Raw genomic sequence first — 56,804 nt, forward strand, 5'->3', positions numbered from 1 at the left:
GGCCTCGCTTTCCGAGCCTGATACAAACCGGATGTACCACAGCCCCAGCAACAAACCGATTCAGTGTTTGCCCGGATCTGAGCGTTTGAGAAGGACTCAATCCCGGACTTGAAAGCACTGAATGGTGCTGGATTTCAATGGAAACCGCAGAAACGCAAAAAGGACCCGAAGGTCCTTTTTGCGATCGCTTTAGAATTCGATTGAACCCTAAAGCGCTATGTTTGGAGCGGGAAACGAGACTCGAACTCGCGACCCCGACCTTGGCAAGGTCGTGCTCTACCAACTGAGCTATTCCCGCATCGTCTTGGTGTTGCGCATTCTATAGAAATCAGAATGCGCGTCAAGCCTTTGATTCAAAAAAACTTATTTATTTTCACCGTCGATTTTCAGGTGTGGCCAGGCGGCTCGCAGGTACTGCAGCATCGACCACAGGGTCAGGCCGGCTGCCACCAGCAGCAAGGCGTAGCCCAGCAGCACCCAGAAGCTGAAATTCGACGGGTTGGCCAGCAGGATCACCAGCGCCAGCATCTGCGCCGCGGTTTTCCATTTGCCCAGGTTGGACACCGCCACCTGGGCCCGGGCGCCCAGTTCGGCCATCCACTCACGCAGCGCCGAAACCACGATCTCGCGGCCAATGATCACCGCCGCGGGCAACGTCAGCCACAGGTTGTGGTGTTCCTGCACCAGCAGCACCAGGGCCACCGCCACCATCAGCTTGTCGGCCACAGGGTCGAGGAAGGCACCAAACGGCGTGCTCTGCTCCAGGCGTCGCGCCAGGTAGCCATCCAGCCAGTCCGTGGCCGCCGCAAAGGCGAAGACCGAACTGGCCGCCATATAGCTCCAGCTGTAGGGCAAGTAGAACAGCACTATGAAGATAGGGATAAGCAGGACGCGTAGAACGGTAATCAGATTAGGGATATTCATCGGCACAACTGGCTACGAGGTGATTGGGCATTCTACTCGCTGTGCAGGTTGGCATAAATCAACTCTGCGAGCTTTTTACTGATTCCCGGCGCTTTGGCAATCTCGTCGATGCTGGCACGGGACAGCTCCTGCAATCCACCAAAATGTTTAAGCAGATCACGCCGGCGCTTGGGCCCCACGCCCGCCACCCCTTCCAGGGTCGAGGTACGCCGGGTCTTGCCGCGCCGGGCACGGTGACCGGTGATCGCGAAGCGGTGAGCCTCATCGCGAATTTGCTGGATCAAGTGCAGCGCCGGTGAGTCGCCCTTGAGGGTGAACTCGTGGGCGGCATCGTTGAGGTACAGGGTTTCGAAACCGGCCTTGCGGGTCGCCCCTTTGGCCACGCCGAGCAGGATCAGGTCCGGCACCGCCAGTTCGTCGAGCACGTCCCGGGCCATGTTCAACTGGCCCTTGCCACCGTCCACCAGGAGGATGTCCGGCAACTTGCCCTCGCCGTCCTTGAGCTTGCTGAAACGTCGGGTCAGGGCCTGGTGCATGGCGGCATAGTCGTCGCCGGCGGTCACGCCCTCGATGTTGTAACGGCGGTAATCGGACTTCAGCGGCCCTTCCGGACCGAACACCACGCAGGACGCCACGGTGGCCTCGCCGCTGGAATGGCTGATGTCGTAGCACTCCAGGCGCTGCGGTGGTTCGTCCAGGCCCAGCACTTCGGCCAGGGCCTCGAAGCGTGCGGCCACATGCTGACGGTTAGCCAGGCGTGCGCTCAGGGCTTGCTCGGCATTGGTCACCGCCAGTTGCTGCCAACGCGCCCGGGTGCCGCGCACGCGGTGGCTGATGGTCAGCTCGCGACCGCGCAGTTCATCAATTGCCGCGATCAGGGTCGGAAAGTCTTCATGCACCACGTTGACGATCAGCTCGGCCGGCAGGTCGCGCTCGGGGCTGCTGATGAAGTACTGACCGAGGAAGGCCGACATGACTTGCGCCACATCTTCCTCGATACCCACTTGGGGGAAGAAATTCTTGCTGCCCAGCACCCGCCCGCCACGCACGCTGATCAGGTGCACGCAGGCGCCGCCGGGGTTGACGAAGGCCGCCAGCACATCCACATCGCCGGTGCCGCCCTCCATGCTCTGCTGGTCCTGGACCCGGCGCAGCAGGGAGATCTGGTCCCGCAGTTCGGCAGCCTTTTCGAAATCCAGGGTACTGGCGGCAGCTTCCATGGCACTCGACAGCTCATCGGTCAGGGCATTGCTGCGACCTTCGAGGAACATCACCGAGTGACGCACGTCCTCGGCATAGTCCGCCGGCTCTACCAGCCCGACACAGGGCGCCTTGCAGCGCTTGATCTGGTACTGCAGGCAGGGCCGTGTGCGGTTTTTGTAATAGCTGTCCTCGCACTGGCGGACCAGAAAGGTCTTCTGCAACAGGCTGAGGCTTTCGCGGATGGCGCCGGCGCTGGGATAAGGCCCGAAATACTTGCCCTTCTGCTTCTTCGCCCCACGGTGGATGCTGAACCGGGGAAAGTCGCCGTCCGAAAGGAACACATAGGGATAGGACTTATCATCACGCAGCAGGATGTTGTAGGGCGGCCGCCACTCCTTGATCAGCGTCTGCTCCAGCAACAGCGCCTCGGTTTCATTGGCAGTGATGGTGGTTTCGATCTGCGCGATGCGCGCCACCAGGGCGGCGGTCTTCGGTGCCTGGCCGGTCTTGCGGAAGTAGCTGGAGAGACGGTTCTTCAGGTTCTTGGCTTTACCCACGTACAGCAGGCGTGCATCGCTGTCGAACATGCGATACACACCAGGGCGGCCACTGCAGGTAGAAAGGAAGGCGCTGGGATCAAACAGGTCGGTCATTTCAGAGGCTGGCATCCACCATGCCGTGTCGAACCGCCAGCAGCGTCAACTCGACATCACTGCTGATCGAGAGTTTCTCGAAGATTCGATAGCGGTAGGTATTCACGGTTTTCGGCGACAGGCACAGCTTGTCGGAGATGATCTGCACCTTCTGGCAGCCGACAATCATCAGCGCAATCTGGATCTCGCGCTCCGACAAGGCATCGAACGGCGATTCGCTGGAGGGCTGGAACGACTTGAACACCAACTGCTGGGCGATCTGCGGGCTGATATAACGCTGGCCGGCAAACACCAGGCGAATCGCCTGGACCATTTCATTGAGCCCCGCGCCCTTGGTCAGGTAGCCCGCCGCACCGGCTTGCAGCAGCCGAGTGGGAAACGGATCTTCCTCGCACACGGTCACGGCAACCACCTTGATGTCCGGATGGCTGCGTAGCAGTTTGCGCGTGGCTTCAAGGCCACCGATGCCGGGCATCTTGACGTCCATGAGGACCACGTCGGGTTTCAATTCCCGAGCCTTGAGCAGGGACTCCTCCCCTGACTCCGCCTGCCCGACTACTTGCAGGCCATCGATGTCAGCCAACATTCGTGTAATGCCCGTACGAACGAGATCATGGTCATCGACTACTAGCACCCTAATCAAGCAGACACCTCGCGATATGGTCTTTACAGGTTGCCGGACACCTTAGCAAAAAAGCGCCGCACAATCCTAATCACAAGCGCTATATAAAAAACTTCGTCAGGTGCCGAATGCCCTAGCAGAACCCTGCCGCAAAACGCTCTGGCCCCACTGCTCCCGGCCTACGGGGGATTTCCGGCTGCCAGGCGCTGCGACAACTGCGCCAGGGGCGAGGCCGGGCGGCAAGGGCTTTGCACCCTGCCCGCTATCCGCACCGCAGCAGCAACCTGCGCTCAAGACAGCCGGCAAGCCTCTCCCGGCCCCACAAACGACGAGCGCTCCATGCGCCAGAAACACTCATCCTCGCCCACCACCCGCAACCCCTGCCGCTCATACAGACGCTGCGCCGGATTGCCCTTGAATACCGTCAGGCGCAACAGCCCCAGGTGTTCCCGAGCCGCCATCAGCAATACCTGGGCCAGGGTCCAGGCACCGGCCCCCTGCCCACGCCATGCCTCCAGCATATGCAGCTCGCGGATATACAGGGCACGCAGGTCGCGGCTCAGGCTGACGAACCCCAGCACCTGGTGGTCCTGGCAGATCAGCAGGTTCTCGCGACCGGCCCAGGCCACATCGAAAGCCTCATCGAGCCACAGTAAATCGTTGCAAATGTAGTAGCGCAGCATGCTCGAACGAGTCAGGTCGCGAGCGAACGGCAGGTCGGCGGCCGTCGCCGGGCACAAGGCGAAACGACTGCTCATGGCGTGGGCACCTGCACCTGCACCGACCATTGCCCGGCGCTGCAACGCGCGATCAGCAGCGCCTCGCCCACCCCGTCCACCGCCCCCAGCAGTTGCCCCCGAGGCCCCCAGGCCGCACTGCGCCCGGCACAGGCCCAGCCACCGCTGGGCCCTCCATGATTGGCCATCATCAGCAGCACGCCGTGCTCTCGGGCATAGCCCTGCAACAGCGCACTGTCGGCGGCATAACCGCCTTCACTGATCAACACCCCCGCAGCGTAGGCCCCGGCGCCGGCAGCCACCGCAGCCTGCACATGGCTGGCATGAGCGAAGTCGGCGCATACCGCCAGGGCCACGCTCAGCTCTCCCAACGACAGCGGCGCACCGCCCACGCCCGGGGCGAAAAAGCGCTCCTCACCGGGGTGCAGGTGCTGCTTGCTGTAGAGCGCGAGGGAACCATCGCCTCCCAGCACCAGGGCCCCAATCAACGGCAACTGGCCCGGTTCCTGGCGGATCGGCAGGCCCACCACGCAGCTCATGCCCAGTTCCCGAGCCAGCTCGCGCAATGGCTGCAAGGCTGGCGAATCCACGGCCAGCGCCAAGTCTTGCGCCAACTGGGGCTCATAGCCAGTCAACGACAGTTCGGGAAACACCAGCAATTGCACCCCTTGCCCCGCCGCCAGCCGCATCAAGCGCTGATGCTGCACCAGGTTTGCCGGCAGATCGCCAGCGATAGCCACCGTCTGGGCAGCAGCAAGGGTTAGAACGCCCATGGCAATTCCTTGGCAAATAAGAGAGGGCGCCGAGTGTGGCATAGATCCCGCTCGGGCTTCATCCATGGCCACGACTGTTCGCCACGATAGAAATTACTGATTGAATCCCGGCCCCGGCGTCGAGTAAGCTCCCTGCACTTTACGGAGCACAACACCTTGTCCCAGGCCCTTTCCCTGCATCGCCACACCGCCAGCGCACTGCGCTCGCACGCGGCTGCCCGGGTCAATGGCAACGGCGCTCCGGCGAGCTTTTATTTTGGGTATTGGTTTAGCCACTGGCGCGCCTGATACCCAACCGGCGCCCATGAAAACGGGTCGCCTACCAGAGAATTCTCAACCCCCGGTCGGCCTCCCGACCGGGGGTTTTGTTTTTCAAGGCTCGACGTTTTAACCATCCCATTCAGCGACACACCGAACTAACCGAGGATTGCCCCATGAACTACGCCACCTATTACCGCTACGACATGTTTTCCGCCTGGCGATTTAGCAGCCTCCGCTCGGGACAGCCTGCCGCCTCCGATCGGTCACCTACCGGTGGCAATTGCACATTGATGGCCAGTACGGCCAATTGTCGAACACCCCAGTAGGGCCGCGCGCGGGACATTACCCGCCGCCCGCCCAGGAAGACCGCACATGAATTCGTCCGTATCCGCTCTGCCCCTGTCCGCCCACGCCAGCGCCAATGAAACCCTGACCCAGCGCCTGCCCAGCTCCCTGGAGCTCAAGCAACACCTGCCGTTGTCCCTGGCCCTCGGCCAGCAAGTCGCCGCCCACCGCCAAGCGGTCCGGGCCATTCTCGAAGGCCGCGACTCACGCCTGCTGGTGGTCGTCGGCCCCTGCTCCATCCACGACCCGCAATCCGCCCTGGAATACGCCGCCAAGCTGGCGCGCCTGGCCGAAGACCTCAGCGAACAAATGCTCCTGGTGATGCGCGCCTACGTGGAAAAGCCCCGCACCACCGTCGGCTGGAAGGGCCTGGCCTACGACCCGCACCTGGATGGCAGCGACGACATGGCCGGCGGCCTGAGCCTGTCCCGGGAACTGATGCGCGAGATGCTGCGCCTGGGCCTGCCGATCGCCACCGAATTGCTGCAACCCATGGCCGCCGGCTACTTCGACGACCTGCTGAGCTGGGTGGCGATCGGTGCCCGCACCACCGAATCGCAGATCCACCGCGAACTGGCCAGCGGCCTGGAGATGCCCGTGGGCTTCAAGAACGGCACCGACGGCGGCGTCGCCATCGCCTGTGACGCCATGCGTTCGGCGGCTCACCCGCACCGCCACTTCGGCGTCGACAGCCAGGGCCACCCGGCGATCATCCAGACTCCCGGCAACCCCGACACCCACCTGGTGCTGCGCGGCGGCCATCGCGGGCCGAACTACGACCGCCAGAGCCTGGCCCAGGTCCAGCAGGACCTGCACAAGCTGAAGATCCCGGCGCGGATCATGGTCGATTGCAGCCATGCCAACAGCGGCAAGGACCCACTGCGCCAGCCGGCGGTGTTCAACGAAGTGCTGGAGCAACGCCTGCAGGGCGACCGCTCGCTGATGGGGGTGATGCTGGAAAGCCACCTGTTCGAAGGCTGCCAGCCTCTCGGCGGCAAACTGCGCTACGGCGTATCGGTGACCGACGGCTGCCTGGGCTGGGACGCCACCGAGCAACTGCTGCGCCGTGGCGCCGAGCAGTTGCAAGGGGCCAGCCAGCCGGTCTCGCTACCCGCCTGAGCGGCGCCTCACTGTAGGAGCTGGCTTGCCAGCGAAAGCGTCCCCAAGAGCACCGCCCCCTCCAAGGACCTCTTCGCCGGCAAGCCGGCTGCTACGGGACCATCACCGCCCGGCGGCAACGCCCTGAAGGAACTTTGAGAAGAAATAGCCACCTGAATCCGGTAGGCTCTCAACTTTCTTGAAAGGAGCAACTCCCATGGCCAAAGCCACTGCCCGTCACATCCTGGTTGCCAGCGAAGCCAAGTGCAACGAACTCAAAGCCGAAATCGAAGCCGGCGCCGACTTCGCCGAAGTGGCGAAGAAGAACTCCACCTGCCCTTCCAGCCGTGACGGCGGCAACCTGGGCTCCTTCGGCCCGGGCCAGATGGTCAAGGAATTCGACACCGTAGTGTTCAGCGCCCCGATCAATGTGGTGCAGGGCCCGGTGAAGACCCAGTTCGGCTACCACCTGCTGGAAGTCACCAGCCGCCAGGACTGATTCACAGCCCTAGCCTGTGCCCAGCGGCCCGCCTATTGGTGGGCCGTTGCGTATGGGCCAGCGCTGCCTGCAACCGCGGATGCGGCTGGCCAGTCACGCGCCGCTAGCGTACAAAGCCAGATCATCGATCACCCGGCTCCTAAGGCTGACAATGCGACTGCTTTTCCCCACCCTCGTCTTCAGTGCCCTGCTGCTGGGCGCTACCACTGCCCAGGCCGCACCGCAGCACGCCATGACCGTCTATGGCGAACCGGCCAAGTACCCCCAGGGCTTCAGCCACTTCGATTACGCCAATCCCCTGGCCCCCAAGGGCGGGACCTTGCGCCGCTCGGCCATCGAGATCGGCCGCTTCGACCACGTGCTGCCCTATATCGACAAAGGCATCGGCGTGTCCCAGCTCGACGGCATGGTCTACTCGCCCCTGGCCCAGCGCTCCCTCGACGAGCCCTACACCGTCTACGGCCTGGTGGCGGAAAAGATGGAGCGTTCCGAAGACGGCCTGTGGCTGCGCTTCTACCTCAACCCTAAGGCACGCTTCGCCGATAACACGCCGATCACCGCCGAAGACGTGCGCTACAGCTACGACCTGCTGATGACCCAGGGCAGCATGCGCTACCGTACCCAGTTCGAAGACGTCAAAGGCGTGACCGTGGAATCACCGCGGGTGGTGCGCTTCGATTTCAAGAACAACGAAAACCGTACCCTGCCCCTGGATATCGCGACCCTGCCGGTGTTCCCCGAACACTGGTGGAAGAGTCGCGACTTCGCCAATGGCGGCGGCTACGAAGCGCCCCTGGGCAGCGGCCCGTACCGCGTGGCCAAGGTGGACTCGGGCAACAGCATCACCTTCGCCCGCAACCCCGACTGGTGGGGCAAGGACTTGCCGGTGAGCCGCGGCCTGTACAACTTCGATCATTTCAGCGTGGAGTACTTCGGCGATATCGACGTCGCCCGCCAAGTGCTACGCGGCGGCGCCTACGATTACAACCGCGAGTTCTCCGCCACCGGCTACTCCATCGGCTACGACAGCCCGGCCCTGAACGACGGCCGCCTGCAAAAGGCCCACCTGGCCCAATCGGCGCCGCAGCCGGCCCAGGGCTACGTGTTCAACTTCGACCGGCCGATGTTCCAGGACCGCCGCGTGCGCCAGGCCCTGGCCATGCTCTGGGATTTCGAATGGAGCAACCGGCAGATGATGCGCAACCTGTATATCCGCCAGCAGAGCTTCTTCTCCAACACCGCCCTGGCGGCCCGCAGCCTGCCGGATGCCGAGGAACTGAAGGTCCTCGAACCGCTGCGCGGGCAGATCCCCGATGAAGTCTTCACCCAGGTCTTCGAAGCACCGAAGACCGACGGCAGCGGCGTCATCCGCGACAAGCAACTGCAAGCCCTGGCCCTGCTGGAACAGGCTGGCTGGAAAGCCGAAGGCGACAAGCTGGTGAATGCCGACGGCGAACCCTTAAGCTTCACTTTCCTCATCACCCAAGGCTCCATCGAACGCCTGCTGCTGCCCTACAAGCGCAACCTGGCGCAGATCGGCATCGACCTGAACATCCGCCGCATCGACTCCTCGCAGTACGTCAACCGCCTGATGGCCCGGGACTACGACATGATCGTCACCGGCTACCCGGTGAGCACCTCGCCGGGCATGGAGTTGTACAACTACTTCGGCTCGGCGGCGGCCAACGACCCCGGCTCCAACAACTACATGGTGCTCAAGAACCCGGCGGTGGACCACCTGGTCAGCGGCCTGGTGAAAGCCACCAGCCAGCCGGAGATGCTGCGCTACGCCCACGCCCTGGATCGGGTGCTGCAGTGGAACTACTACTGGATCGCCAACTACTACCCACCGGGCACCTCTACGGTGTGGTGGAACCGCTTCGGCAAGCCCAAGGTGTCGGCCAGCAACGACGAAGCCATTGAAAGCTGGTGGGAAGTCAGCAGCACCGCCCTGACCAATGAACAGATGGCCGCCGAGCTGATCCGCCGTGGCAAACCCGGAGGGCGCCACTGATGCTGGCCTATATAGTGCGACGCCTGCTGCTGATCATCCCGACCCTGCTGATCATCCTCCTGGTCAACTTCGTCATCGTCCAGGCCGCCCCCGGCGGCCCAGTGGAACAGGCCATCGCCCGCCTGCAAGGGATTGGCGGCGGCGCGGTGGGCGGCTCCGCCGATGCCATGAGCAGCAGCGGCTCGCGGGCCAGCCGCGGCCTGGACCCCAAGCTGATCCAGGACATAGAAAAGCAGTACGGCTTCGACAAGCCGGCCCATGAACGCCTGTGGCTGATGCTCAAGAACTACGCCCAGCTGGATTTCGGCAAGAGCTTCTTCCGCGGCGCCACGGTCACCGACCTGATCCTGGAAAAAATGCCGGTGACCATCTCCCTGGGCCTCTGGGCCACCCTGATCACCTACCTGGTGTCGATCCCCCTGGGAATTCGCAAGGCAGTGCACCACGGCAGTCATTTCGATATCTGGAGCAGCACCGCGATCATCATCGGCTACGCCATGCCGGCGTTCCTGTTCGCCATGTTCCTGATCGTGCTGTTCGCCGGCGGCACCTCGCTGAACTGGTTCCCGGTGCGCGGCCTGGTCTCGGACAACTTCGAACAGCTGAGCACCCTGGGCAAGGTCGCCGACTACTTCTGGCACCTGGTGCTGCCGGTCAGCTCCCTGGTGATCGGCGGTTTCGCCACCCTGACCATCCTCACCAAGAACTCCTTCCTCAACGAGATCACCCGCCAGTACGTGGTCACCGCCCGGGCCAAGGGCCTGAGCGAGCGTCGGGTGCTCTACGGCCACGTGTTCCGCAACGCCATGCTGCTGGTGGTGTCGGGCATTCCCCAGGCCTTTATCAGCGTGTTCTTCGCCGGTTCCCTGCTGATCGAGGTGATCTTCTCCCTCGACGGCCTGGGGCGCATGAGCTACGAGGCCGCGGTTTCCCGGGACTACCCGGTGGTGTTCGGCTCGCTGTTCATCTTCACCCTGTTCGGCCTGCTGATAAAACTCATCGGCGACCTGTGCTACACCCTGGTCGACCCGCGCATCGACTTCGCCGCGAGGAACGCCTGATGCTCAAGCTGTCTCCCGTGGCGCGCCGGCGCTTCGACCGATTCAAGAAAAACCGTCGCGGCTGGTGGTCGCTGTGGCTGTTTATCGGCCTGTTCATCCTGACCCTGGGCGGCGAGCTGATCGCCAACGACAAGCCCCTGGTGCTCAGCTACCAGGGTTCGCTGTACTTCCCGGTATTCAAGCGCTACACCGAGCAGGAGTTCGGCGGCCAGCTGCCGTTCCAGGCCGACTATCGCAGCGACTACGTGCAGCAACTGATCCGCAAGGACGGCGGCTGGCTGCTGTTCCCGCCGATCCCCTTCAGTGAAGACACCCCCAACTACGACCTGACCCAGCCGGCCCCCAGCCCGCCGAGCCAGGTCAACTGGCTGGGCACCGACGACCAGGCCCGGGACGTAGCCGCGCGGGTAATCTACGGTGCCCGGGTGTCGATCCTGTTCGCCCTGGCGCTGACCGCCATCAGCGCCCTGATCGGCATCGCCGCCGGCGCGCTGCAGGGCTACTACGGCGGCTGGGTCGACCTGCTGGGCCAGCGTTTGCTGGAAGTCTGGTCCGGTCTGCCGGTGCTCTACCTGCTGATCATCCTCTCGGGTTTCGTCGAGCCGAACTTCTGGTGGCTGCTGGGGATCATGGCGCTGTTTTCCTGGCTGGCCCTGGTGGACGTGGTGCGCGCCGAGTTCCTGCGCGGGCGCAACCTGGAGTACGTCAAGGCCGCCCGGGCCCTGGGCCTGAGCGATCGCAAGGTGATCCTGCGGCACATCCTGCCCAACGCCATGAACGCCACCCTGAGCTATTTGCCGTTCATCCTTACCGGGGCCATCTCGACCCTCACCGCCCTGGATTTCCTCGGCTTCGGCATGCCCGCCGGCAGCGCCTCCCTGGGCGAGCTGATCGGCCAGGGCAAGCAGAACCTGCAAGCGCCGTGGCTGGGGCTGACGGCCTTTTTCACCCTGGCGCTGATCCTCTCGCTGCTGGTATTCATCGGCGAGGCATTGCGCGATGCCTTTGATCCACGTTCATAAAGCGGACGCTAGAAATGACTGACAACCTGATCGAAATCCGCCAGCTCAATGTCGCCTTCGGCACCCAGAAGGTGGTTCGCGACCTGAGCCTGGACATCCGCCCCGGCGAATGCCTGGCCCTGGTGGGGGAATCCGGCTCGGGCAAATCGGTGACCGCCCACTCGATCCTGCAACTGCTGCCGCAAACTGGCTGCAGCAGCTCGGGCAGCGTGCGCTACCGCGGCCAGGAACTGCTCGGCGCCGATCCCGCCACCCTGCAGAAACTGCGCGGCAACCGCATCGCGATGATCTTCCAGGAGCCCATGACCTCGCTCAACCCGCTGCACAGCGTGGAAAAGCAGATCGGTGAAACCCTGCTGCTGCACCGCGGCCTGGGGGGCAAACAGGCCCAGGCGCGGACCCTAGAGCTGCTGGAGCTGGTGGGCATCCAAAAGCCCCAGGAACGCCTCAAGGCCTACCCGCACCAACTCTCCGGCGGCCAGCGGCAACGGGTGATGATCGCCATGGCCCTGGCCTGCGAGCCCGAACTGCTGATCGCCGACGAACCCACCACCGCCCTCGACGTAACGGTGCAGCGCAAGATCCTGCTGCTGCTCAAATCCCTGCAGCAGCGCCTGGGCATGTCCCTGCTGCTGATCAGCCACGACCTCAACCTGGTGCGGCGCATCGCCCAGCGGGTGTGCGTGATGAAAGCCGGGGAGATCGTCGAACAGGCCGACTGCGACACCCTGTTCAAGGCCCCGCAACACCCCTACAGCTGCGAGCTGCTGCATGCCGAGCCCGAGGGTGAGCCGTTGTGTCGCGACACCCGGCCCACCCTGCTGGAAGTGGATCGGCTCAGTGTCGACTTCCAGGTCGGCGGCGGCCTGCTGCGGCGCAAGCACTACCTGCGGGCGGTGGACGGCATCAGCCTCAGCGTGCAGCAGGGCAAGACCCTGGGGATTGTCGGCGAATCCGGCTCGGGCAAGTCGACCCTGGGCCAGGCGATCCTGCGGCTGCTGGACTCCCAGGGCGGCATCCGCTTCCAGGGCCAGGCCCTGGATGGCCTCAAGCAGAAACAGCTGCGGCCCTGGCGCAAGCAGATGCAGGTGGTGTTCCAGGACCCCTTCGGCAGCCTCAGCCCGCGCCTGTCGGTGGCGCAGATCATCAGCGAAGGCCTGGAAGTGCACAGCCAGTACGATGCCCGCCAGTGCGACGAGCAGGTGATCCGCGCCCTGGAGGAAGTCGGCCTCGACCCCGAGAGCCGGCATCGCTACCCCCACGAGTTTTCCGGCGGCCAGCGCCAGCGCATCGCCATTGCCCGGGCCCTGGTGCTGAAACCGGCGCTGATCCTGCTGGACGAACCCACCTCGGCCCTGGACCGCACCGTGCAGAAACAAGTGGTGGCCCTGCTGCGCCAGTTGCAGGAAAAGTACGGCCTGACCTACCTGTTCATCAGCCACGACCTGGCGGTGGTGCGCGCACTGGCCCACGACATGATCGTGATCAAGGACGGCCGGGTGGTGGAACAAGGCGCCAGCCACCAGGTGTTCGACGCCCCGCAGCACCCCTACACCCGGGAACTGCTGGCCGCCGCCCACCCCGGCTGAGCCAGCGCCAGCGCACGCTGGCTCGCTGCCTCAGCCAAAGGCCCTTTCGCCGGCCAGCCGCCCCACGCAAATCGGGCATACTCTTCGCGCCCATTTTCAGGATGCCGCCATGAACGACAGCGAAAGCCTCAAGGATTACCAGCGTGTTCGCCAACTGGCGATCCGCTCGCTGTTCGAGATCATCGAGCAGTCCAGCGAAGGCACGGTGATCGTCGATCGCGACGCCAATATCGTCTGGATGAACGAGCGCTATGCCCGGCGCTTTGGCCTGGAGTCCGCCGCCTTCGCCATCGGCAAGGCCTGTGAAAGCGTGATCCCCGGCAGCCTGCTGCGGGAAGTGGTGCGCACTGGCCGGCCGATCCTGCTGGACATGCAGGACACCCCCAAGGAACCCCTGGTGGTGATGCGCCTGCCGATCCACGACGCCGCCGGCACGGTGATCGGCGCCATCGGCTTCGCCCTGTTCGACGAACTGCGCAGCCTTTCGCCGATGCTCAAGCGCTACCTGAGCATGCAGGAGGAACTGGCCTCCACCCGCTCGCTGCTGCGGGCCCGGCAAACCAAGTACAACTTCGCCCATTTCATTGGCACCAGCGCCGCCAGCCTGGAGGTCAAGCGCCGTGCCCGACGCGGCGCCAGCGCCGAATCGCCGATCCTGCTGCAGGGGGAAACCGGCACCGGCAAGGAGCTGCTGGCCCAGGCCATCCACGCCGCCTCGCCACGGGCCCACAAAGCCTTTGTCAGCATCAACAGCGCGGCCATTCCCGAAGCCCTGCTGGAAGCGGAATTCTTCGGCACCGCCCCCGGCGCCTTCACCGGTGCAGACCGCAAGGGCCGCCCGGGCAAGTTGCAGATTGCCCAGGGCGGCAGCCTGTTCCTCGATGAAATCGGCGATATGCCACTGCCCCTGCAAAGCAAGCTGCTGCGGGTGCTGCAAGAGAAGGAGTTCGAGCCGGTGGGCTCCAACGAGGTGATCCACAGCGATGTGCGGATCATTGCCGCCACCTCCACTGACCTTGAGGCGGCGATCAAGCGCGGCGAGTTCCGTGCCGACCTCTACTACCGGCTCAATGTGCTGCCGATCCAGGTGCCGGCGCTGCGCGAACGCCTGGACGACCTGCCGGCCCTGAGCGAGGGCATTCTCGAAGACTTGCGCAGCCAGCACGAACTGGCCCCCGAGGCCCTGGCGCTGCTGGGCCAGCATGCCTGGCCGGGGAATATCCGCGAGTTGCGCAATGTGCTGGAGCGGGCGGCACTGCTCAGCGACGACCTGCTGCTGGGCGCCGCGGACATTCGCGCGGCGATTGGCAACTTCAGCCCGGTGCAACGCAGTGCAGCGCCGCTGGCCCTCGAAGTGCAACACCAGGAAAGCTTCGCCCAGGCCCGAGAGCGCTTCGATCGGCAGTTGATCAGCAGCACCCTGGCGCAATGCGCCGGCAAGGTTGACGAGGCGGCCCGGCGCCTGGGGCTGGGGCGCTCCACGCTGTACAAGAAGATGGCGGCCCTGGGGATTGCCGAATCTCCATAAAGAGACAAGAATCCCCATATAGAGACAACTACATTCTGTGGCGAGGGAGCTTGCTCCCGCTGGGCCGCCCGCGGCCCCAAACCCGGCCATGCTGGTCTTTCTGATACCACCCAGTGGCCGGCCTGGGGAGCGCTACGCGCTCCAGCGGGAGCAAGCTCCCTCGCCACACCGTCTCCATTCAGAGACTCATTGACTGTCGCCCATCAAAAAAATACCAAAATATCCTTTAATTTCAACAAGTTATATAAATGGCACAGTTCTCGCTATAAGCCTCTCCACACGCAACACCCCACAAAAATAACAATCCTGGAGAGACACACCATGAGTGTGATCATTGCCCTGGCAGCCCTGGCGCTGCTGATGCTCGCCGCCTACCGTGGTTACAGCGTCATCCTCTTCGCCCCCATCGCCGCCCTCGGCGCGGTGCTGCTCACCGACCCGTCCGCCGTGGCGCCCGCCTTTACCGGGGTGTTCATGGAGAAGATGGTCGGTTTCATCAAGCTGTATTTCCCGGTGTTCCTGCTGGGCGCGGTGTTCGGCAAGCTGATCGAGCTGTCGGGCTTTTCCCGCTCTATCGTCGCTGCCGCCATCCGCCTGCTGGGCACCCGCCAGGCCATGCTGGTGATAGTGCTGGTGTGCGCACTGCTGACCTACGGCGGGGTCTCGCTGTTTGTGGTGGTGTTCGCGGTCTACCCCTTCGCCGCCGAGATGTTCCGCCAGAGCAATATCCCCAAGCGGCTGATTCCGGCCACCATCGCCCTGGGTGCCTTTTCCTTCACCATGGACGCCCTGCCCGGCACCCCGCAGATCCAGAACATCATCCCCAGCACCTTCTTCAACACCACGGCCTGGGCCGCGCCCTGGCTTGGGGTGATCGGCACCGTCTTTGTGTTCTGCGCCGGCATGCTGTTTCTCCAGCGCCAGCGCAACAAGGCGCAAAAGGCCGGTGAAGGCTACGGTACCGAGCTGCGCAACGAACCGGAAACCGCCGAGGACCTGAAACTGCCCAACCCCTGGCTGGCCCTTTCGCCGTTGCTGCTGGTGGGCATCATGAACCTGCTGTTCACCCACTGGATTCCCCAGTGGTACGGCAAGACCCACAGCCTCAGCCTGCCCGGCATGGCGGCGCCGGTGACCAGCGAAATCGCCAAGCTCACCGCCATCTGGGCGGTGCAGGCGGCCTTGCTGGTGGGCATTGTCATGGTGCTGGTGTTCGGCTTCTCGGCGATTCGCAGCAAGCTCGCCGAGGGCAGCAAGAGCGCGGTCAGCGGCGCCCTGCTGGCGGCCATGAACACCGCCTCGGAGTACGGTTTCGGCGCGGTGATTGCGTCGCTACCGGGCTTCCTGGTACTGGCCGACTGGCTGAAAAGCATCCCCAACCCGCTGGTGAACGAGGCCATTACCGTGACCCTGCTGGCGGGCATCACCGGCTCGGCTTCCGGCGGCATGAGCATCGCCCTGGCGGCCATGTCCGAAAGTTTCATCAGCGCCGCCCACGCCGCCAACATTCCCCTGGAAGTGCTGCACCGGGTGGCCGCCATGGCCAGCGGCGGCATGGACACCCTGCCGCACAACGGCGCGGTGATCACCTTGCTGGCGGTGACCGGGCTGACCCACCGCGAGGCCTACAAGGATATTTTCTGCATCACCCTGATCAAGACCCTGGCGGTGTTCGTCGTTATCGCCACTTTCTACGCCACCGGCATTGTGTGAGGTATTCATGAGCACTCTTTCAGGCAAGACCGCCCTGGTCACCGGCTCCACCAGCGGCATCGGCCTGGGCATCGCCCTGGTGCTGGCCAAGGCCGGGGCCAAGCTGATTCTCAACGGTTTTGGCGACGCCTCGAAGGTGATCGCCGAGGTGGCCCAGTTCGGCGGCCAGGTCGGTCATCACCCCGCGGACGTCAGCGATCCGGCACAGATCGCCGACATGTTCGCCTACGCCGAACGGGAGTTCGGCGGGGTCGATATCCTGGTCAACAACGCCGGCATCCAGCATGTGGCGGCGGTGGAGGAATTCCCCGTGGAGCGCTGGGATTCGATCATCGCCATCAACCTGTCATCGGTGTTCCACAGCACCCGCCTGGGGCTGCCGGGCATGCGCGACAAGGGCTGGGGGCGCATCGTCAATATCGCCTCGGTGCATGGCCAGGTGGGTTCGCTGGGCAAGGCGGCCTATGTGGCGGCCAAGCACGGGGTAATTGGCCTGACCAAGGTGGTGGGCCTGGAAACCGCCACCAGCAACGTCACCTGCAACGCCATCTGCCCGGGCTGGGTACTGACCCCGCTGGTGCAGAAGCAGATCGATGACCGAGTGGCCAGCGGCGTCGACCCGCAGCAGGCCCAGCATGACCTGCTGGCGGAAAAACAGCCCTCCCTGGAGTTCGTCACCCCGGCGCACCTGGGGGAGCTGGTGCTATTTTTGTGCAGTGAAGCCGGTGCCCAGGTGCGTGGCGCGGCGTGGAATATCGATGGCGGATGGCTGGCGCAATAAGCGCAGTGGCAAGCTACAAGCTACAAGCGACCAGCAGCGTGGCGAGGGAGCTTGCTCCCGCTCGACCGCGCAGCGGTCGCCAACCAGACGACCGCGTTTTGTAGTTGAATCTCGGTTGCCTGGTTTCAGGGCCGCTACGCGCCCCAGCGGGAGCAAGCTCCCTCGCCACAAACAGTGACAGAGCCCCACCCAACATAAGAAGAAACAGAGGCCTTGCATGTCCGACATTCTCTGGCAACCCAGCGCCGAGCGCATCGAGAGTACGCGCATCGATGCCTTCCGCCGCTTCGTCAATCAGCGCCATGGCCTGGCGCTCGATGACTTCCCCAGCCTGCACCAGTGGAGCATCGATCAGCGCGAAGCCTTCTGGCAGGCCATCGTCGATTTCTTCGAGGTGAGCTTTCACCAGCCTGCCGAATGCGTGCTCCGCGAAGGCCCGCACATGCCCAGTGCCCAGTGGTTTCCCGGCGCTACCCTGAATTTTGCCGAGCACCTGCTCAAGCGCTGGGACGCTGAAGTGGCGGTGATCGCCATCAATGAACTCGGCCAGCGCCAACAGCTGAGCTACGCGGAACTGGCGGCACAGGTCGCCGGCCTGCAGCGCAGCCTGCGGCAAATCGGCGTCGGCCCGGGGGACCGGGTGGCGGCGTGCATGCCCAATACCTGGCAGACCCTGGTGGGCATGCTCGCCAGTACCAGCCTGGGGGCCATCTGGTCCAGCTGCTCGCCGGACTTCGGCACCCAGGGGGTGATTGATCGCTTCGGCCAGATCGAGCCCAAGGTGCTGATCGCCTGCGCCGGCTACCACTACGCCGGCAAGGACATCGACCAGAGCGCCAAGCTGCAACAGATCCTCGAACGCCTGCCGTCGCTTGAGCAGTTGCTGATCGTGCCCGGCAGCCGGCCCCAGGCCCGCGCCGAGGATTACCAGAGCCCCGCCCAGGTCAGCCTGTGGCACGATTTCTACCAGCCCGGCGGCGAGCCGCAGTTCGTGCCCCTGCCCTTCGACCACCCGCTGTATATCCTCTATTCCAGCGGCACCACCGGGGTGCCCAAGTGCATCGTCCACGGTGCCGGCGGGGTGCTGTTGCAGCACCTCAAGGAACACGGCCTGCATGCCGATCTGGGCCCCGGCCAGCGCCTGTTCTACTACACCACCTGCGGCTGGATGATGTGGAACTGGCTGGTCTCGGCCCTGGCCACCGGCGCCAGCCTGGTGCTCTATGACGGCTCGCCGTTCCACCCTGCCAATGAACACCTGATCGACCTGATCGACCGCGAAAGCATCAACGTCTTCGGCACCAGCCCCAAATACCTGGCGGCCCTGGAAAAGGCCGGCAGCCGGCCGCGCCTGAGCCATCGCCTGGACAGCCTGAAAACCCTGCTCTGCACCGGCTCGCCGCTGTCGCCGCAGAGCTACGACTACGTCTACCGCGAGATCAAAAGCGAGCTGTGCCTGGCCTCGATGTCCGGCGGCACCGATATCGTCGCCTGCTTTGTCGCCGGCAACCCGGTGCAGCCGGTGCGCCGTGGCGAGATGCAGGGCAAGGGCCTGGGCATGGCCATCGAGGTGTGGAACGAGCAGGGCCAACCGGTACTGGGGGAGAAAGGCGAACTGGTGTGCACCCGGCATTTTCCCAGCATTCCCGTGGGCCTGTGGCACGACCCGGACCAGAGCAAGCTGCGGGCGGCCTACTTCAGCCAGTTCCCCGGGGTCTGGGCCCAGGGAGACTACGCCGAGCAACTGGCCCACGGCGGCTGGCTGATCCACGGTCGCTCCGATGCGGTGCTCAACCCCGGCGGGGTGCGCATCGGCACTGCCGAGATCTACCGCCAGGTGGAAAAGCTGGAACAGGTGCTGGAAAGCCTGGCCATCGGCCAGAGCTGGCAACAGGATGTGCGGGTGGTGCTGTTCGTGCGCCTGCAAGAGGGCGTGCAACTGGACGAAGAGTTGCAGCAACGCATCCGCCAGGTGATCCGCGACAACACCACGCCGCGCCATGTGCCGGCGAAGATCCTCGCCGTGACCGATATTCCCCGGACCATCAGCGGCAAGATCGTCGAGCTGGCGGTGCGCAATGTGGTGCACGGCCTGCCGGTGAAAAACACCGACGCCCTGGCTAACCCCGAGGCCCTGGAGCAATTTCGCGAGCGCGAGGAACTGCGCAGCTGAACCCGCCCCTTGTAGGAGCCGGCTTGCCGGCGAAGGCGTCATCCAGGCCCGCGCACCAGGCAAGGGCCTCTTCGCTGGCAAGCCAGCTCCTGCGGACAACGGCATCGGCAGGCGCCACGGAGATAACCGCTCAGCCCCTCTAGACTGGTCATCTGCGATAAAAGCAGGTGAAAATAACCCTGCCAGAAACTTCCACACTCCATCCGTTTGAATATGCACCGCATGTCCATGCGACTTTTCGAGTCAGCGAGCCTGACGCCTCGCCGCGCACGACTGCTCCACTCAGGACACCCTCGACATGAATGGCTCCCACCCCGGCAGCGAAGCCGCCCACCTGATTGCCCGCCTGGACTGGGCGAGCACCGCGCTTGGCGAAGCCGCCCACTGGCCGCAGAGCCTGCGCACCGCGGTGGATATCGTTATCCATTCCCCCATGCCAATGCTGCTGCTCTGGGGCGGCGAGCTGACGCAGATCTACAACGATGGCTTCGCCCTGCTGGCCGGCAACAAGCACCCCGGGGCATTCGGCCAGCCGGCGCACCTGATCTGGCCGGAGCTGATGGACTTCACCGACCCCGTCTACCGCGCCGTGCTAAACGGTCAGGTGCGCACCTTCAGCGAACAGCGCTTCAGCCTGCAACGCCACGACGGCAGTGAGTACGACCTTTGGCTGGACCTGACCTACAGCCCGATCCGCAACGAGCGCGGCGATGTGGCTGGAATCCTGGTGACCGCCATCGAGACCAACGAACGCCGGCGCATCGCCCTGGAGCTGCAGCAGCGTTCTGCCGCCAGCCTGCGGGCCCAGCATGAAACCGAGGAACGCCTGCAACTGGCGCTGGCGGCCACCGACGCGGTGGGCACCTGGGACTGGGACATCGGTGAGGACCGCTTTATTGCCGACGCGCACTTTGCCCAGCTGCACAGCGTCGACCCGCAACGCTCAAGGCAACTGCCCATCAGCGAATACCTCAAGGGCGTGCACCCGGAGGATCGCGCCATGGTGGCCCGGAGCATCAAGCACTGCATCACCCACGGCAGCGAATACGCCGAGGAATACCGCCTGCAGCTGGCCGACGGCCAGGTGCGCTGGGTGTTCGCCCGGGGCCGCTGCTACAAGGACCACCACGGCCGGCCCACGCGCTTTCTCGGCGCCGCCCTGGACCTTACCGAACGCAAGCAGATGGAACAGGCGCTGCGCCAGAGCCAGACCGAATTGCAACTGATCATCAACGCCATGCCGGTGCTGATCGGCTACGTCGACCGCGAAGAACGCTTCCGCCTGAACAACAGCGCCTACCTGGACTGGTACGGCCTGACCCCGCAGGAGCTGTACGGCAGGACCATCCGCGAAGTGGTGGGGGACGAGATCTACGCCACCCGCGCCGACAATATCGCCGCGGCGCTGGCCGGCAAGCCGTGCAGCTTCGAGGCCGATTCGCCGCACCGCGACGGCCGCCCGCGCCACGCGCTGATGAAGTACCTGCCGCGCCTCGGCGCCGATGGCGCGATCAATGGTTTCTACATCTTCGTCATCGATGAAACCGAGCGCCGGCAGACCGAGGAAGCCCTGCGCAACCTCAACGAAACCCTGGAAGAACGGGTCAACCACCGCACCGAGGCCCTGGCCACCGCCAACCAGCGCCTGCAGAACGAGATGTTCGAGCGCGAACGCGCCGAAGACGCCCTGCGCCATGCGCAGAAGATGGAAGCCGTGGGCCAGCTCACTGGCGGCATCGCCCACGACTTCAACAATATGCTCACCGGCATCATCGGCAGCCTGGACCTGATGCAGCGCTATATCGACCGGGGTCGCGGCGAGGAAATCGGCCGCTTCGCCGAATCCGCCATGTCCTCGGCCAAGCGCGCCGCGGCCCTGACCCACCGACTGCTGGCCTTCTCCCGTCGCCAGTCGCTGGATCGCCGGCCCCTGGACCCGAACCAGCTGGTGCGCTCGCTGCACGAGCTGATCAACCACACCAAGGGCGAGCACATCGAATTGCAGATGCAACTGGCGGAGGGCATCTGGCGGGTGAACAGCGATGCCAGCCAGCTGGAAAACGCCCTGCTCAACCTGGTGATCAACGCTCGCGATGCCATGCCCGACGGCGGCCGACTGCTGATCGAAACCGCCAACAGCTACCTCGACGGCAGCGATATCAGCACCCTGGAGCCGGTCAAGGCCGGCGACTACGTGATGCTCGGGGTCAGCGACAACGGCGCCGGCATGAGCCCGCGAATCCTGGCCAAGGCCTTCGACCCCTTCTTCACCACCAAACCCATAGGCCAGGGCACGGGCCTGGGGCTGTCGATGATCTACGGCTTCGCCCAGCAGTCCGGCGGCCACCTGAGCATCAGCAGCGAGCCGGACCAAGGCACCTGCGTGCGCCTCTACCTGCCGCGCCTGCACAGCAGCTCCGAAGACCTTCCCGAGAACACCGACAACCACCCGGCGCCCCAGGCCCTGGCCGGGGAAAGCGTGCTGGTGGTGGAGGACGAGCCCGCAGTGCGCATGCTGGTGCTCAATGTGCTGAGCGAACTGGGTTACCAGGCCGTGGAGGCCGAGGACGCCCGCCGCGCCCTGCCGCTGCTGGAATCGCCGATGCGCATCGACCTGCTGATCACCGACGTTGGCCTGCCGGGGATGAACGGCCGGCAGCTGGCGGAAATCGCCCGGCAGCAGCGGCCGGGGCTGAAGGTGCTGTTCATGACCGGTTATGCGGAGAAGGCCGCCGAGCGCCAGGGCTTCCTCGAACCGGGCATGGACTTGCTGGCCAAGCCGTTTTCCATCGAGGAACTGGCGCAGAAGATTCGTCGGATGATCGGCCGCGAGCCGGCAAATCAGGCATAATCCGCGACCGCCGATTTCCCGCAACCAGGTCACCTGAACATGAAAGCCCAAGCCCGCCATATCCTGGTGAAAACCGCCGAAGAAGCCGAGCAGCTCAAGCAGCGCATCGCCAAGGGCGAAGCCTTCGACGTGCTGGCCAAGAAATACTCCACCTGCCCCTCAGGCAAGCGCGGCGGCGACCTGGGCGAAGTGCGCCCGGGGCAGATGGTCGGCGCTATCGACCAGGTGATCTTCAAGAAACCTCTGCGCACCGTGCACGGCCCGATCAAGAGCAAGTTCGGCTACCACCTGGTGCAGGTGTTCTTCCGCGATTGAGCCCTCGCGGACCTCGCAGGCGCTGATTTGTGTAGGAGCTGGCTCCTACGTTGGCAAAAACGCCGCTGCACCCGCTTTTGTAGGAGCGGGCTCGCCCGCGAAGGCGCCGGCACGAACAGCGCATGGCTTACGGGCCTCTTCGCCGGCAAGCCGGCTCCTACGATTCCCGGGGGATCAGTGCCCCGGGGTACTGGATCACCCGGCTGGCCAGCCGGTGCCCGGCCTCGGCCGCCTGCACCGGGCCGCCCCCCAGCAAGCGACTGGCCAGGTAGGCCGCACTGAACGAATCCCCCGCCGCGGTGGTGTCCACCACTTGCGCCACCGGCAGCGCCGGAATCTCGTGGATCGCCTCCTGAACACGCACCAGGCAGGACTCGGCTCCGCGCTTGATCACCACCTCGGCAATATCCGGGTAAGCAGCGAACACCTCCTGGGCCTGCTCATGACCGAATAGCGCCTGCTCGTCGTCCAGGGTCAACAGGGCCAGATCGACCTGGGCCAGCACCTGGCGATAAGCCTCCCGCGCCTGTTCCACCGAGGCCCAGAGCCGTGGCCGGTAGTTGTTGTCGAACACCACCTGGGCCCCACGGATACGCGCCTCCAGCAGCAGGTCGAGGAGCTTGCGACGCCCCTGCTCCCCCAGCACCGCCAGGGTGATGCCGCTGAAATACAGCACGTCGTAATCCCGCAGGTCCGCAAGAATCGCCCCCGCTGCCGCGGTATTGAAGCAATCGCGCACCGCTGCTTCATTGCGCCAGTAAAGGAACCGCCGCTCACCCCGGGCGTCGGTCTGAATGCAGTACAACCCCGGCAAGCGCCCGGGCAGGCGCTGCACCTTGTCCAGGCCGATACCCTCCTCGGCCCAGCTCTGGCACATGGCGTCGCTGAAACTGTCGTAGCCCAGGGCAGTGACGTAATCCACCTGGGCCGCGCCCCCCAGCTCTCGAGCCAGGTACACGGCGGTGTTCAAGGTATCGCCGCCAAAACTCTGCTGCAGGCTGCCGTCGTGGCGCTGCTGCAGTTCGATCATGCATTCGCCAATGGCGGCGATGCGTTTCTGGTTGTTCATTGCCAACTTCCCCCAAGCACACAGCTCAATGCGTAGGAGCAGGCTTGCCAGCGAAGGCGTCCGCACTATCAGTGCAAGGCATATGGACCCCTTCGCCGGCAAGCCGGCTCCTACAGGTCAGAAGCAGGTTTCCAGGTTTTCCAGCACCTGCAGGCGCTCGTCCACCAGCAGGCCGGTGCGCCACTTGTCGAAGGTCAGGCAGGGGTGCGAGGTGCCGAAGGAAATGATGTCGCCAACTCGCAGCTCCAGCCCCGGCGCCACAGTGAGAAAGGCATGCTGGTCCATCACCGCGGTGACCTTGCAGGCGCTCATATCATCCCCAGGCCCGGCCTCGGCGCCGGCCCGATAGCGGCGTAGCGGCAGCGGCAAACCGGCGTCAAAGGCCACATCGCGCTTGCCCAGGGCAATCACCGCAAAGCCCGGTTCCGGCAAGGACTGCACATGGGCCCAGACCTCCATCGCCGGGCGCAGGCCCTCTTCCAGGTCCGCACGCCGCTCCAGCACGCAGCACTGGGCTTCCTTGTAGATGCCATGGTCGTGGGCCACATAACTGCCCGGGCGCAGCACGCTGAGGAAGCGGCCCTTGGCGTTGTGGGTCTCGAAGGATTCGGCAATCAGGTCGTACCAGGCCGAGCCCGAGGCGGTGATGATCGGCCGCTCGATGGAGAACAGCCCGTCGTTGTGCAGGTCCACCGCCAGGCGCACCAGGGAATCGGCGAACTGGCGAATGCCACTGATGGCCTGGTCGCCATGGATCACCCCTTCGTAACCCTCGATGCCGCACAGCGCCAACGCCGGCTGCGCCTGGATGGCGCGGGCCAGCTCCAGCACCTCCTGCTCGCTGCGGCAACCGCAGCGCCCGCCCAGCACGCCGTACTCGATCATCACCTTGAGGGTGAGCCCACGCGCGGCGAAGAAGGCCCCCAGGTCGGCGACGTTGTCCGGGTGATCGACCATGCAATAGAAGTCGAAATCGACATCGGCCAACAGCTCGGCGATCAGCGCCATGTTCGGCGCCCCCACCAGCTGGTTGGCCATCAGCACCCGGCGCACGCCATGGGCGTAGGCGGCACGAGTCTGCACCGCGGTGGCCAGGGTGATGCCCCAGGCGCCCGCCTGCAATTGCCGCTGGAACAGCCCGGGCATCATGCTGGTCTTGCCGTGGGGTGCCAGCTCGGCACCGCTGTCGCTGACGAACTTCTGCATCCAGCGAATGTTGTGCTCCAGGGCCCCGCGGTGCAGTACCAGGGCCGGCAGGCTGACGTCCTGCAACAGCTTGGCGCCTTGGGAGGCAACGCCCTTTTCCACCAGCGGCAGGTTCAATTCGGCAGACATAGTGACACTCCTTTTTCAGGGCGGCCGCTCAAGGCCGCGAGGTACAAGCCTTAATCGTTGATCCGCCGGGCCAGCCGGTTGGCGCTGTCGATCAGCACCCGACGGTATTGCTGGTAGTGGCTCTGGGCATCGGCCCGGGGCGCGACAATGCACAGGGTGCAGATGCACACCCCCTGCTCATCCCGCACCGGTGCGGCAAAACAATGGGTGAAGGTGTCGGCGATGCTGTCGAAGGAAAAGAACCCGTCCGCGGTGGCCTGACGGATTTCCTTGAGGAACACCTCCAGCGACAGGCGCTGGCCGTCGGGGAGGATGAAGTCCTGCTCATCGATCAGCTCGACAATCTGCTCATCACTCAGATGCCCCAGCAGCAAGCGCCCGGACGCGGTCCAGGGAATGGGCGCGTTCTCACCGATATTCGAGGAAATGCGAAAATGCCGCTCGCCCTCCTTCATCAGCGCCACCGTGTACTTGCGCCCGTTGAGCAGGCACATCTGCGCGGTTTCCTGGGTCTGGCTGACGATCTCCTGCAACGCCTGATCGGCCTCGCGGCTAAGATCGAAATGGCGCAAATGCGCCTGGCCGAGAAAGTACAACTGACGCCCCAGGTACACATGGCCATCATTGCCCACCGGCTCCAGAATGCGCCGCTGCAGCAGCGACTCCACCAGCTCATAGACCGTGGACTTGGGGCTGCCGACGCCCTTGGCGATATCGTTGGGGCGCAGCGGCTGGCCGATCTCCTTGAGAAAATCGAGGATATCGAACGCCCGATCCAGGCCCTTGGCCCGCCGCTTGATGTTGTCTTCGCTCATCTACCTTGCCTTCCCCACACAATGGCAACGCCGCTATCGACTGTAGGAGCCGGCTTGCCGGCGAAGAAGCCCTCGAGCCGTGCGCTGAACTTGCCGACGCCTTCGCTGGCAAGCCAGCTCCTACAGGCCAGCGCCTACACGCCCCCATCAGGGCTTCTTCTTGTAAGCCACACAATCGATCTCGACCTTGCAGTCCACCATCATGCTGGCCTGCACACAGGCCCGGGCCGGCGCGTGCTCGGGCTTGAAGTACTCGCCGAAGACCTTGTTGAAACTCCAGAAATCCCGCGGGTCTTCCAGCCACACCCCGACCCGCACCACATCCTCCAGGCCATAGCCGGCCTCTTCGAGAATGGCCACCAGATTGCGCAGGGTCTGGTGGGTTTGCTCAACAATGCCGCCATGGATGATTTCGCCATCCAGCGCCGGCACCTGGCCGGACACATGCAGCCAGCCATCGGCCTCCACTGCACGGGCAAAAGGACGCGGCTGACCACCGCCTGCGGTGCTGCCAGTGCCGTAACGGGTGATGCTCATAAGGAATTCTCCTGATTGAGGCCCGGCCATCGAGGACCAGGCTTGTGAGCGCTATCCCGCTGCCGGCTGGCGCTTGAGCGGCCGTCACGACAAGTGCGGGAAACCCACAGTCTCTAGACAGTATGGATTTGTGCCACAGATATATTCCGCTACAACGGAATAAAATATGAAACAACGGAATAATCGCCAGGGAGTGTGCCATGAAGCACGCAAGAGATAACAGAGGGGGAACGACTTTCGGGAATCAACAAGCAATGCAACTCCCAGAGCAGCAGCCACAAAACATCACCAAGCTCTTCGCGCCTCGCGCTGCGCGCGTTGCTTTGCTTGGCTTTGGCTTTGGCTTTGGCTTTGGCTTCAGATCTGGCTTTTGATTTTGATCTTCAAGGCCCCGTTAACCACGATGGCCGCACGCAGGCATTGATCCGTGGGTAACCCGGCAGGACGCCGGGTTAGCCGCACTGGGCCAGGGATGGTCCATTGCGGCGGCCCACGGATCAATGCCGGAGTGCGGGCATGCCGAGCCTAGGCGAGGCACCGAGTGGAGGGGCAAGACCTTTTGGTTCCTTTTGGGGCGACTGCCAAAAGGGACTCGCTGTAAGAGCGAAACCAATAGCCGCTACACCCGCAGCAATGGATATGTACACAATCCCTCGCTGTAAAAGCGAAACCTTTAGCGGCGACACCCACAGCAACGGATATGCCCCCAAAAACCGCGATATCAGGGATTACGACCGCTGCGCGCTCGAGCGGGAGCAAGCTCCCTCGCCACAGAGGTTGTGGCCAGAGCAGCGGATTAGGGCTGGATGTCACCTCTGTGCCTGAACTTTTCTGTTACCCATGTGGCTGAACTGCCGCCCCCAAAAGGCATCAGTCAAAATCAGCAACACACAGCACCCACCACAGATTTCGCGCCCCCTGACACACCACATAAGCAGAAGAAATCGTCGCCCCCCTGGTCAACTCACACCAATCAGGACCGTCAAACCGATACACCACCAGCTCCGAAAACGGCGCCGGAAACACCGCATCCAACGCTTCGCACACCAAGGCCCGGGCCTTGGCCAACGACAACCCACGAGCGCCCCCATGGCACCCGCCCCGAAGCGCAACCGCCAGCAACGAGCCCTCGAACTCATATCGATTCAGCACGGCAAAAGGCCCGAACTCAGGCGCAACCTGGCCAATGGCCGTCGAGCTGGAAAAGCTGCTAAAGCGCAGCAGAAACTCCGCCAGTCGCGCCCTCTCACCCAGGCTCTTGATCGAAGGGACCGGTTTGAAAAAGCAGGACACCCGCTCGCCACATTCAGCCAGCACGGCCAGCAGTTCGGCCAGAGGCTGCTTGTCGACGACAAACTCGCAGGCCGAGGTCAATGGCGCTTCAGCACCGTGCTTCAGGGGTTCATCTTGGCTCATGGTTGAACGTCCGGTGTGGGCCGCAAAGAGTTTCACGATCTGCAAAGGTGACTGAACAGCCCCCATTGCAAGCAAAGCTATCGAGGGCGCGACAATGTATCGGCCACACCCCCGAACGGCAAATGCACAACCCTGTGCTCAAGCCTTGAAAGTCAGGATCGGCGAAAACCGCGCCATCACCGACACTGTCCCCTCTTCCACCTGGGACTGGATCACCTGGCCGATTTCCTTGTAGGCCCCTGGCGCTTCCTCGATCATCCGCTCCTCCTTGCTGGTGATGCACTCCACCCCCTGCAAGCCAAGGAACGCCTTGTCGCGCTTGGCCCGCACCAGCACCTCACTGCGCGACATGGAACGCCCGGCGCCATGGCTGGCCGAACGAATCCAGCGCTCGTTGCCCAACCCGGTCAGCAGGTAGGAGTCATGCCCCATGCTTCCCGGAATCAGCAGCGGCTGCCCGGCATAGGCCGGCGTCGCGCCCTTGCGGTGCACATTGCCCACCTCTTCGCGCAGCACGATGTTGTGCGGCACATCGACAATCAACGGCGCTTCGATCCCGCCGCCGAACACCTGCCGGGTACGCTGGCGCACCATCTCGGCGATCAGCGCGCGATTGGCATCGGCGTAATGCGCCGCGCTGTGCATGGCCAGCAGGTACTCATCGGCCATCTCGCCCTGCAAGGCAAAGATCTTCGACTCGGGGTGCTTGACCCCTGCCGGCCAAAGGGCCTTGGCCTTGTCCATCCAGCGCCGCCCGACATAGAAGCCCACGTCCCGCGAGCCGGTGTGAATCATCATCACCACCTGCCCCACGGCCAGGCCATGGGTGAAGCACGCCTGACGATCCACCAGCTCGGTCACCACCTGGATCTCGACAAAGTGATTGCCGCCCCCCAGGGAACCCAGCCCCGGGTCGCGGAGGATTTTCCGCGAGCGGTCCTGCAAGGCTTCCGGCGCATAGTCGGCACTGCCACGGGTAAAGGACGACTCATGCAAACCCGCCAGCTCGCGTTGCAACTGGGCGAAATCCGCCCCGGCAAACAGCCCCACTGGGTCCTGCTGCTGCACCTGGCTCCAGAAGTCGCCGAGCCCGGCCTCGAACAGCGCGCTCATGGCCAGCGGGCTGGTGGGAATGTTGCGCGTGCCCTCCAGCAGATCGCCGCGCACCAGGGCGATCCACTTGGCTTTCTGCGCCATGAACTGCTCATAGGACAGCCCCAGCTGGTGCAGGCGCATACCGCAATTGATATCGGTGCCAATGGCTTGCGGCACCACCAGGTCATGGCTGGTGACAATCACGCTGCCCACCGGAATCGGGCTGCCGGTATGGAAGTCCGGCGTGGCGCAGGCGCACTTCACTTCGCCGCCATGGGGGTGAGCCACCCGGGCGAAATCCATCAGCTGGAGAATGGCTTTCTCCTCGATGGCAAAGTTTTCCGGCAGCAACAGATCGGCCTTGAGCCCGGCGTCATTGATCGAGGAAATAGAGAGGGAATTGGAATTCAGGCGTTCGATGGCCACCCCGGAACGGGCGAGCTTGTGCTGAATTCTTTTCAGAGGAGTCTTGGTCATTTTCAACTGCTTTTCTTGGACGCAACAAAACAACCACCCGATTGGTGGCTGGAATTGTCTGGTCAGCAGCGAAACTTAGACGGCGCGGATAATGGGGCAATGGCGGGGAAGATGTAAAGGGTGACGAGGGATTTATTTGCCGCTTGGGGTCATGGGGTTCTTCTTGAGTTCGGAAATGCTCACAACCACACGCGACAGGAGGATACGGCTGCCGGGAGCGAGCAGCGTGCTGCAAGTGCGCAACCACTTCACTCCCGGCTCGCCCGATGCGGCCAAGGGCGTTAGCGTGGCAACCCGGCACCGCGCCACGGCATGTACTCCACCAGCACTTCACCCTGGCTCAGGCCGGTTTCATCCACCGCGAAATCCGGCATCTGGCGCAGGTCCAGTTGCTGGCACTTGCGGGTCAGGCGCTGCTGCAAGGCGCTATCGGCCTTGAACGCGGCCAGTCGAAACTCACTGCGCTCAAGCTTCACCTGGCATTCGTGGACCTGCCCCCGGGCATCGGCCCGATAGGTGAAACTGGCCACGCCGACGCTGTCGATGCCCGGCCCGTCCACCACCTGGTCCCAGAAGAACTGGCTCTGGCGATACAGGCTGGCGCGCAGCGGATACTCCCGGCGCTCCTGACTGGACAAGCTGCTGAACGCCGGGAACTGCAGATCGGTGATGGCATTGATGCGCTCGTCAGCACCAAAGGCTTCAGGCGCGGCGGCGGGAAATATCGTGCTCCAGCACACCTGGCGGGCCAGCTGCAGCAGGGCCGGCGTGGCCAGCGCCTGATTGGCCAGGGGCCGAACCTGGCAGTCGAGCACCTGGTTCTGCCGATCGAGCTTGACTCGCAACTCCACCTCACCGGTCAGTCCCTTGGGGTTGGCGGCCATGATATTGCGCTGCAGCACCTCGGTGATGGCGGCAGAAAACTCCCGCACCTTCTGAATTTCCAGGGCCCGTGCAGCCTGCTGCTCCGGGGTTTTGCTCTGGCAGGCAGAGAGGCTCAGCAGGGTCGGAATCAGCAATGCCAGAGGCAAGGCGCGAGGAATGGCTAGTGACATGGAAAATAAACTCGTTGATCAAAGAAAGGGGCCGGAGCCACAAAAACCGGCTCGATCAGTTAACGATCGAGCCGCTAAGGCTTTAGTGATAGGGGCTACAAGTTCGGCAACTTCGCGAAATACCGTGCGCGGCTAGCCCTCTGGCTGGATAACCGGCTGTTTATCAGGACGCGTGGCCCTCAGCAGAATCCGTTCGACGCTGTTGTAGATGAAGCGGTAGTGGGTGCACAGAATCCGCTTGCCATCCTTGCTCTTCTCGATCGGCATCCCCAGCACCTTGGGTTTCTGCGAGGGTTGCGCCCCCACCACCAAGCCACCACTCATGCCCACGGGGCTGAACAGCTGAGGCTCGCCCTTGGGACGGCTGTAGTTGAGGAAAAAGTTGGCCTCTGCCGTTGCGCCGTGGGCTTGCCGATACTCTGGCGAGGTCTCGACAACCTCGGTGTGTATCCCATGTACCTCGACCCGTACCGGCTCGTCCCTGGCGAACGGGCCCTTGTTCTTCGAACTCGGATAGCCCAGGACAAGGGCCGGCATCGTCGGCAGCGTAGTCTCGACAATCATCTCCCGATCAATGAACAAGGCATCGCCCGCGAGCTGCTCCAGGTCTGCTGCGCCCAGCGGATAAATTGCGATATCGAATTTATCGCCCTTCACATCAGTCAGCGCTGATTTGTAGTAACCCCGATGCAGCGACAAGCCGCCTTTCCGGGTGCCGACATACAGGGCCTTATCCCCTTTAGTCTCAAGTACATGCCTGGCAGTGATGAGAAAGCTTTCACCGCCCATCTCCAGAAAAGAGCAGGACCCCACCTGCACCTGCTTCTTGTTCCTCTCGGCAAAAATTGGCTTGCACAGCGCGAATGCCACATCGGCAACCTTGATATCCATTTCCCTGCATTCCTGTTGGCATGTGTAGTTGCACAGCGGCCGCCGCTAATGCGCGCAACCCCTGAAGAACAATGGCGCGAAGCTTAAGGGAACCCGGGCATCCGAGGCTAATGGTAATTGCTCTTTTATGTCATCGATTCTCATCCACTCTTGCGCTCCGCAAGGCGGTGGCAACTCGCTAACTCCACGCCTGCAATCCAGGCTAACCTGCGCCACCTGACTCATTCGCCCCACCACGGAAGGAACACCCATGACCCGCGCCATCACCCTTATCTGCGACAACTTTGCCGACTGGGAAACCGCCCTGCTCAACGCCACCGGCCGTGCCTACTACGGCTTCGACTGTCGCTACGCCAGCCCCCAGGGCCTTGCGGTGACCTCCATGGGCGGCCTGCGGGTAACCCCGGACCTGGCCCTGGAAGAGATCCGTCTGGAACAGGTGGACTTGCTGCTGGTGTGCGGCGGCACCACCTGGCAAAGCGACCAGGCGCCGGATATCCGAGGCCTGCTGCAAGCGGCCAGGGAGCGCAATATCGTGATCGCCGGCATCTGCGACGGCACCCGGGAACTGGCTCGGGCCGGGCTGCTGGACCATGTGCGCCACACCTCCAACTCAGCGGCCAACCTGCTGGCGCTGAACTACGCCGGCGCCGCGCACTACCAGGATGTGCCCTATGCCGTGGCAGACCAGCGGGTGGTCACCGCACCCGGCAGCGCCCCGGTGAGTTTCATGCAGCAGGTGCTGGCGGCCCTGGGCATCGACGACGACAACCTCAAGGCCTATATCGAACTGCATGCAGCCGAGCATCGCCAGGCGCGTTCGTAACGCTCAAGGCTGTTCTGCTCGGCCTTTCCAAGGCGTGTACTGCAGCTCGACGAGAAAGCTGTCGCCCACTGTTTCCGAGGCAAAGAAACCCGGCAATTGCCGAGCATCCAGCTGGGCGCAGCGGCTTTGCAAGCGCTGAACCAGCTCAGGGTCAGGCCTGAAGTCGGCGGCTCTCTCGGGGATTGCGGTCAACTGCACCTGACAACCCTGCACCTGGCCCTGGGCGTTGGCCGTGCCCTGGACCCGCGCCTGGCCAATGCTCTCGAGGCGTTCCTCGGCGAAGAGTCGGCGCCAGATGAACGCCTCCCTGGCGTTGTATTCGCGCACCGTTTCGCGAACTTTCTGCGCCTCGGGCGGCAATCGGCCGGGGCGACTGAAGACCAGCGCAACCCGCACATCCAGGGGCTCTTGCGAAGCGCCGGAAAATAGCTCCGGCGCCGCGCGGGGAAACACCGTATCCCAGCAGATTCTCTGCACCACGGACGCCAGCAGGCGGTTGTCCGGATAGTTCTGCACAGGGTATTGAGCCAGGGCCTCGGTGCTGCAACCGACCAGCTCATTACGCCGGTTGATCAGCGCATGCAGCGTCAGGCCACCGGCCCAGCCATCGAGATTGACCCGACGCACCTGCTGATTCAGCACCTGACTCACGGCGTCGACATATTGATGGTGCCGGCGCTGCTCCGGCGACTCTGGGGGCGTGCTCCGGCAACCGGCCACAAGCGTCACACCTAGCAGCAATGCGCCTAGGGTGTAACGTGCCGGGCAGGTCGAGAATGGGTAGCGCACGGTTCGCTCCATGAAAATGCATCAGCCCCGGCTCCGGCAACAGGTCGCCTGATCCAGGGGCTGGCAGCATATAGGGCCGTGCGGGCACTCACCAAATTTTCTGCGCGGCCAGCTGATCAGCCATCGCCTGCACCACTGAAACCTTGCACAGACACGATGACAGGAGACAGGCCCGCGCATCCTGCCCGGCGGCGACATGCACCATCAGCACCTGGCGTTTCTGCAGTGGGCCGCGGCCTATGACAGTGGCGCCTGTGCCGGTCGCAACCGACCGCGGCACCGCGCCTGGTTGGCGCAATTGCAGCAGCCCTGGGCCGGCCTCGATGGCAGCCAAACCCTGGATGAGCTGTTGAACCGGGCCCTGCTGCTGATCGGCAGGCAACCCTGATCAGAAAGGGCTGATGGACACAGCCCGCAAACGACTTGAATGCTGTTTGCCACTCAGGTCAGCACAGCGGCCATCGCCCAGGCAAAACACCCCAGCACCAAGGCCATTCCCACCATATAAACCGCCAACGCACGACCCACAGCAGCACTCCACAAAACCGGCGAACAAAAATGCGCCCGACCTTGCGGAGCGGGCGCTGGCCACTATTTTAACAGCATGCGACATGATTTTGACACGCACACCTGATTGGGTTTTTTACCCAGCCGACCAATGGCAATAGCGTCAATTTAACGACGAAAAATCAAGCGCCCGCTTGATCCATCCTCGCGGCCTGCAGATGCCTGCGGCCCATCGGCCCTGATCAAGGCTGACCAGGCGCTGTAACAGTCCAGGCACAGCGACAAGGATCGCTATATTTTCCATCCAGCCGGCTGAACCCGCTTTCGCCGGCAAGCCGGCTCCTACAACAGCGCAGCCCTACAACCACCGTGGGAGCTGGCTTGCCAGCGAAGAGGCCCGCCAGTCAGGCAAGCCTTGGCGGCGACAACAGCACCTGGGTCACCCGGCGCTCTGCCACCGCCTTGACCTCAAGGTCCCAGCCCTCCCACTGCAGGCGGTCACCCTTGACCGGCAGCCGGTCCAGCAGGCTCATCACCAGGCCGGCCAGGGTCTGGTAATCCTCGGTGGGCGCAGCGGCAAAACCAGTGCGCTGGCGGACCTGGGGCAGGTTCAAGGCACCATTGACCAAGAACCCAGCCGCCAACTCCTGCACATCCGGGCCGACGACCTCGCTGGCATCCGGCAGCTCGCCGGCAATCGACTCAAGAATGTCGGTCATGCTCAGGATGCCCATGAAATCGCCGAATTCGTTGATCACAAAGGCAATGTGGGTCGAGGCCTGGCGCATCTGCTCCAGGGCATTGAGGATCGAGAAGCTGTCCAGCAAGTTGAGGGTCTTGCGGGCCAGGTGCTCGAGGTTCGGCTCGTTGCCCGCCAGGTACTCCTTGAGCAATTCCTTCTTGTGCACGAAGCCCAGGGGCTCATCCACCACACCATTGCGAATCAGCGGCAGGCGCGAGTAGGACGAATGCATCAGCTTGGTACGAATGCTCTGCGGGTCATCCGCCAGATCGATGCAATCGACCTCGGCGCGCACCGTCATCAACGTGCGGATCGGCCGCTGTGCCAGCTGCAAGACGCCACTGATCATCACCCGCTCACGACGGTCGAACAGTTCGCTGTCGGGGGCATCGGCGTCTTCCAGCAAGTCGGCGATCTCCTCGCCCACCTCTTCCGCCGCCAGCTTGCGCCCACCCAGCAGGCGCATCACCGCATAGGCCGTACGCTCGCGCAGAGGGCGCAGGCCCTGCATGGATTTCTTGCGCCGGGCACGGGCGATCTGGTTGAACACCTCGATCAGGATCGAGAAGCCGATGGCCGCGTACAGGTAGCCCTTGGGAATATGGAAACCCAGGCCTTCGGCGGTCAGGCTGAAACCGATCATCATCAAGAAGCCCAGGCACAGCATGATCACGGTCGGGTGTGCGTTGACGAAACGAGTCAGCGGCTTGCTGGCGACAATCATCACCCCGATGGACACCACCACCGCGATCATCATCACCGACAAATGCTCCACCATGCCCACGGCCGTGATCACCGCGTCCAGGGAGAACACTGCGTCGAGCACCACGATCTGCGCCACGATCGGCCAGAACAGTGCATAGCTGGCGCTGCCGGCGCGCTGGCTGACATGGCCTTCCAGGCGCTCATGCAATTCCATGGTGGCCTTGAACAGCAGGAACACGCCGCCGAACAGCATGATCAGGTCGCGGCCCGAGAAGCTCTTGTCGAACACCTCGAACAGCGGCTGGGTCAGGGTCACCATCCACGAAATGCTGGCCAGCAGGCCCAGGCGCATCAGCAAGGCCAGGGACAAGCCGATCAAGCGTGCGCGGTCACGCTGCTCGGGTGGCAGCTTGTCGGCAAGGATGGCGATAAACACCAGGTTGTCGATGCCCAGCACCAGCTCCAGGACAATCAGGGTCAAAAGGCCAAGCCAGGCCGTGGGGTCTGCGATCCATTCCATAACGACGACTCAAGTACTCCGGAAAATCAAACGGCCAGGCGCAGCGCAGCGCCAAGGTGCAGGGATTGCGAAACCTTGGATACGGGCGGGTAAAGGCAGGGGCTGGCAAGGGCCAGGGAAGTGCAACCGGGAGCATGGCTGCCTGAGCGTCTGTGGCTCAGAGCCGCCGGATGGCGCGAGAAGTCTTGGGGAAAAGCGCGGAAGGAGCGACGACTGGGGGGCTCCGAGAGAGTGTTCATGCAAGTCCTGAAGGAAAAAACGGACTTGGAGATTACAGCCGCGCGGGCTTTTTTCCCCAACGGGAAATCATTACAAAATTTTATTCACGGCGGCGGCGGTACTCCCGGCGCACCTGCTCGATATAGCGCACCACCGCCGGTGCCTGTTCGAAACGCCGGTGGATCAACGACAACCAGGAGCTCGCGGCACTGCCGCCAATTGGCCGATACAGCACATGGGGCAGGCTCACATGCCCCACCACCGACTCCGGTACCACCGCCACGCCCTGCCCCAGGGACACCAGCGCCAGCACCGCCACCAGGCCCCCGGGCTGGGGCCCAAGCTTGGGCGCATAGGCTCCCTGGGCCGCCACCTGCAAGGTGCCGCTGATCTGCTCCGGCAGAATGAAAGTCTCGTTGAGCAGGTGCTCGGAGGCGATCTGCGGCAGGCGACACAACCAGGACTCGGCCGAGAGCGCCAGGACGAAACCCTCGGCATCCAGGCGAATCGCCTCCACCCCTTCCGGCAGGGTCATGGGCGAGCGGATGTAGCCGACATCCAGGCGCCCGTCGGCGATCCGTGCCGGCAGGGTCGCCATGGGGCATTCGCGCACATTGAGGCTGACGTCCGGGCAGTCGCGGGCAAAGGCCTGCACCTGCTTTTGCAACAGCCCCGAATACACCGCCGAGGCCACGTAGCCCAGCTCGATATGGCCGATCTCGCCACGCCCGGCGCGCTGCGCATTGCGCTGGGCAAACTCGAACTGGCGCACCGTGGCCTCGGCTTCCAGCAGCAGGGTGGCACCGGCCTCGGTCAGGCTCACTTCGCGTTGCTGGCGCAGGAACAGCCGGGTGCCCAGGGCCTTCTCCATGTCCTGGATCTGCCGGCTCAGGGTGGGCGGGGCAATGCCCAATTGCTCGGCGGCCCGGGTGAAGTTGCGCTGCCGGGCCACCGCCAGGAAGTAACGAAAGTGACGAATTTCCATAAATTGTATTAGCTCAAAGGTAATGAACTGGCCGCCAGGGGCTAACAAAGACCCTCAACGGCCAGGATAAGCTGGGCGGACCTTTACAGTAGAGAGCCCGTGCCATGCGCGTCAAACCCCTGTTTCTGGCAATAATCACCGGCTGCAAACTGCAAGGCGCCCTGGCCTCGAACCTCCAGGCCAGGATTGCGCAAAAAGCAACACTCACCCTGGACACCCCCCAGAGCCTGCTCAAGACGGCCCAGGCAATCGACCCCCTCAACGGGCGGAGCGCACCATGAGCCATCCGAACAACCCACGCCTGACCCTGTTGACCGCCTCCGGGGTCTGCTCGCTGATCGTCCTCGACACCAATATCGTCGCCGTGGCCCTGCCAAGCATCGCTCGCGACCTGGGGGCCAACTTCGCCGATATCGAATGGGTGGTCAGCGCCTACATGCTGGCCTTCGCCGCCCTGCTGTTGCCGGCGGGCAGCCTGGCCGACCGCTTCGGTCGCAAGAAAACCCTGCTCTGCGGCCTCGGGCTGTTCATCCTCGCCTCCCTGGGTTGCGGTGCCGCGCCCAGTGCCTTGCTGCTGGACCTGGCCCGGGCGCTCAAGGGCGTGGGCGCAGCCTTGCTGCTGACTTCGGCCCTGGCCTCCATCGGCCATACCTTCCATGACGAGGTGGAGCGGGCCAAGGCCTGGGCCTTCTGGGGTGCCTGCATGGGCCTGGCGATGACCGCCGCGCCCACCGTCGGCGGGCTGCTCACCGAGTACCTGGGCTGGCGCTGGATCTTCTACTTCAACCTGCCGGTGGGCGCGCTGCTGCTGTGGTGCGTACTGCGCCATGTACCCGAATCCCGCGATACCCAGGCAGCGCGCCTCGACCCTTGGGGCAGCCTGGCCTTCAGTGGCGCCCTGCTGTGCCTGATCTGGGGCCTGATCGAGGCCAATCGGATCGGCTGGAGCCATCCGGGCACCACCGCCCGGCTGCTGGCGGGACTCGCCTTGCTGGGGCTGTTCGTGGTGGTGGAGCGCGTGCAGAGCCGGCCCATGGTGGACCTGCAACTGTTCCGCCATCCACGCTTTATCGGCGCCCTGCTGGGCATGTTCGCCTACGCCGGCTGCGCCCAGGTGATGATGACCCTGCTGCCCTTCTACCTGCAGAACGGCCTGGGCTTCAGCGCCATCGCCTCCGGCCTGGGCATGCTGCCCTTCGCCCTGACCATGCTCATCTGCCCGAGGATCGGCGCCCGCCTGAGCGCTCGCTACGCCCCGGCCACATTGATGGCCGCCGGGTTGACCCTGGTGGGCTGCGGCAACCTGCTCAGCGCCTGGGCGCTGCACCTGGGTGGCTACCTGAGCTTCGCCCTGGCCATTGCCGTGACCGGCGCCGGGGCCGGGCTGCTCAATGGCGACACGCAGAAAAACATCATGGCTTGCGTGCCCCGGGAGCGCACCGGCATGGCCTCGGGCATGAGCACCACCATGCGTTTCAGCGCCATCATGCTGGCCATCGGGGTGTTCGGTGCCCTGCTGGGCAGCCATAGCCTGCAACGGCTGCAACACAGCCTGCAGCAGCTGCCCTGGCGGGGACGGGCGCCGGAAATCGCCTCGCGGGTGGTGGCCGGCGACATGCAGGGAGCCCTGGCCGGCCTGCCGGAATCGGCTCGGGCGGTGGTCGAACCCTTGGCGCAGCAAGCCTTTGTCAGTGGCTTCGGCCTGGTGCTGACGGTGGCCGGCCTCCTCGCCCTGCTGGGCGCCCTGGTGGTGGGCCGACTGATGCGCAACCCGCTGCCCCAGGCCCAGGGCCTGCAGCTCAAGCCCCAGTAAAACGCCACGCCACAGCCTTGCAAAGGTTCCAGGCCGTTACCGCAACCGGTAGCGGCCTGGCGTTTGCAAATTCATAACAATCAGCCAATTGCCCGCCCCTGTGGCGAGCGACTAACGTGCGCCAACCATTGCCGCGACGAGGTGCAGATGAAGGGTTCGACTGTGATAGTGGTGGGCGCCGGCATAGTCGGTGCCTCCATTGCCTACCACCTGGCCCGCCAGGGCGCGCAGGTGACGCTGCTGGAGCAAGGCACCGCCGCCTGCGGCGTCACCGGCCATTCATTTGCCTGGATCAACCTCGCCGACGAGTTGCCCGCCGCCATGCAACCGCTGCGCCGACAGGCCCTGGTGGACTACTGGCGCCTGCAGGAAGAACTGCCGGCCTTGTCGATCAACTGGTCCGGGGCACTGTCCTACACTGAGGCCACCCTGGAAGGCGCCAACGCCCAGGGTGCACAGGACAGCCCATCGGTCCGCTGGCTCGAGCGGGCTCAGGTCGCCCAACTGGAACCCAACTTGAACCCGGTACCGGAACGGGCCCGCTATGCCCACGCCGAGGGCTGCCTCGACCCGGTGGCCGCGACCCGGGTGCTGCTCGACGGCGCCCGGGCCCATGGCGCCCAGGTGCGGGAAGGCACCCCGGTACTGAGCCTGCGCCATGACGGCCAGCGGCTGCTCGGGGTGAATACCCCGGCCGGCCCCTGCCATGCCGATTGGGTGGTGCTGGCCGCCGGTTGCGCCACACCGGCGCTGCTGGCGCCCCTGGGCCTTGTGCTGCCGGTGCAGGCCTCGCCGTCGATCCTGATCCGCATCGACGCTCCGCCAGGTTTGGTCAAGACCCTGATTTCCAGCAACCAGATGGAGATTCGCGAAGCCGCGGATGGCAGCCTGCTGATGGCCGAGGACTTTATCGCCGAGGCCGGCCCACAGGGGCCGCACGCCCTGGCGCAACAGGCGCTGGCCACCGTACAGCAAAGCCTGCGTGGAGCGGCGGGCGCGACCTTGCGCAGCGTGGAGGTGGGCCAGCGGCCAATGCCGCAAGACCAGTTGCCGATCATTGGCCCAAGCGCCACCTGCCCGGGCCTGTACCTGGCGGTGATGCACTCCGGGGTGACCCTGGCGGCCAGCGTCGGCCGGCTGGTCAGCCAGGAGTTGCTGCACGGGCAATCCCGCAGTGAGCTTGCGCCCTGCCGCCCGGCACGCTTCGACTGAACCTCGGTGCCTGGGCAGGCAAGGTTTACCGGGTCATTCATCAGCGCGCCCTAGGCCTGCGGGTAAGTGCCCGGCAATAAAATGCGCTGATCCAGTTGCCGCACATCGATGTGCCCGCACAGTGCCAGGGTCAGGTCCATTTCGGTGGCGATGATTTCCAGCGCCTTGGCCACTCCAGCCTCGCCCAGCGCTCCCAGGCCATACAGATGGGCGCGCCCGAGCATCACCCCGCGGGCGCCCAGGGCCAGCGACTTGATGACGTCCTGGCCGCTGCGGATGCCGCTGTCGAGCCAGACTTCGATCCCCTCGCCGACCGCCTCGACAATCGCCGGCAACATGCGAATGCTCGAGGGCGCACCGTCCAGCTGGCGCCCGCCGTGGTTGCTGACCACCAGGGCATCGGCGCCGCTGGCCAGCGCCAGGCGCGCATCCTCGACATCCAGGATGCCCTTGAGAATCAGCTTGCCGCCCCAGCGTTCCTTGATCCATTGAATGTCGTCCCAGCACAGGCTGGGGTCGAATTGCTGGTAGGTCCACTCAGCCAGTTGCCCCATGTCATCCACGCCCCTGACATGCCCCATGATGTTGCCGAAGTGGCGCCGGCGCGTACCGAGCATGCCTTTGATCCAGCGTGGCTTGCCCAGGATGTTCAACAGGCTGGAAGGCGTCAGCCGGGGTGGAATGCTCAGGCCGTTCTTCAGGTCCTTGTGGCGCTGGCCGCTCAGTTGCAGATCCAGGGTCAGTACCAGGGCGTCGCAGCTGGCAGCCTTGGCTCGGTCGATCAGGCTGGCGACAAAGCCGCGATCACGCATGACATACAGCTGGAACCAGAACGGTGCGGCAATGGCCTGGGCAATGTCCTCCAGGGAACAGATGCTCACCGTCGACAGGGTGTAGCGAATGCCCGCGGCGGTGGCGGCGCGGGCGGCAAGGATCTCGCCGTCGGCATGGATCATGCCGGCCAGGCCGGTGGGCGCTATGGCCAGCGGCATGGCCATGTCCATGCCCAGCAGCCGGGTAGCGAGCGAGCGCTGCTCGATATTGCGCGCGACCCGCTGGCGCAGCTTGATGTGATTGAAGTCGGCCTGGTTGGCCTGGTAGGTGCTCTCGCTCCAGGAGCCGCCATCGACATAGTCGTAGAACATTCGCGGCACCCGCCGCCGGGCCATGACACGCAGGTCTTCGATGCAGGTGATGATGGGCATGGTGGTGCTCCCGATGGCGATTCAGCGCGAGACTAACCTCCTTGCTGGAGTGCCACCGGGAAATGATTTCGCACCTGTCGGGCGTAATTTTCCTACAACGAAAATCGCAATCGCGACTCTGCCTCCTGCACCGCTTCATTACAGATCCGCGTCAGCCAGGTGCTGAAGGCCTGTGCCGCCGACGACGCCTGCCGAACCTGCAGTTGATAGTGAAACGAGGGCTCGCTGCGCACTTCGCCAATCGCCACCAGTTGCCCATCGTCGAGCCACGCCTGGGCCAGGGAGGGCCGTGCCAGCACCACCCCCTGGGCCTTGGCGGCAGCCCCGAGCATCATTCCCAGGTCCAGCAGGGCCGGGCCCTGAGCGGGTTCGGCGAGCGCCAGGCCGGCTTGCCGGAACCACGGCCGCCAGGGTTCCAGGGGCGAGCGCAGCAACGGCAGGCGGGCAAAATCCCGCACCGGGTCCAGGCCCGGATAACGCGCCAGCAAGGCCGGTGCGGCCATGGGTTGCAAGCGTTCGTCGAGCAGCCGCCGAGCCGGCTCGACCTCGGCGCTGTCGCCACTGACCAGCACGTCGCAGGCCCCACCCTCGACGCCGCCCATGGGCGCGCTGAGTTGGACCTGCAAGTCGACGTCCGGGTGGGCCTGGCTGTGCTCCTGCAGGCGCGGGATGAGGATCTGCCGGGCGAAGGTCGGCGGGCAACTCACGCTCAGGTGCTGCTGGCGCTGCACGGGACGCTGATGCCCGGGGATCGCCAGCAACTGCGCGAGGATGGGGGTGATCTGCTCCAGGTAGACCTGCCCCTGCAGCGTCAGCACCAGGGCCCCGCCCTGGCGCTCGAACAAGGTCACGCCCAGCCGCTGTTCCAGGCCGGCAATCCGCTTGCGCAGGGCGCTGCCGGTCAGTGCCAGGGCGTCGGCCGCGCGCTCGGCACTCTGCCACTGTACAGCGGCCTGGAAGGCCAGCAGGGCATCCAGGGAAGGCAGACGGTAATCACTGAAGTTGTGCATGGATGAACTCCTGTTCGGGCCCGAAGCAGGCTTCGGGCACAGCGTCTGATACAGGGTTGGGCCAGGGTTTCGATCTTACCCGGCCTGCTGGCACCAGGGCGGGGGGCCTTTCAAATGCAGCGGGAAAAACTGTCCCATCGGCCGCGCCTTTTATTCCTCACCGGCCTTTGCCGTGCTCGGTAGGATCGTTCTCGCGATCTTGAAAATAACAACAAGAAGGAAGACCAGCCATGCACAAAATCGTTAAACCAGTTGTCACCACCCTGGCGCTGCTCTGCCCCCTTGCCCAGGCCGATTCCCTGACCGTCATTTCCGTGGGCGGCCTGAACAAGCAAGCCCAGCAGCAGGCGTTCTACACCCCCTTCGAGCAACAACACTCGATTGCCATCAACGCCGGCGAATACAACGGCGAACTGGGCAAGATCAAGGCCATGGTGGAGACCGGGAGCGTGGCCTGGGACGTGGTCGAAGTCGACCATGCCGATATCCAGCGCGGCTGTGACGAGGGCCTGTTCGAACAACTGCCGGCACTGCCCGGCGTGACCCCCGGCGAGTTTGTCGAGGGCGCCCTGAGCGAATGCGGTGTGGGCATTTTCATCTGGTCCACCGCGCTGGTGTTCAACCCCAAGGCCGTGCCCAAGGCCCCCACGGGCTGGGCAGACCTCTGGGACCTGGCCACCTTCCCCGGCAAGCGCGCCCTGCACAAAGGCGCAAAGCTGACCCTGGAAATCGCCCTGATGGCCGACGGCGTACCACGCGAGCAGGTGTACCAGGTGCTGCGCGAGTCCGATGGCGTGGACCGTGCCTTTCGCAAGCTGGACCAGATCAAGCAACAGATCCAGTGGTGGGAATCGGGGTCCCAGCCCTTGCAGTGGCTGGCGGCTGGGGATGTCAGCATGACCTCGGTCTATACCGCCCGGGCCATCAGCGCGCAAAAGGCCGGTTATGACTTCCCCCTGGTGTGGAACGGCAGCCTCTACGACATGGACAGCTGGGGCATCGTCAAGGGCAGCCCGAACCTGGCGGCGGCCCTGAAGTTCATCGCCTTTGCCAGTTTGCCGGCGCAGCAGCGAGTGTTCGCCGAGATCATGCACAACGGCCCGACCCACAAGGCGACGCTGGCGCTGATCGCCCCCCAGATCCAGCTCGATTTCCCCACCGCCCCGCAGAACATGGGCAAGGCATTGAAGGTTGACAGCGAATTCTGGATCGACCACGGGCATGAGCTGGAGGAACGCTTCAACGCCTGGGCCGCGCGCTAGGGATGCCCGCCCGGCGGCGAGCCGGGCACTGCACGCTGCGCAGGCTGGGGTAGGGAGCCTGTTTGGGCGGGCCATCTAAAGAGTTCGTAAAGACTGCCCGCTCCCTCTCCCCGGGCCCCGGCAGATGCGCTTCAATTGCCTGCAAGCCAGGCCCGAAACTTCCGGAGAAGCCCATGAGCAGAGTCGCCCGCTACCTGCAGGTCGAAGATATCCTCCTGGCGGTCAACGTCTCGAGCAAACAACGGCTGTTCGAACAGGTCGGCCAGCACCTGCAAGAAACCCGGCAACTGCCGGCCGACTGGGTCAGCGCCAGCCTGTGGCGCCGCGAACAGGCCGCCAGCACCGCCATCGGCGATGGCGTGGCGGTGCCCCATGCACGGCTCGCCGAGCTCGATCACATCCATGCCCTGTACCTGCGCCCGCAAAGCCCCATGGCCTTCGCCGCCCCCGACCAGCAGCCAGTGAGCGATATCCTGGTGCTGCTGGTGCCCACACCCGCCGATCAACAGCACCTGGACCTGCTGGCGGACAGCGCCCGGCTGTTCGGCAACCCGCGCTTTCGCCAGGCCCTGCACCTGTGCCGTGAGCCGCAGCAGGTCAAGCTGCTGTTCGACCTGTGGTAGCACCCGCAGTGTCTGCGCCGGTGCACGGCGCATGCGAGTCGGCGCCTGGATAGTCCCAGGGCACCGATCAGCAACCCACGCAAGATTTACTCTATTGGCGGTTAGTCAAGCCATCCATTAACGTTCAGAACACCTGCGGCCAAGTCGCCGCAGGCGGCGCTGTCCCGCAGTCGCGCCAGATCCATATTCGCGTTGATGCATCCCACGGATCGATCAATCAGAGAGAATATGAACGAGTACCAGCAGCCGTTTGCATCGACTGGCGGCAGGCCGTCGTACCACCATGGCCGCGCGGGTCGAGCATGTTTTCAGCCCATTTTCCTTCGGCGACTGCTGCCGACTGCCCCGTTGATATGCCTCGCCTTGCTCGCCGGTTGCGCCGTGGGCCCAGACTTCAGTCGCCCGCCACTTGCGCCGAATGCCGACTACAGCGCTCAGCCCCTGCCCGCCCGCAGCGCCTCGGCACCGATCGACAGCGCTGGCGCGGCGCAGCGGCTGGTGGCCGGCATGGATATTCCCGGGCAATGGTGGACCCTGTTCCGCTCCCCGGCACTCGATGCCCTGGTGCAGGAAGCATTGCGGGCCAACCCCGATATCGACGCGGCCCAGGCCGCCTTGCGCCAGGCCAATGAACTGCTGTACGCCGAGCAGGCGTCGCTGTTTCCCACCTTGAGTGCCTCGGCGTCCAAGACCCGGCAGAAAGGCTCCGGTGCCAGCGCCCTGGGCGGTGCCGGTGCTGCGGCCGGCGGTTCCTCAGGGCAGATTTTCACGGTCAATTCGGCGTCCCTGAGCCTGTCCTATGCCCCCGACGTGTTTGGCGGCAATCGGCGGCAGATCGAGGCCAGCGGCGCCCAGGCCGACTACCAGCGCTTTCAGTTGGAGGCCACCTACCTGGCCCTGAGCACCAATGTGGTGAACACCGCCATCAGCCTCGCTGCGCTGGAAGACCAGATCGCCGCGACCGACAGCCTGATTCGCCTGCAGCAGGACCAGCTCGAATTGCTGCAGGCACAGCGCAGCCTCGGGGCCCTGGGCGACAGCGAAGTGCTGACCCAGCAAGCCAGCCTGGCGCAGACCCGGGCCAGCCTGCCGCCCTTGCGCAAGCAGCTGGCGCAGACCCGCAACCAGCTGCAGGCCTACCTGGGGCGCTTCCCCAGCCAGGACCGTGGCGAAACATTCCAGCTGGCCTCCCTGCACCTGCCCGAGGAACTGCCCCTGAGCCTGCCTTCGACACTGGTGGAACAGCGGCCCGATGTGCGCTCCGCCGAAGCCCAGCTGCATCAGGCCAGCGCCGAGATCGGCGTGGCCATCGCCAATCAGTTGCCCCAGTTCAGCATCACTGCGGCCCTGGGTTCCACGGCGCTGGCGGGCAGCAAACTGTTTTCCTCGGGCACCGGGGTCTGGAGCCTGGCCGGCTCGATCGCCCAGCCACTGTTCGACGCCGGGGCCCTGGAGCACCGCAAGCGCGCTGCCGTGGCGGCTTACGAGCAGGCCGCGGCGCGCTATCGCGGCACCGTGCTCGGCGCCTTCCAGGATGTGGCCAACGCCCTGCGGGCCTTGCAGGCCGACGCCGAGACCCTGGCCCAGCAAGTGGCCGCGGAAACCGCCGCGCGCCAGAGCCTGGAACTGGCCCAGGCGCAATACCGCCTGGGGGCGGTGGGCTACCTCAACCTGCTGACCGCGCAGCAGGCCTACCAGAATGCGGTTCTCGGCCGGGTCCGGGCCCAGGCCGCGCGCTACAGCGACAGCAGCGCGCTGTTCATGGCCCTGGGCGGTGGCTGGTGGCAACGCCAGGACGTCGACCCCGCCAGCCAAGGCCACCCCGACCGCTTTGGTTTGCCATCGCTCGACGAGATGTACCCCAAGCGCCACGACGCGCCCGCCGGGACGACCTCCCGCCCTGCCCCCTTGCCTTGAGTGAGATCCACCATGGCCGACCTTGATTCCGGTTCCTCCACTGCCCACCCTGCCGCGGCCCCACAAGCGCCGCGCAAGCGCCGGCTGCTGCGGCCCACGCTGATCATGCTGGCGGTGGTGCTGCTGATCGTGGCACTGATCGGCGGGGTCAAGTTCGCGCAGATCTCCAAGCTGATCGCCCAGTCCAAGGTGCCGCTGCCCGCTGCCGTGGTCACCGCCAGCAAGGCCCAGTACCAGGACTGGCAGCCCAGCGTGGCCGCCGTCGGCTCGATCAAGACCGTGCGCGGCGTCGACCTCACCACCGAGGTCGGCGGCATCGTGCGCAGCATCGGCTTCAAGCCCGGTCAGGAAGTGGCCGCCGGCGACCTGCTGGTGCAGCTCAATGCCGACTCGGACATCGCCCAGTTGCGAGCCCTGGAAGCCACCGCCGCCCTCGCCGGCACCGTGCTCAAGCGCGACCGGGCGCAACTGACGATCAAGGCGGTGTCCCAGGCTCAGGTCGAGGCCGACGAAGCCGACCTCAAGGCCAAGCTGGCAGCGGCTGACCAGCAACGAGCGCTGGTGGCCAAGAAAAGCATTCGCGCGCCCTTCGCCGGGCGCATCGGCATCACCGCGATCAACCCCGGGCAATACCTCAACCCGGGCGACAAGATTGCCAGCCTGCAGACCTTCGACCCGATCTACATCGACTTCAACGTGCCCCAAGCCCAGGTGCAGCAAGTTGCCATTGGCCAGAGCGTGACGGTCAGCGCCGACGGCCTGGGGCAGCAGAGTTTCAGCGGCCGGGTCAGCAGCATCGACACCCAGTTCGACCCCAACACGCGCAATGTCACGATGGAAGCCACCATCGACAACCCCAAGCACAGCCTGGTACCGGGCATGTTCGCCCGGGCCGTGGTGGCCTCGGGCGGCAACCAGCGCTACCTGACCCTGCCGCAGACCTCGGTCACCTATAACCCCTACGGCACCACGGTGTTCATCGCCAGCGAAGGGGACGATGGCCACGGCCAGAAACGCCTGAGCGCGCAACAGACCTTTATCCAGACCGGCCCCACCCGCGGCGACCAGGTGGCGGTGCTGTCCGGGCTCAAGGAAGGCGACTTGGTCATCACCAGTGGCCAGATGAAGCTCAAGAACGGCTCGCCGGTGCAGATCGAGGAGCGTGGCGCGCCCCTCAACGATCCCGCGCCGACGCCACAAGAACACTAGGGGCGGCCATGAACTTCACCGATGCCTTTATCAAGCGCCCGGTCTGGGCGGTGGTGGTTTCGCTGTTCATCCTGATTCTCGGCCTGCGCTCGATCTTCGAGCTGCCGGTGAACCAGTGGCCGCGCACCGAGAACACCGTGGTCACCATCAGCACCTACTACTACGGCGCCGACGCGGGCACCGTGGCCGGCTTCATCACCCAGCCCCTGGAAGCCGCCATCGCCCAGGCCCAGGGCATCGACTACCTGTCGTCCAGCAGCATCACCGGGCTGTCCACCATCACCGCGACCCTGCGCCTGAACTACGACTCGAGCAAGGCGCTGACCGAGATCAACACCCAGGTCAACTCGGTGAAGAACCAGCTGCCGGCGCAGTCCCAGGAGCCGGTGCTGTCGGTGGCCGTGGGCCAGACCACCGACGCCATGTACCTGGGTTTCTACAGCGACACCCTGGCCACCAACAACATCACCGATTACCTGGTGCGGGTGGTCAAGCCCAAGCTCGACTCCCTGGAAGGCGTGCAAACCGCGGAGATCCTCGGCGGGCGCCAGTTCGCCTTGCGCGCCTGGCTCGACCCCGGCAAGCTGGCAGCGCACCACCTCACCGCCCAGGACGTGGCCACGGCGCTGGCCAGCAACAACTACCTGTCGGCCGTGGGTTCGACCAAGGGCCAGATGATCAGCGTGGATCTCACTGCCGGCACCGACCTGCACACGGTGGATGAATTCAAGCGCCTGGTGGTCAAGCACAATGGCGACGCCCTGGTGTACCTGGAAGACCTGGGCAACGTCACCCTGGGAGCGGAAAGCTACGACAGCAGCGTGGCCTTCTCCGGCAAGCGCTCGGTGTTCATCGGCATCAAGGTGGCGCCCACGGCGAATATCCTCAGTGTTGCCGGCAAAGTCCGTGAGGCCTTCCCCGAACTGCAGTCGCAACTGCCCGCCGGGGTGCGCGGCGAGATCGTCTACGACTCCACGGCCTTCATCAACACCTCGATCTTCGAAGTGGTGAAGACCCTGGCGGAAGCCATGCTCATCGTCTCGGTGGTGATCTACCTGTTCCTCGGCTCGTTCCGTGCGGTGATCGTGCCCCTGGTGGCGATCCCGCTGTCGCTGGTGGGCACCTTCTTCGTCATGTACCTGCTGGGCTACTCGATCAACCTGCTGACCCTGCTGGCCCTGGTGCTGGCCATCGGCCTGGTGGTGGACGACGCGATCATCGTGGTGGAGAACGTCGACCGGCATATCAAGGAGGAAGGCCGCGGCGTGCTGCAAGCGGCGCTGCTGGGGGCCCGGGAACTGGGTGGGCCGATCATCGCCATGACCGTGGTGCTGATCGCCGCCTACGTGCCCATCGGCTTGCGCAGCGGCCTCACCGGGGCGCTGTTCAAGGAGTTCTGTTTTTCCCTGGCGGGTGCGGTGACGGTGTCGGCGGTGATCGCCCTGACCCTGTCGCCGATGATGACCTCCAGGCTGCTCAAGAGCGGCCAGGAGGAAGGCCGCTTCGCCCAGCGCCTGGACCGCGCTTTCGACTGGCTGCGCGGACGCTATCACCGGGTGCTGGCAGCCGGGCTGGACGCCTGGCCGGTGCTGGTGGCCTTCGGTTTCCTGCTGTTTGTGCTGGTGGCCGCCAGTGGCATGACGGCCAAGAGCGAGCTGTCGCCCACCGAGGACCAGGGCCTGGTGTTCATGCAGATCAAGGGCGCGCCCACCGCCTCGCCGCAACAAATGGAGCGCATCGCCGACCAGGCCTTCCAGATCGCCAAGCAAGAGCCCGAATACCTGCAGATGTTCCAGCTCACCGGCCTGCCCTCGCTGAACCAGGGCCTGGGCGGGGTGCTGCTCAAGTCCTGGGAGGACCGCCAGCGCAGCCAGGCGCAGCTGATTCTGCAGCTGCAGCAAAAGTGGAACCAGGTGCCAGGCGCCAGCATCGCCGCCTTCCCCCTGCCCTCGCTGCCGGGGGCCCAGGGCCTGCCGGTGCAGTTCGTGATCACCACCACCGAATCGGTGGAAAACCTCTACGAAGTGGCCCAGGCAGTGCAGGCCGAGGCGCTGAAGCAGCAGTTGTTCTGGTTTTCCGACCTCGACCTCAAGCTCGACAAGCCCCAGGCCAAACTGGTGGTGGACCGGGAAAAGATCGCCGCCCTGGGCATGACCCAGGCCGATGTCGGCGCCGCGCTGTCGGCGGCCCTGGGGGGCAACTACGTGAACTACTTCGCCACCGCCGGGCGCTCCTACCGGGTGATTCCCCAGGTGCTGCAAGTGGACCGGCTGAACCCCGAGCAGATTCTCGACTACTACATCCGCACCCCGTCGGGGGCGATGATTCCGGCACGCACCGTGGCCCATATCGAGACCCGCACCGAGCCGGAATCGGTGAACCATTTCCAGCAGCTCAACTCGGCGACCCTGGCCGGGGTCAGCGGCGTGGCCCAGGGCGAATTGCTGGGGCGGCTCAAGGGCATCCTGCAACAGGTGGCGCCGTCCGGTTATGCCGCCGACTACGCCGGTGAGTCACGGCAGTTCATCCAGGAATCCGGGGGTTTTGTCGGCCTGCTGCTGTTCTCGATCCTGATCGTCTACCTGGCCCTGGCGTTCCAGTTCGAAAGCTACCGCGACCCGGTGGTGATCCTGTTCTCGGTGCCGCCCGCCCTGTTCGGCGCCCTGGCCTTTATCACCATGGGTTTCGCCTCGATCAACGTCTACACCCAGGTCGGCCTGGTGACGCTGCTGGGGCTGATCACCAAGCACGGGATTCTGATCGTGCAGTTCGCCAACCAGTTGCAACTGGCCGGGCACAGCAAGCGCGAGGCCATCGAGGAAGCCGCGGCGGTACGCCTGCGGCCGATCCTGATGACCACCGCGGCCATGGTGCTGGGGGTGGTGCCGCTGGTCTGGGCCTCCGGCGCGGGTGCCGCGGGGCGTCACGACATGGGCCTGGTGATTTTCTCCGGGTTGTCCATCGGCACCCTGCTGACCCTGTTCATGGTGCCGGCCATGTACCTGTTTATTGGCACCAACCACCAGGCCACGGCGCCCCAGGCGCAGGAAGGCCTGGAGGCGTCCCGCGGCCATTGATGCGGCCGCGAGACTCAGCAACGGGGCTCGGGCCGGCACGCCGGGAATCACGAGCGAAACCTTGATCAGCGCCGTGGCGCGGTGAAACAACCAGGTCATCTTGCCGGGCTATCCTCGAGCCTTGGCTGCCCATTGGGCAGGCATCAATCGCCCGGGCGGTACAGCTTGCACCGCCTGTCACCCCTTGCTGCGGAGAACCCGGATGTTCAAGCCAGCCTTGCCGTACTGCCTCATGCTCTGCAGTTGTTTACTGATGGCCAGCCCAGCCAATGCCGACTCCTTCGCCGGTGGCGAGGGCTGGGGCAAGGTGGTGCAGATCATGCTGGCCGTGGGTTCCTGCCAGAACCGCCTGCAAGCCTCCGCACGCGCGGCTTGCTTCAAGCGCAACAGTCAGCAGGCCTGCCAATTCGCCGCAGAGGGCATGGAGAAGGAGAACTGCATAAAGGAGTACTCGGGCTATTCCCTGCAAGCCGCCACAGCGCACTCATCACGCACTGCGGGCTTGATCACGCCCCTGGCCCTGCAGCAGCGCGCGCAGCCGCTTGCGCCCGAGGCGAAGGCCGCGCCCGCTGACGAGCTGGATTCCAAGCTGCAGATATTCCTCAACGCTAATCCGCCTCCGGCCCCTTGAGCCGGCCACTACTGCGTCACCACTTTCTTGAAGCGCAGATGGCGCGCCACGCTGCTGGTCAGCACCGTGGCGTCCTCCTCGAAGCGGATCACCCCCAGGTTGCCAGCGCGAAAGCGTTCCGCGGTCAGCGCCTGCATGGGGTAACTGTGCTGGCCGATACGCACATAGAGCTTGCCCTGGCGCGGGTAGACCTTGAGCTGCCCGGGGCTGGTTTCCAGGGCATAGAGGCCGACATAGCGGCGAATATCCTGTGGTTTCCAGGGCTGGGCCAAGGTGTAGGTGGAGGCCGGGTTGGTGGCGGCTATGCGGCCATCCACAGTCGCCGCCACATACAGCGGCGTGCCGTCGTCGTCCGCCGCCAGCAGTTGCTCGCTCTGGCGGTACAGGGGCAGTTGGTCGAGGAAGGTGTCGAGGACATAGTCCTTGCCGCTGCGCTGCAGCTGGAATTCATGCCCGGCATCATCCACATAGGTGCCGGCCACCAGGGTGCTCAACGGGGCCTTGGGCTGTGCCTTGATGCTCGGCGGCGCAGGAGGAATCTGCGGATCCACCTGCGGTTCGGGCGAGCCCAGCCAGGCATCCAGCAAACGGTGCCCGCGCACCGAGGCCTGGCCTTGCGAGCTATTGCACAGCACCGCGGTGGCCAGATCCAGCTTCGGGTACCAGGCCACATCGGTGCTGTAGCCGGCCCAACTGCCACTGTGGGACACCTCCTGCAAGCCACGATAGCTGCGGTTGGCCAGGCCCATGGCGTAATAGCCGGGGTCGCCGTCGTTCAGCGCGTCGCTCTGGCGCATCTTCGCCGCCAGCACCTTGCCCCCCACCCGCCCGGTGTGCAGGTTGCGCAGCCAGCGCATCAGGTCCGCCACATTGCTGTGCACCTGGCCGTCGCCGGTCTGCTCCCAGCGCACATCAGTGGCGACATAGGCCTGGGTCTGCTCGTTCTGCTCATAGCCCCGGGCCAGGTTGGCCAGCTGCAGCGGGTAGCGGTCCTGGATGCTCGAACGGTTCATGTCCAGAGGCTGGAAGATGCGCTGGCGGGCAAACTCCTTGAGCGGCATGCCCGAGGCCCGCTCGACAATGGTCGAGAGCAGGATATAGCCGCTGTTGCTGTAGCTGAACTCGCTGCCGGCGGGGAACATCAGGCTGTTCTGGCGCACCAGCAGATCCAGCGCCTGTTGCTGGGTAAAGGCCGCGGATGGCGCCACCCCGGCCAGTTCCGCCAGCAGCATGTAATCTTGCAGGCCCGAGGTGTGATGCAACAAGTGGCGGACCTTGATGCCCTGGGCATAGGCCGGCAATTCCGGAACAAAGCGCCGCAGCGGGTCGTCCAGCTGCAAGCGGCCCTCGGCCTCGAGCTGGAGAATGGCAAAACCGGTGAACTGCTTGGACACCGACGCCAGGTTGAACAGGGTATCGGCCTCGATCGCCCGGCCCGAGGCCAGGTCGGCGGCGCCATAGCCGGCCGACCAGATCAACTGGCCGTTGCGCATGACACCAGCGGCGCAACCGGGTTGATCGGCCTTGATATCGTCGAACACCTTGTCGAACGCCGGCAGGCTGCCGGCACTGGCCAGCGGCACGACACTCAGGGTCGAGATCAACAAGGTTGCAAACATAGAACGCATGGGGGGAATTTCCTCTGTGCACAACGACCCTTCGGGTTCATCAAGAGCGCGGCCAGTATCCCCATCGCCTGCGTTGCAATCTGTCTGCTCGCGGTAATTTTCTGTGAATAAACGTGCAGGAGTGTGAGAGACGCGCAAGCCGCCCCATCAGCACCGCAATTACCGCTATGATCGGCCCCCAGACAGCGCCCCTGCGCATCCCGCGCAGCGCCCCAGCCGGCAGAATCCGCCATGCATCTGCTTTACCCCAGCGACCCCTTCGACCCGAAACGCCCAGACGAGCAGTACCTCGAAGAATACGAGGCGGTACTGGCCGCCGGGCTCAGGGCTTCGCTGTTCAGTTTCGAAGACTTCGAAAGCGGCAGCTTCAAGGCCCGCCCCCCCTCGAAGCCGGCCAGCAAGTGCTGTATCGCGGCTGGATGCTGACACCCGAACGCTACGCTTCCTTGCTCGAGCACCTGCAGGCCAAAGGTGCGTTGCCCATCACCACGGCAGCCCAGTACCAGCACTGCCATCACCTGCCCCAGTGGTATCCGCTGCTGGCGCGCTACACCTGCGAAACCCGGGTGCTGGCGGCCGACAGCGATTTTGTCCAGGCCCTCGCCGACCTGGATTGGCCGGGTTACTTCATCAAGGATTACGTCAAGTCGCTGAACACCGGCAGCGGCAGCCTGGTGCAGCGGCCTGAGGAAATTGCCCCGTTGGTTGAACGCATGCGCCAGTATCGCGGCCAGATCGAGGGCGGGATCTGCGTCCGCCGCGGCGAGCACTACCTGGAGGACAGCGAGCGGCGCTACTTTGTGCTCGAAGGCCGAGCTTATGCAGCAAACGGCGAGGTGCCCGCGCTAGTAGAAGAATGCGCGGCGCTGATCGACAGCCCCTTCTTCTCGGTGGATGTGGTGCAGCGGGACGACGGCGCATTGCGCCTGGTGGAACTGGGCGACGGCCAGGTCTCGGACCGCAAGGAATGGACGGCGCAAGGCTTTGCCGATCTGCTGGCCAGCGCCCGCTGAACCCCTGCCCGCCCTTCAGCGCAGCAAACGCTGCAGCCCCTTGTCGAAGGCACCTTCCAGGCCCTGCCCGCGTTCACCCGCCAGGGCCAGCGCCAGGGCGTGTCCGTGGCAGTAGTCCACCAGCAACTCGAACAGCAGCTCGGGCTCGGCATCGAAGCCGCGCACCTCAGCCAGCAAGCGCTCGCTGAAGGCCGCCAGGGAACCTTCGAACAGCTGCGGGTCGGCGAACACGCATAGGGTCAGGGCCGGATGCTGGCGCACCCGCGCCAGGTACTGGCCGAGCAAGGCCCGCACTCGCTCACGCGGTGCCAGCTGTGCCTGGGGTTCCTCCAGCGGCTGGCCATGCACCCGCTGCACCAGCAGGCGCATCAGGTTGTGCTGGTCGCCCACGTGATAAGCCACCGACATCGGGGTAATGTCCAACTGCCGGGCCAGGGCGCGAACCCCAAAGCCCTGGGCGCCGAGTTCTTCCAACAGGCTCAAGCCGGCGTCCAGCACCTGATCCAGGTGCAGCGCTTGCCCGGCAGCGGGCCGACCGCTGCGTTTGCGGGTTTCACTCATCAGCCAGCACCCGGTAGCGGCTGCTGACCAGCCCATCGGGGTATAGCCGCGATTCGACACAGCTCAGGTGCAGGTCCTGCGCGAGCGCGCCGAACAGCGGCCGGCCACTGCCGAGCAGCACCGGCACCCGGGTCAGGGTCAACTCGTCGATCAGCCCGGCCGCCAGAAAAGCCCGAATCACCGAACCGCCATCGATATAGGCCCGCTGCCAGCCCTCGCCGCGCAACTGCGCCACCAACTCCTCAGGCGCAGCGGCACAGATGCGCAGCTTGCCCTGCAGATGCTGTGGCACATCCTGCTGCGCAAGGCTGCGGCTGAGCACCACCACCGGCTTGGCGAACGGCCAGGGCTCGAACGCCAGCACGCTGTCGTAGGTGCCGCGGCCCATGACGATGCCGTCCACCGAGGCCATGAAGTCCCCGTAGCCGTAATCCTCCCCGGGCTGGCCAGCGGGCAGCCAGTCGATGGAGCCGTCGTCACGGGCGATAAAACCGTCTACCGAGGTGGCGATAAAGACCTTGCCGAATGCCATGTGCGCTGCCTCTCAAGGGAATTAACATACAACGTATGATAATTCACTTTCAGGGCGGCTTGGCAAGCGCCAATCGCCCTCTCGTGGCAGTGGCCTGGCAACCGCTCAGCGCGCCACGCCGTGGGGAATCGCCAAGCGGCTGGTGGCCTTGACCTCGCGCAGGGCCAGGCTCGACTGGATCGAGGCGATGCCCGGCTGGCGCCGCAGCACCTGTTCGACAAAATCGCTGTAGCTGTCCAGATCCCGGGCCAGTACCTGCAGCAGGTAGTCGGCATCGCCGGTGATCTTGTGGCATGACTGGACCTCGGGCAGGCGCATGATCACTGCCTCGAAATCATCCGGGGTCTGGTCCGAGTGGGTGGCGAAACGCACATGCACAAAGGCCAGGATATCCAGCCCCAACAGGCGCCGGTCGAGGTTGGCCTGGTAGTCCCTGATTACCCCTTCTTCTTCCAGGCGCTTGCGCCGTCGCCAACAGGGCGTGAGGCTCAGCGATAAACGCTCGCTGAGCTCGGCATTGGAGATGCTCGCGTCCTGTTGCAGCAGGCCGAGAATCGCCAGGTCGGTATCGTCCAGCGCCACACCTCGAGTCATTTTTTTCATAAGTCGCCACAGACAAGAAAATATTTACCCAAAAATCTACCTTCATCCAAACAGAAAGCAAAGAAATCGCCGCCGTGCCGGAACAAACTATTTGCACCGGACAACAACAATGGATGCGACCCCGATGCTTACCGTCTTCAGTGAAGCCCACCGCCTGCACCATGGCACCGAATTGAAGGATGGGGTGCTCAAGCCCTCCTTCGAGCAACCCAGCCGCGCCGACACCGTGCGCGACCGGGTGCGCCACGTGGGCCTGGGCGAGATCATCCAGCCCCGTACCTTCGATCGGTCCTGCTACGTCGCCGCCCACAGCGAGCGCTATGTGGCCTTCCTGGAAAACGCCTGGCACGAATGGAGCGCCATTGGCCGGCGCCACGATGCCCTGCCCCTGGTCTGGCCGGTGCGCGACCTGGCCAACCAGCAGGTGCCAGAATTCATCGACGGCAAGCTGGGCTTCTACGCCATGGACGCCGGCTCGCCGATCACCGCCAGCACCTGGGAGGCGGCGCGCACCAGTGCCGATATCGCCCTCACCGCCCTGGCCCTGATCGATGAAGGGCAGCCCAGCGCCTTCGCCCTGTGCCGCCCGCCAGGCCACCACGCCGCACGGGAATACATGGGCGGCTACTGCTACCTGAACAACGCCGCCATTGCCGCGCAACAGGCGATTGCCCGGGGCGCCAAGCGGGTGGCTGTGCTGGATGTGGACTTCCACCACGGCAACGGCACCCAGAACATCTTCTACGACCGTGCCGACGTGCTGTTCGTCTCCCTGCACGGCGACCCGGCGCAGTCCTACCCCTACTTCTCGGGCTTCGCCAGCGAGCGCGGCAGCGGCGCCGGCGAAGGCTGCAACCTGAACCTGCCGCTGCCCAAGGGCACCACCTGGCACAGCTACCGCCAGGCCCTGTTGGAGGCCTGCACCCGGCTGCGCAGTTTCGCTCCGGAGCTGCTGGTGGTGTCCCTGGGCGTGGACACATTCAAGGACGACCCCATCAGCCACTTCCTCCTGGAAAGCCAGGACTACCTCGGCATGGGCCAGGTGATCGCCAGCGTCGGCGTGCCGACCCTGTTCGTCATGGAGGGGGGCTACATGGTGGATGAAATCGGCATCAACGCCGTCAACGTGCTGCACGGCCATGCCAACGGCTGATCCGCCTGCAGCGCACCGCAGTGTTCAATGTTCCGAGCGAGAGGGAAAACCCATGACCTTGTTTATCGATGTGGATCAGGCCGCCCGCCTCTATGCCCGCCTGGGCATCGGCCGGGCGATAGGTGAAATGGCCGGCTATATCCAGGCCGACTACCAGCGCTGGCAGGCGTTCGAGAAATCGCCGCGCACCGCCAATCATTCCCCCACCGGGGTGATCGAGCTGATGCCCGCCGACGATGGCCGCCAGTACGCTTTCAAGTACGTCAACGGCCACCCCGGCAACCCCGCCCAACAGCTGCTGACAGTGATGGCCTTCGGCGTGCTGGCAGAGGTGGACAGCGGCTACCCGCTGCTGCTCAGCGAACTGACCCTAACCACCGCCCTGCGCACCGCCGCCACTTCGGCGCTGGTGGCGCAGTCCCTGGCACGACCCCAGGCAAACAGCATGGCGCTGATCGGCAATGGCGCGCAGAGCGAATTCCAGGCCATCGCCTTCCATGAAATGCTCGGCATCAACGAGCTGCGCCTGTTCGATATCGACCCTGCGGCCTCGCGCAAGCTCAAGCACAACCTGGCGGCCTGGCCGCAGTTGCAGGTGCGTATCGCCAGCTCCGTGAGTGATGCGGTCAAGGGCGCGGACATTGTCACCACGGTCACCGCCGACAAGGCCTACGCCACCATCCTCACCCCCCAGATGATCGAGCCCGGCATGCACCTCAACGCCGTGGGCGGCGACTGCCCGGGCAAGACCGAGCTGCACGCCGAGATCCTGCGTCGAGCCCGGGTGGTGGTGGAGTTCGAGCCACAGACCCGCATCGAGGGCGATATCCAGCAACTGCCGGCGGACTTTGCGGTGACCGAGTACTTCCGTATCGCCCAGGGCCTGGAGCCGGGGCGCGAGCATGCCGAGCAGGTCACGGTGTTCGACTCGGTGGGTTTTGCCCTGGAAGACTTCTCCTCGCTGCGCTACCTGCATGACCTGGCCCGTGAGCACGGAATTGGCGAGCAGATCCACCTGGTGCCCACCCCGGCCAATATCAAGGACCTGTACCAGTTGATCGGCGCGGCCGAGGATCAGGCGCCGCCACTGCCGCGCCAGGTCGCCGGCTGAGCCCAGTGCTGGCCCATGAACAGGGACGTGCCCCTGTTCATGGCCCCAGCGCACAGCGCCGCCCCCTATAACAGCTACCGCGGCCGCTACCCGCTTCCA

General features: G+C 64.6%; 50 protein-coding genes and 1 tRNA gene. 28 read left to right on the top strand and 23 right to left on the bottom strand.

Going from position 1 to position 56,804, the window contains the following annotated elements; all coding sequences use genetic code 11:
- Positions 1-222 precede the first annotated feature (222 nt).
- From J4P02_RS20855 to J4P02_RS20880, 6 genes are all read right to left on the bottom strand, one after another.
- A tRNA-Gly gene (locus tag J4P02_RS20855) sits at positions 223-298 on the bottom strand.
- 65 nt (positions 299-363) lie between these two features.
- Positions 364-924: a CDP-diacylglycerol--glycerol-3-phosphate 3-phosphatidyltransferase gene (gene pgsA / locus J4P02_RS20860; protein WP_426193742.1), complete on the bottom strand. Its 561-nt coding sequence runs from the start codon at positions 922-924 to the stop codon at positions 364-366.
- A 32-nt stretch (positions 925-956) separates the two neighbouring features.
- Entirely contained in the window at positions 957-2,780 is a 1,824-nt protein-coding gene (uvrC, locus tag J4P02_RS20865; RefSeq protein WP_426193970.1) for an excinuclease ABC subunit UvrC, read from the bottom strand.
- Between the two features lies 1 nt (position 2,781).
- Entirely contained in the window at positions 2,782-3,423 is a 642-nt protein-coding gene (gene gacA, locus J4P02_RS20870; RefSeq protein ID WP_031320037.1) for a response regulator transcription factor GacA, read from the bottom strand.
- A 269-nt stretch (positions 3,424-3,692) separates the two neighbouring features.
- Positions 3,693-4,160, bottom strand: a complete 468-nt coding sequence (locus J4P02_RS20875) for a GNAT family N-acetyltransferase (protein ID WP_426193745.1) — start codon at positions 4,158-4,160, stop codon at positions 3,693-3,695.
- The gene (locus J4P02_RS20880; protein ID WP_426193747.1) at positions 4,157-4,912 is read right to left on the bottom strand and encodes a carbon-nitrogen hydrolase family protein; all 756 of its coding nucleotides are present in this window, start codon (positions 4,910-4,912) and stop codon (positions 4,157-4,159) included. The genes J4P02_RS20875 and J4P02_RS20880 overlap by 4 nt, the downstream gene beginning before the upstream one ends.
- Before the next feature lie 633 nt (positions 4,913-5,545).
- Between J4P02_RS20880 and J4P02_RS20885 the strand changes: the two genes are divergently transcribed.
- The 12 genes from J4P02_RS20885 (at position 5,546) to J4P02_RS20940 (ending at position 22,162) form a co-directional block, all read left to right on the top strand.
- Positions 5,546-6,637 (top strand): 3-deoxy-7-phosphoheptulonate synthase, encoded by a 1,092-nt coding sequence (locus tag J4P02_RS20885; protein WP_426193749.1) that lies wholly within the window; start codon positions 5,546-5,548, stop codon positions 6,635-6,637.
- Positions 6,638-6,833: 196 nt separating this feature from the next.
- Positions 6,834-7,115 (top strand): peptidylprolyl isomerase, encoded by a 282-nt coding sequence (locus J4P02_RS20890; RefSeq protein WP_426193751.1) that lies wholly within the window; start codon positions 6,834-6,836, stop codon positions 7,113-7,115.
- A 151-nt stretch (positions 7,116-7,266) separates the two neighbouring features.
- Entirely contained in the window at positions 7,267-9,129 is a 1,863-nt protein-coding gene (locus tag J4P02_RS20895) for an extracellular solute-binding protein (RefSeq protein ID WP_426193753.1), read from the top strand.
- Positions 9,129-10,190 carry a microcin C ABC transporter permease YejB gene (locus tag J4P02_RS20900; RefSeq protein WP_426193755.1) on the top strand — a complete coding sequence of 354 codons (1,062 nt, stop codon included), beginning with the start codon at positions 9,129-9,131 and terminating at the stop codon, positions 10,188-10,190. Before J4P02_RS20895 ends, J4P02_RS20900 begins: the two co-directional genes overlap by 1 nt.
- The gene (locus J4P02_RS20905; protein WP_426193757.1) at positions 10,190-11,212 is read left to right on the top strand and encodes an ABC transporter permease; all 1,023 of its coding nucleotides are present in this window, start codon (positions 10,190-10,192) and stop codon (positions 11,210-11,212) included. Before J4P02_RS20900 ends, J4P02_RS20905 begins: the two co-directional genes overlap by 1 nt.
- Positions 11,213-11,226: 14 nt before the next feature.
- A complete protein-coding gene (locus tag J4P02_RS20910; protein WP_426193759.1) occupies positions 11,227-12,801 on the top strand; it encodes an ABC transporter ATP-binding protein in 1,575 nt (524 codons plus the stop codon).
- A gap of 109 nt (positions 12,802-12,910) precedes the next feature.
- Positions 12,911-14,329 carry a sigma-54 interaction domain-containing protein gene (locus tag J4P02_RS20915; protein WP_426193761.1) on the top strand — a complete coding sequence of 473 codons (1,419 nt, stop codon included), beginning with the start codon at positions 12,911-12,913 and terminating at the stop codon, positions 14,327-14,329.
- A gap of 321 nt (positions 14,330-14,650) precedes the next feature.
- Positions 14,651-16,042 carry a GntP family permease gene (locus tag J4P02_RS20920; protein WP_426193763.1) on the top strand — a complete coding sequence of 464 codons (1,392 nt, stop codon included), beginning with the start codon at positions 14,651-14,653 and terminating at the stop codon, positions 16,040-16,042.
- Positions 16,043-16,049: 7 nt separating this feature from the next.
- The gene (gene hbdH, locus J4P02_RS20925) at positions 16,050-16,823 is read left to right on the top strand and encodes a 3-hydroxybutyrate dehydrogenase (protein WP_426193765.1); all 774 of its coding nucleotides are present in this window, start codon (positions 16,050-16,052) and stop codon (positions 16,821-16,823) included.
- Positions 16,824-17,040: 217 nt separating this feature from the next.
- A complete protein-coding gene (locus J4P02_RS20930) occupies positions 17,041-18,996 on the top strand; it encodes an acetoacetate--CoA ligase (RefSeq protein WP_426193767.1) in 1,956 nt (651 codons plus the stop codon).
- Positions 18,997-19,294: 298 nt separating this feature from the next.
- Positions 19,295-21,847, top strand: coding sequence for a PAS domain-containing protein (locus J4P02_RS20935; protein WP_426193769.1), 2,553 nt, complete (start codon positions 19,295-19,297; stop codon positions 21,845-21,847).
- Positions 21,848-21,886: 39 nt separating this feature from the next.
- The gene (locus tag J4P02_RS20940) at positions 21,887-22,162 is read left to right on the top strand and encodes a peptidylprolyl isomerase (RefSeq protein WP_011061856.1); all 276 of its coding nucleotides are present in this window, start codon (positions 21,887-21,889) and stop codon (positions 22,160-22,162) included.
- Between the two features lie 157 nt (positions 22,163-22,319).
- Here the strand turns inward: J4P02_RS20940 and J4P02_RS20945 are convergent, their stop codons facing one another.
- The 4 genes from J4P02_RS20945 to J4P02_RS20960 all read right to left on the bottom strand — a co-directional run bounded on the left by J4P02_RS20945 (position 22,320) and on the right by J4P02_RS20960 (position 25,918).
- Positions 22,320-23,231, bottom strand: a complete 912-nt coding sequence (locus tag J4P02_RS20945; protein ID WP_426193773.1) for a sugar kinase — start codon at positions 23,229-23,231, stop codon at positions 22,320-22,322.
- A gap of 117 nt (positions 23,232-23,348) precedes the next feature.
- Positions 23,349-24,566 (bottom strand): amino acid deaminase, encoded by a 1,218-nt coding sequence (locus J4P02_RS20950; protein ID WP_426193775.1) that lies wholly within the window; start codon positions 24,564-24,566, stop codon positions 23,349-23,351.
- Between the two features lie 50 nt (positions 24,567-24,616).
- On the bottom strand, positions 24,617-25,381 hold the full coding sequence (locus J4P02_RS20955) for an IclR family transcriptional regulator (RefSeq protein WP_426193777.1): 765 nt from the start codon (positions 25,379-25,381) through the stop codon (positions 24,617-24,619).
- 147 nt (positions 25,382-25,528) lie between these two features.
- Complete coding sequence (locus tag J4P02_RS20960) at positions 25,529-25,918, bottom strand: RidA family protein (RefSeq protein ID WP_426193779.1); 390 nt, start codon at positions 25,916-25,918, stop codon at positions 25,529-25,531.
- A 200-nt stretch (positions 25,919-26,118) separates the two neighbouring features.
- On the opposite strand from J4P02_RS20960, the gene J4P02_RS20965 reads away from it, so the two are divergent.
- Positions 26,119-26,292 (top strand): hypothetical protein, encoded by a 174-nt coding sequence (locus J4P02_RS20965; RefSeq protein WP_426193781.1) that lies wholly within the window; start codon positions 26,119-26,121, stop codon positions 26,290-26,292.
- A gap of 496 nt (positions 26,293-26,788) precedes the next feature.
- On the opposite strand, the gene J4P02_RS20970 is transcribed toward J4P02_RS20965, so the two are convergent.
- From J4P02_RS20970 to J4P02_RS20985, 4 genes are all read right to left on the bottom strand, one after another.
- Positions 26,789-27,334, bottom strand: coding sequence for a hypothetical protein (locus tag J4P02_RS20970; RefSeq protein WP_426193783.1), 546 nt, complete (start codon positions 27,332-27,334; stop codon positions 26,789-26,791).
- A 138-nt stretch (positions 27,335-27,472) separates the two neighbouring features.
- Positions 27,473-28,906, bottom strand: a complete 1,434-nt coding sequence (locus J4P02_RS20975) for an RtcB family protein (protein WP_426193785.1) — start codon at positions 28,904-28,906, stop codon at positions 27,473-27,475.
- Between the two features lie 281 nt (positions 28,907-29,187).
- Positions 29,188-29,961, bottom strand: a complete 774-nt coding sequence (locus J4P02_RS20980) for a hypothetical protein (RefSeq protein ID WP_426193787.1) — start codon at positions 29,959-29,961, stop codon at positions 29,188-29,190.
- A gap of 132 nt (positions 29,962-30,093) precedes the next feature.
- The gene (locus J4P02_RS20985; RefSeq protein WP_426193789.1) at positions 30,094-30,852 is read right to left on the bottom strand and encodes a hypothetical protein; all 759 of its coding nucleotides are present in this window, start codon (positions 30,850-30,852) and stop codon (positions 30,094-30,096) included.
- A gap of 250 nt (positions 30,853-31,102) precedes the next feature.
- On the opposite strand from J4P02_RS20985, the gene J4P02_RS20990 reads away from it, so the two are divergent.
- Entirely contained in the window at positions 31,103-31,678 is a 576-nt protein-coding gene (locus J4P02_RS20990; RefSeq protein ID WP_426193791.1) for a type 1 glutamine amidotransferase family protein, read from the top strand.
- A 3-nt stretch (positions 31,679-31,681) separates the two neighbouring features.
- Here J4P02_RS20990 and J4P02_RS20995 read toward each other — a convergent pair whose 3' ends face one another.
- Positions 31,682-32,467, bottom strand: a complete 786-nt coding sequence (locus J4P02_RS20995) for a hypothetical protein (RefSeq protein ID WP_426193793.1) — start codon at positions 32,465-32,467, stop codon at positions 31,682-31,684.
- 196 nt (positions 32,468-32,663) lie between these two features.
- Between J4P02_RS20995 and J4P02_RS21000 the strand changes: the two genes are divergently transcribed.
- Entirely contained in the window at positions 32,664-32,855 is a 192-nt protein-coding gene (locus tag J4P02_RS21000) for a hypothetical protein (protein WP_426193795.1), read from the top strand.
- Positions 32,856-33,378: 523 nt separating this feature from the next.
- Here J4P02_RS21000 and J4P02_RS21005 read toward each other — a convergent pair.
- Complete coding sequence (locus J4P02_RS21005) at positions 33,379-34,941, bottom strand: TerC family protein (RefSeq protein WP_426193797.1); 1,563 nt, start codon at positions 34,939-34,941, stop codon at positions 33,379-33,381.
- 319 nt (positions 34,942-35,260) lie between these two features.
- Positions 35,261-36,145 (bottom strand): LysR family transcriptional regulator, encoded by an 885-nt coding sequence (locus J4P02_RS21010; protein WP_426193799.1) that lies wholly within the window; start codon positions 36,143-36,145, stop codon positions 35,261-35,263.
- Positions 36,146-36,249: 104 nt separating this feature from the next.
- Here J4P02_RS21010 and J4P02_RS21015 point away from each other — a divergent pair, with 104 nt between their 5' ends.
- The 3 genes from J4P02_RS21015 (at position 36,250) to J4P02_RS21025 (ending at position 39,170) form a co-directional block, all read left to right on the top strand.
- A complete protein-coding gene (locus J4P02_RS21015) occupies positions 36,250-36,426 on the top strand; it encodes a hypothetical protein (RefSeq protein ID WP_426193801.1) in 177 nt (58 codons plus the stop codon).
- Positions 36,423-37,958, top strand: coding sequence for an MFS transporter (locus J4P02_RS21020; protein WP_426193803.1), 1,536 nt, complete (start codon positions 36,423-36,425; stop codon positions 37,956-37,958). The genes J4P02_RS21015 and J4P02_RS21020 overlap by 4 nt, the downstream gene beginning before the upstream one ends.
- A 147-nt stretch (positions 37,959-38,105) precedes the next feature.
- Positions 38,106-39,170, top strand: coding sequence for an NAD(P)/FAD-dependent oxidoreductase (locus J4P02_RS21025; protein ID WP_426193805.1), 1,065 nt, complete (start codon positions 38,106-38,108; stop codon positions 39,168-39,170).
- A gap of 50 nt (positions 39,171-39,220) precedes the next feature.
- On the opposite strand, the gene J4P02_RS21030 is transcribed toward J4P02_RS21025, so the two are convergent.
- Together J4P02_RS21030 and J4P02_RS21035 are read right to left on the bottom strand one after the other, a co-directional pair.
- Complete coding sequence (locus tag J4P02_RS21030; protein ID WP_426193807.1) at positions 39,221-40,375, bottom strand: alpha-hydroxy acid oxidase; 1,155 nt, start codon at positions 40,373-40,375, stop codon at positions 39,221-39,223.
- Positions 40,376-40,467: 92 nt separating this feature from the next.
- Positions 40,468-41,385 (bottom strand): LysR substrate-binding domain-containing protein, encoded by a 918-nt coding sequence (locus J4P02_RS21035; RefSeq protein WP_426193809.1) that lies wholly within the window; start codon positions 41,383-41,385, stop codon positions 40,468-40,470.
- A 230-nt stretch (positions 41,386-41,615) separates the two neighbouring features.
- Between J4P02_RS21035 and J4P02_RS21040 the strand changes: the two genes are divergently transcribed.
- The 6 genes from J4P02_RS21040 to J4P02_RS21065 all read left to right on the top strand — a co-directional run bounded on the left by J4P02_RS21040 (position 41,616) and on the right by J4P02_RS21065 (position 50,104).
- On the top strand, positions 41,616-42,647 hold the full coding sequence (locus J4P02_RS21040) for an ABC transporter substrate-binding protein (RefSeq protein WP_426193811.1): 1,032 nt from the start codon (positions 41,616-41,618) through the stop codon (positions 42,645-42,647).
- Positions 42,648-42,820: 173 nt separating this feature from the next.
- Positions 42,821-43,270 (top strand): PTS sugar transporter subunit IIA, encoded by a 450-nt coding sequence (locus tag J4P02_RS21045; RefSeq protein ID WP_426193813.1) that lies wholly within the window; start codon positions 42,821-42,823, stop codon positions 43,268-43,270.
- Positions 43,271-43,633: 363 nt separating this feature from the next.
- A complete protein-coding gene (locus J4P02_RS21050) occupies positions 43,634-45,187 on the top strand; it encodes an efflux transporter outer membrane subunit (RefSeq protein ID WP_426193972.1) in 1,554 nt (517 codons plus the stop codon).
- 12 nt (positions 45,188-45,199) lie between these two features.
- Positions 45,200-46,396, top strand: a complete 1,197-nt coding sequence (locus tag J4P02_RS21055; RefSeq protein WP_426193815.1) for an efflux RND transporter periplasmic adaptor subunit — start codon at positions 45,200-45,202, stop codon at positions 46,394-46,396.
- An 8-nt stretch (positions 46,397-46,404) separates the two neighbouring features.
- Complete coding sequence (locus tag J4P02_RS21060) at positions 46,405-49,473, top strand: efflux RND transporter permease subunit (RefSeq protein ID WP_426193817.1); 3,069 nt, start codon at positions 46,405-46,407, stop codon at positions 49,471-49,473.
- Positions 49,474-49,675: 202 nt separating this feature from the next.
- Positions 49,676-50,104 (top strand): hypothetical protein, encoded by a 429-nt coding sequence (locus J4P02_RS21065; protein ID WP_426193819.1) that lies wholly within the window; start codon positions 49,676-49,678, stop codon positions 50,102-50,104.
- An 8-nt stretch (positions 50,105-50,112) separates the two neighbouring features.
- On the opposite strand, the gene J4P02_RS21070 is transcribed toward J4P02_RS21065, so the two are convergent.
- Positions 50,113-51,732: a serine hydrolase domain-containing protein gene (locus J4P02_RS21070; RefSeq protein ID WP_426193821.1), complete on the bottom strand. Its 1,620-nt coding sequence runs from the start codon at positions 51,730-51,732 to the stop codon at positions 50,113-50,115.
- 231 nt (positions 51,733-51,963) lie between these two features.
- On the opposite strand from J4P02_RS21070, the gene J4P02_RS21075 reads away from it, so the two are divergent.
- Complete coding sequence (locus J4P02_RS21075) at positions 51,964-52,158, top strand: hypothetical protein (RefSeq protein WP_426193823.1); 195 nt, start codon at positions 51,964-51,966, stop codon at positions 52,156-52,158.
- Positions 52,152-52,745 carry an ATP-grasp domain-containing protein gene (locus J4P02_RS21080; protein ID WP_426193825.1) on the top strand — a complete coding sequence of 198 codons (594 nt, stop codon included), beginning with the start codon at positions 52,152-52,154 and terminating at the stop codon, positions 52,743-52,745. The genes J4P02_RS21075 and J4P02_RS21080 overlap by 7 nt, the downstream gene beginning before the upstream one ends.
- Before the next feature lie 15 nt (positions 52,746-52,760).
- On the opposite strand, the gene J4P02_RS21085 is transcribed toward J4P02_RS21080, so the two are convergent.
- The 3 genes from J4P02_RS21085 to J4P02_RS21095 form a co-directional block, all read right to left on the bottom strand.
- Positions 52,761-53,306: a TetR/AcrR family transcriptional regulator gene (locus J4P02_RS21085; RefSeq protein WP_426193827.1), complete on the bottom strand. Its 546-nt coding sequence runs from the start codon at positions 53,304-53,306 to the stop codon at positions 52,761-52,763.
- Positions 53,299-53,838, bottom strand: a complete 540-nt coding sequence (locus J4P02_RS21090; protein WP_426193829.1) for a dihydrofolate reductase family protein — start codon at positions 53,836-53,838, stop codon at positions 53,299-53,301. The genes J4P02_RS21085 and J4P02_RS21090 overlap by 8 nt, the downstream gene beginning before the upstream one ends.
- Before the next feature lie 105 nt (positions 53,839-53,943).
- Positions 53,944-54,441 (bottom strand): Lrp/AsnC family transcriptional regulator, encoded by a 498-nt coding sequence (locus J4P02_RS21095; protein WP_426193831.1) that lies wholly within the window; start codon positions 54,439-54,441, stop codon positions 53,944-53,946.
- A gap of 124 nt (positions 54,442-54,565) precedes the next feature.
- On the opposite strand from J4P02_RS21095, the gene J4P02_RS21100 reads away from it, so the two are divergent.
- Both J4P02_RS21100 and J4P02_RS21105 read left to right on the top strand, forming a co-directional pair.
- Positions 54,566-55,594 (top strand): histone deacetylase family protein, encoded by a 1,029-nt coding sequence (locus tag J4P02_RS21100; RefSeq protein ID WP_426193832.1) that lies wholly within the window; start codon positions 54,566-54,568, stop codon positions 55,592-55,594.
- Between the two features lie 52 nt (positions 55,595-55,646).
- The gene (locus J4P02_RS21105; RefSeq protein WP_426193834.1) at positions 55,647-56,705 is read left to right on the top strand and encodes an ornithine cyclodeaminase; all 1,059 of its coding nucleotides are present in this window, start codon (positions 55,647-55,649) and stop codon (positions 56,703-56,705) included.
- The last annotated feature ends 99 nt before the right edge of the window (positions 56,706-56,804 follow it).

The sequence above is a fragment of the Pseudomonas sp. NFXW11 genome (assembly GCF_049887815.1).
Lineage (GTDB): Bacteria > Pseudomonadota > Gammaproteobacteria > Pseudomonadales > Pseudomonadaceae > Aquipseudomonas.

What these genes read in the sequence shown, in the direction of transcription:
- J4P02_RS21000 (WP_426193795.1), top strand. Translation starts at nt 32,664, where the DNA reads ATGCACCATCAGCACCTGGCGTTTCTGCAGTGGGCCGCGGCCTATGAC.
- J4P02_RS21070 (WP_426193821.1), bottom strand. Translation starts at nt 51,732, where the DNA reads ATGCGTTCTATGTTTGCAACCTTGTTGATCTCGACCCTGAGTGTCGTG.
- J4P02_RS20975 (WP_426193785.1), bottom strand. Translation starts at nt 28,906, where the DNA reads ATGACCAAGACTCCTCTGAAAAGAATTCAGCACAAGCTCGCCCGTTCC.
- J4P02_RS20980 (WP_426193787.1), bottom strand. Translation starts at nt 29,961, where the DNA reads ATGTCACTAGCCATTCCTCGCGCCTTGCCTCTGGCATTGCTGATTCCG.
- J4P02_RS21090 (WP_426193829.1), bottom strand. Translation starts at nt 53,838, where the DNA reads ATGGCATTCGGCAAGGTCTTTATCGCCACCTCGGTAGACGGTTTTATC.
- J4P02_RS20905 (WP_426193757.1), top strand. Translation starts at nt 10,190, where the DNA reads ATGCTCAAGCTGTCTCCCGTGGCGCGCCGGCGCTTCGACCGATTCAAG.
- J4P02_RS21015 (WP_426193801.1), top strand. Translation starts at nt 36,250, where the DNA reads ATGCGCGTCAAACCCCTGTTTCTGGCAATAATCACCGGCTGCAAACTG.
- J4P02_RS21005 (WP_426193797.1), bottom strand. Translation starts at nt 34,941, where the DNA reads ATGGAATGGATCGCAGACCCCACGGCCTGGCTTGGCCTTTTGACCCTG.
- J4P02_RS20920 (WP_426193763.1), top strand. Translation starts at nt 14,651, where the DNA reads ATGAGTGTGATCATTGCCCTGGCAGCCCTGGCGCTGCTGATGCTCGCC.
- J4P02_RS20930 (WP_426193767.1), top strand. Translation starts at nt 17,041, where the DNA reads ATGTCCGACATTCTCTGGCAACCCAGCGCCGAGCGCATCGAGAGTACG.
- J4P02_RS20950 (WP_426193775.1), bottom strand. Translation starts at nt 24,566, where the DNA reads ATGTCTGCCGAATTGAACCTGCCGCTGGTGGAAAAGGGCGTTGCCTCC.
- J4P02_RS20880 (WP_426193747.1), bottom strand. Translation starts at nt 4,912, where the DNA reads ATGGGCGTTCTAACCCTTGCTGCTGCCCAGACGGTGGCTATCGCTGGC.
- J4P02_RS21060 (WP_426193817.1), top strand. Translation starts at nt 46,405, where the DNA reads ATGAACTTCACCGATGCCTTTATCAAGCGCCCGGTCTGGGCGGTGGTG.
- J4P02_RS21035 (WP_426193809.1), bottom strand. Translation starts at nt 41,385, where the DNA reads ATGCACAACTTCAGTGATTACCGTCTGCCTTCCCTGGATGCCCTGCTG.
- J4P02_RS20935 (WP_426193769.1), top strand. Translation starts at nt 19,295, where the DNA reads ATGAATGGCTCCCACCCCGGCAGCGAAGCCGCCCACCTGATTGCCCGC.
- J4P02_RS20960 (WP_426193779.1), bottom strand. Translation starts at nt 25,918, where the DNA reads ATGAGCATCACCCGTTACGGCACTGGCAGCACCGCAGGCGGTGGTCAG.
- J4P02_RS20965 (WP_426193781.1), top strand. Translation starts at nt 26,119, where the DNA reads ATGAAGCACGCAAGAGATAACAGAGGGGGAACGACTTTCGGGAATCAA.
- J4P02_RS21065 (WP_426193819.1), top strand. Translation starts at nt 49,676, where the DNA reads ATGTTCAAGCCAGCCTTGCCGTACTGCCTCATGCTCTGCAGTTGTTTA.
- J4P02_RS21075 (WP_426193823.1), top strand. Translation starts at nt 51,964, where the DNA reads ATGCATCTGCTTTACCCCAGCGACCCCTTCGACCCGAAACGCCCAGAC.
- J4P02_RS20890 (WP_426193751.1), top strand. Translation starts at nt 6,834, where the DNA reads ATGGCCAAAGCCACTGCCCGTCACATCCTGGTTGCCAGCGAAGCCAAG.
- J4P02_RS21030 (WP_426193807.1), bottom strand. Translation starts at nt 40,375, where the DNA reads ATGCCCATCATCACCTGCATCGAAGACCTGCGTGTCATGGCCCGGCGG.
- J4P02_RS20915 (WP_426193761.1), top strand. Translation starts at nt 12,911, where the DNA reads ATGAACGACAGCGAAAGCCTCAAGGATTACCAGCGTGTTCGCCAACTG.
- J4P02_RS20990 (WP_426193791.1), top strand. Translation starts at nt 31,103, where the DNA reads ATGACCCGCGCCATCACCCTTATCTGCGACAACTTTGCCGACTGGGAA.
- J4P02_RS20970 (WP_426193783.1), bottom strand. Translation starts at nt 27,334, where the DNA reads ATGAGCCAAGATGAACCCCTGAAGCACGGTGCTGAAGCGCCATTGACC.
- J4P02_RS21025 (WP_426193805.1), top strand. Translation starts at nt 38,106, where the DNA reads ATGAAGGGTTCGACTGTGATAGTGGTGGGCGCCGGCATAGTCGGTGCC.
- J4P02_RS20900 (WP_426193755.1), top strand. Translation starts at nt 9,129, where the DNA reads ATGCTGGCCTATATAGTGCGACGCCTGCTGCTGATCATCCCGACCCTG.
- J4P02_RS21105 (WP_426193834.1), top strand. Translation starts at nt 55,647, where the DNA reads ATGACCTTGTTTATCGATGTGGATCAGGCCGCCCGCCTCTATGCCCGC.
- J4P02_RS21095 (WP_426193831.1), bottom strand. Translation starts at nt 54,441, where the DNA reads ATGAAAAAAATGACTCGAGGTGTGGCGCTGGACGATACCGACCTGGCG.
- uvrC (WP_426193970.1), bottom strand. Translation starts at nt 2,780, where the DNA reads ATGACCGACCTGTTTGATCCCAGCGCCTTCCTTTCTACCTGCAGTGGC.
- J4P02_RS21040 (WP_426193811.1), top strand. Translation starts at nt 41,616, where the DNA reads ATGCACAAAATCGTTAAACCAGTTGTCACCACCCTGGCGCTGCTCTGC.
- J4P02_RS21045 (WP_426193813.1), top strand. Translation starts at nt 42,821, where the DNA reads ATGAGCAGAGTCGCCCGCTACCTGCAGGTCGAAGATATCCTCCTGGCG.
- J4P02_RS21100 (WP_426193832.1), top strand. Translation starts at nt 54,566, where the DNA reads ATGCTTACCGTCTTCAGTGAAGCCCACCGCCTGCACCATGGCACCGAA.
- J4P02_RS20895 (WP_426193753.1), top strand. Translation starts at nt 7,267, where the DNA reads ATGCGACTGCTTTTCCCCACCCTCGTCTTCAGTGCCCTGCTGCTGGGC.
- J4P02_RS21085 (WP_426193827.1), bottom strand. Translation starts at nt 53,306, where the DNA reads ATGAGTGAAACCCGCAAACGCAGCGGTCGGCCCGCTGCCGGGCAAGCG.
- J4P02_RS20945 (WP_426193773.1), bottom strand. Translation starts at nt 23,231, where the DNA reads ATGAACAACCAGAAACGCATCGCCGCCATTGGCGAATGCATGATCGAA.
- pgsA (WP_426193742.1), bottom strand. Translation starts at nt 924, where the DNA reads ATGAATATCCCTAATCTGATTACCGTTCTACGCGTCCTGCTTATCCCT.
- hbdH (WP_426193765.1), top strand. Translation starts at nt 16,050, where the DNA reads ATGAGCACTCTTTCAGGCAAGACCGCCCTGGTCACCGGCTCCACCAGC.
- J4P02_RS20940 (WP_011061856.1), top strand. Translation starts at nt 21,887, where the DNA reads ATGAAAGCCCAAGCCCGCCATATCCTGGTGAAAACCGCCGAAGAAGCC.
- J4P02_RS20955 (WP_426193777.1), bottom strand. Translation starts at nt 25,381, where the DNA reads ATGAGCGAAGACAACATCAAGCGGCGGGCCAAGGGCCTGGATCGGGCG.
- J4P02_RS20985 (WP_426193789.1), bottom strand. Translation starts at nt 30,852, where the DNA reads ATGGATATCAAGGTTGCCGATGTGGCATTCGCGCTGTGCAAGCCAATT.
- J4P02_RS21055 (WP_426193815.1), top strand. Translation starts at nt 45,200, where the DNA reads ATGGCCGACCTTGATTCCGGTTCCTCCACTGCCCACCCTGCCGCGGCC.
- J4P02_RS20875 (WP_426193745.1), bottom strand. Translation starts at nt 4,160, where the DNA reads ATGAGCAGTCGTTTCGCCTTGTGCCCGGCGACGGCCGCCGACCTGCCG.
- J4P02_RS21010 (WP_426193799.1), bottom strand. Translation starts at nt 36,145, where the DNA reads ATGGAAATTCGTCACTTTCGTTACTTCCTGGCGGTGGCCCGGCAGCGC.
- J4P02_RS21020 (WP_426193803.1), top strand. Translation starts at nt 36,423, where the DNA reads ATGAGCCATCCGAACAACCCACGCCTGACCCTGTTGACCGCCTCCGGG.
- J4P02_RS21080 (WP_426193825.1), top strand. Translation starts at nt 52,152, where the DNA reads ATGCTGACACCCGAACGCTACGCTTCCTTGCTCGAGCACCTGCAGGCC.
- J4P02_RS20910 (WP_426193759.1), top strand. Translation starts at nt 11,227, where the DNA reads ATGACTGACAACCTGATCGAAATCCGCCAGCTCAATGTCGCCTTCGGC.
- J4P02_RS20885 (WP_426193749.1), top strand. Translation starts at nt 5,546, where the DNA reads ATGAATTCGTCCGTATCCGCTCTGCCCCTGTCCGCCCACGCCAGCGCC.